This is a genomic window from Halomonas stenophila (assembly GCF_014192275.1).
GTDB lineage: Bacteria > Pseudomonadota > Gammaproteobacteria > Pseudomonadales > Halomonadaceae > Halomonas > Halomonas stenophila.
On record NZ_JACHXR010000002.1, the window covers coordinates 406,587 to 456,232 of the forward strand.

At 68.3% G+C, this 49,646-nt stretch carries 39 protein-coding genes; 31 read left to right on the forward strand and 8 right to left on the reverse strand.

Annotated features, from left to right (window positions below; all coding sequences use genetic code 11):
* Positions 1-998, reverse strand: a 998-nt coding sequence (gene tsaD, locus FHR97_RS05880; RefSeq protein ID WP_183382956.1) for a tRNA (adenosine(37)-N6)-threonylcarbamoyltransferase complex transferase subunit TsaD, incomplete at its 3' end; no start/stop codon positions are given.
* A 279-nt stretch (positions 999-1,277) separates the two neighbouring features.
* Between tsaD and rpsU the strand changes: the two genes are divergently transcribed.
* The 3 genes from rpsU (at position 1,278) to rpoD (ending at position 5,542) form a co-directional block, all read left to right on the forward strand.
* Entirely contained in the window at positions 1,278-1,493 is a 216-nt protein-coding gene (rpsU, locus tag FHR97_RS05885) for a 30S ribosomal protein S21 (RefSeq protein ID WP_013333229.1), read from the forward strand.
* A 129-nt stretch (positions 1,494-1,622) separates the two neighbouring features.
* Positions 1,623-3,440 carry a DNA primase gene (gene dnaG, locus FHR97_RS05890; RefSeq protein WP_183382826.1) on the forward strand — a complete coding sequence of 606 codons (1,818 nt, stop codon included), beginning with the start codon at positions 1,623-1,625 and terminating at the stop codon, positions 3,438-3,440.
* Positions 3,441-3,700: 260 nt separating this feature from the next.
* On the forward strand, positions 3,701-5,542 hold the full coding sequence (gene rpoD, locus FHR97_RS05895) for an RNA polymerase sigma factor RpoD (protein ID WP_183382827.1): 1,842 nt from the start codon (positions 3,701-3,703) through the stop codon (positions 5,540-5,542).
* Positions 5,543-5,602: 60 nt separating this feature from the next.
* Here rpoD and FHR97_RS05900 read toward each other — a convergent pair whose 3' ends face one another.
* Complete coding sequence (locus FHR97_RS05900; RefSeq protein WP_183382828.1) at positions 5,603-6,256, reverse strand: hypothetical protein; 654 nt, start codon at positions 6,254-6,256, stop codon at positions 5,603-5,605.
* A gap of 75 nt (positions 6,257-6,331) precedes the next feature.
* Complete coding sequence (locus FHR97_RS05905; RefSeq protein ID WP_183382829.1) at positions 6,332-7,291, reverse strand: LysR substrate-binding domain-containing protein; 960 nt, start codon at positions 7,289-7,291, stop codon at positions 6,332-6,334.
* Positions 7,292-7,451: 160 nt separating this feature from the next.
* Here FHR97_RS05905 and FHR97_RS05910 point away from each other — a divergent pair, with 160 nt between their 5' ends.
* The 6 genes from FHR97_RS05910 (at position 7,452) to FHR97_RS05935 (ending at position 13,862) form a co-directional block, all read left to right on the forward strand.
* A complete protein-coding gene (locus FHR97_RS05910; protein WP_183382830.1) occupies positions 7,452-8,831 on the forward strand; it encodes an L-serine ammonia-lyase in 1,380 nt (459 codons plus the stop codon).
* Between the two features lie 281 nt (positions 8,832-9,112).
* Complete coding sequence (locus FHR97_RS05915; RefSeq protein ID WP_183382831.1) at positions 9,113-9,886, forward strand: ABC transporter ATP-binding protein; 774 nt, start codon at positions 9,113-9,115, stop codon at positions 9,884-9,886.
* Entirely contained in the window at positions 9,883-10,629 is a 747-nt protein-coding gene (locus FHR97_RS05920; RefSeq protein ID WP_183382832.1) for an ABC transporter ATP-binding protein, read from the forward strand. The genes FHR97_RS05915 and FHR97_RS05920 overlap by 4 nt, the downstream gene beginning before the upstream one ends.
* A 76-nt stretch (positions 10,630-10,705) precedes the next feature.
* Entirely contained in the window at positions 10,706-11,926 is a 1,221-nt protein-coding gene (locus tag FHR97_RS05925) for an ABC transporter substrate-binding protein (RefSeq protein ID WP_183382833.1), read from the forward strand.
* A gap of 60 nt (positions 11,927-11,986) precedes the next feature.
* Entirely contained in the window at positions 11,987-12,874 is an 888-nt protein-coding gene (locus tag FHR97_RS05930) for a branched-chain amino acid ABC transporter permease (RefSeq protein WP_183382834.1), read from the forward strand.
* A gap of 4 nt (positions 12,875-12,878) precedes the next feature.
* Positions 12,879-13,862 (forward strand): branched-chain amino acid ABC transporter permease, encoded by a 984-nt coding sequence (locus FHR97_RS05935; protein ID WP_183382957.1) that lies wholly within the window; start codon positions 12,879-12,881, stop codon positions 13,860-13,862.
* A gap of 22 nt (positions 13,863-13,884) precedes the next feature.
* Here the strand turns inward: FHR97_RS05935 and FHR97_RS05940 are convergent, their stop codons facing one another.
* Complete coding sequence (locus tag FHR97_RS05940) at positions 13,885-14,799, reverse strand: LysR family transcriptional regulator (RefSeq protein WP_183382835.1); 915 nt, start codon at positions 14,797-14,799, stop codon at positions 13,885-13,887.
* 128 nt (positions 14,800-14,927) lie between these two features.
* Between FHR97_RS05940 and FHR97_RS05945 the strand changes: the two genes are divergently transcribed.
* The 10 genes from FHR97_RS05945 to etfB all read left to right on the forward strand — a co-directional run bounded on the left by FHR97_RS05945 (position 14,928) and on the right by etfB (position 27,045).
* A complete protein-coding gene (locus FHR97_RS05945; protein ID WP_183382836.1) occupies positions 14,928-16,037 on the forward strand; it encodes an S-(hydroxymethyl)glutathione dehydrogenase/class III alcohol dehydrogenase in 1,110 nt (369 codons plus the stop codon).
* A 75-nt stretch (positions 16,038-16,112) separates the two neighbouring features.
* Positions 16,113-16,970, forward strand: a complete 858-nt coding sequence (gene fghA, locus FHR97_RS05950) for an S-formylglutathione hydrolase (RefSeq protein ID WP_183382837.1) — start codon at positions 16,113-16,115, stop codon at positions 16,968-16,970.
* A 284-nt stretch (positions 16,971-17,254) separates the two neighbouring features.
* Complete coding sequence (gbdR, locus tag FHR97_RS05955; RefSeq protein WP_183382838.1) at positions 17,255-18,394, forward strand: choline metabolism transcriptional regulator GbdR; 1,140 nt, start codon at positions 17,255-17,257, stop codon at positions 18,392-18,394.
* A 10-nt stretch (positions 18,395-18,404) separates the two neighbouring features.
* Positions 18,405-19,106 (forward strand): monofunctional biosynthetic peptidoglycan transglycosylase, encoded by a 702-nt coding sequence (gene mtgA, locus FHR97_RS05960; protein WP_183382839.1) that lies wholly within the window; start codon positions 18,405-18,407, stop codon positions 19,104-19,106.
* Between the two features lie 139 nt (positions 19,107-19,245).
* Entirely contained in the window at positions 19,246-20,223 is a 978-nt protein-coding gene (locus FHR97_RS05965) for a dipeptidase (protein ID WP_183382840.1), read from the forward strand.
* Positions 20,224-20,274: 51 nt separating this feature from the next.
* Positions 20,275-20,820, forward strand: a complete 546-nt coding sequence (locus FHR97_RS05970) for a DUF5943 domain-containing protein (protein WP_183382841.1) — start codon at positions 20,275-20,277, stop codon at positions 20,818-20,820.
* A gap of 12 nt (positions 20,821-20,832) precedes the next feature.
* Positions 20,833-22,905 carry a dimethylglycine demethylation protein DgcA gene (gene dgcA, locus FHR97_RS05975; RefSeq protein ID WP_183382842.1) on the forward strand — a complete coding sequence of 691 codons (2,073 nt, stop codon included), beginning with the start codon at positions 20,833-20,835 and terminating at the stop codon, positions 22,903-22,905.
* Positions 22,906-23,007: 102 nt separating this feature from the next.
* Positions 23,008-24,981 (forward strand): (Fe-S)-binding protein, encoded by a 1,974-nt coding sequence (locus FHR97_RS05980; protein WP_183382843.1) that lies wholly within the window; start codon positions 23,008-23,010, stop codon positions 24,979-24,981.
* The gene (gene etfA, locus FHR97_RS05985) at positions 24,981-26,252 is read left to right on the forward strand and encodes an electron transfer flavoprotein subunit alpha (RefSeq protein WP_183382844.1); all 1,272 of its coding nucleotides are present in this window, start codon (positions 24,981-24,983) and stop codon (positions 26,250-26,252) included. Before FHR97_RS05980 ends, etfA begins: the two co-directional genes overlap by 1 nt.
* Positions 26,242-27,045: an electron transfer flavoprotein subunit beta gene (gene etfB / locus FHR97_RS05990; protein ID WP_183382845.1), complete on the forward strand. Its 804-nt coding sequence runs from the start codon at positions 26,242-26,244 to the stop codon at positions 27,043-27,045. The genes etfA and etfB overlap by 11 nt, the downstream gene beginning before the upstream one ends.
* Before the next feature lie 78 nt (positions 27,046-27,123).
* Here etfB and FHR97_RS05995 read toward each other — a convergent pair whose 3' ends face one another.
* Together FHR97_RS05995 and FHR97_RS06000 are read right to left on the reverse strand one after the other, a co-directional pair.
* Positions 27,124-27,657, reverse strand: coding sequence for an invasion associated locus B family protein (locus FHR97_RS05995; protein ID WP_183382846.1), 534 nt, complete (start codon positions 27,655-27,657; stop codon positions 27,124-27,126).
* Between the two features lie 425 nt (positions 27,658-28,082).
* The gene (locus FHR97_RS06000) at positions 28,083-29,657 is read right to left on the reverse strand and encodes a BCCT family transporter (protein ID WP_183382847.1); all 1,575 of its coding nucleotides are present in this window, start codon (positions 29,655-29,657) and stop codon (positions 28,083-28,085) included.
* A gap of 241 nt (positions 29,658-29,898) precedes the next feature.
* Here FHR97_RS06000 and fdhA point away from each other — a divergent pair, with 241 nt between their 5' ends.
* From fdhA to FHR97_RS06020, 4 genes are all read left to right on the forward strand, one after another.
* Complete coding sequence (gene fdhA / locus FHR97_RS06005) at positions 29,899-31,092, forward strand: formaldehyde dehydrogenase, glutathione-independent (protein WP_183382848.1); 1,194 nt, start codon at positions 29,899-29,901, stop codon at positions 31,090-31,092.
* 254 nt (positions 31,093-31,346) lie between these two features.
* Positions 31,347-33,065 (forward strand): NADH-ubiquinone oxidoreductase-F iron-sulfur binding region domain-containing protein, encoded by a 1,719-nt coding sequence (locus tag FHR97_RS06010; RefSeq protein ID WP_183382849.1) that lies wholly within the window; start codon positions 31,347-31,349, stop codon positions 33,063-33,065.
* An 11-nt stretch (positions 33,066-33,076) separates the two neighbouring features.
* Positions 33,077-35,908 carry a formate dehydrogenase subunit alpha gene (gene fdhF / locus FHR97_RS06015; RefSeq protein WP_183382850.1) on the forward strand — a complete coding sequence of 944 codons (2,832 nt, stop codon included), beginning with the start codon at positions 33,077-33,079 and terminating at the stop codon, positions 35,906-35,908.
* A 29-nt stretch (positions 35,909-35,937) separates the two neighbouring features.
* Positions 35,938-36,177: a hypothetical protein gene (locus FHR97_RS06020; protein ID WP_183382851.1), complete on the forward strand. Its 240-nt coding sequence runs from the start codon at positions 35,938-35,940 to the stop codon at positions 36,175-36,177.
* A gap of 133 nt (positions 36,178-36,310) precedes the next feature.
* Here the strand turns inward: FHR97_RS06020 and FHR97_RS06025 are convergent, their stop codons facing one another.
* Positions 36,311-37,591: an aromatic ring-hydroxylating oxygenase subunit alpha gene (locus tag FHR97_RS06025; protein WP_183382852.1), complete on the reverse strand. Its 1,281-nt coding sequence runs from the start codon at positions 37,589-37,591 to the stop codon at positions 36,311-36,313.
* 329 nt (positions 37,592-37,920) lie between these two features.
* On the opposite strand from FHR97_RS06025, the gene FHR97_RS06030 reads away from it, so the two are divergent.
* Positions 37,921-39,027 carry an FAD-binding oxidoreductase gene (locus tag FHR97_RS06030; RefSeq protein WP_183382853.1) on the forward strand — a complete coding sequence of 369 codons (1,107 nt, stop codon included), beginning with the start codon at positions 37,921-37,923 and terminating at the stop codon, positions 39,025-39,027.
* A 24-nt stretch (positions 39,028-39,051) separates the two neighbouring features.
* On the opposite strand, the gene FHR97_RS06035 is transcribed toward FHR97_RS06030, so the two are convergent.
* Complete coding sequence (locus tag FHR97_RS06035; RefSeq protein WP_246403794.1) at positions 39,052-40,236, reverse strand: PQQ-dependent sugar dehydrogenase; 1,185 nt, start codon at positions 40,234-40,236, stop codon at positions 39,052-39,054.
* 353 nt (positions 40,237-40,589) lie between these two features.
* Here FHR97_RS06035 and FHR97_RS06040 point away from each other — a divergent pair, with 353 nt between their 5' ends.
* The 7 genes from FHR97_RS06040 (at position 40,590) to purU (ending at position 49,511) form a co-directional block, all read left to right on the forward strand.
* Entirely contained in the window at positions 40,590-41,630 is a 1,041-nt protein-coding gene (locus FHR97_RS06040; protein ID WP_183382854.1) for a GlxA family transcriptional regulator, read from the forward strand.
* A 323-nt stretch (positions 41,631-41,953) separates the two neighbouring features.
* Complete coding sequence (gene glyA / locus FHR97_RS06045; protein WP_183382855.1) at positions 41,954-43,252, forward strand: serine hydroxymethyltransferase; 1,299 nt, start codon at positions 41,954-41,956, stop codon at positions 43,250-43,252.
* A 44-nt stretch (positions 43,253-43,296) separates the two neighbouring features.
* A complete protein-coding gene (locus tag FHR97_RS06050) occupies positions 43,297-44,547 on the forward strand; it encodes a sarcosine oxidase subunit beta family protein (RefSeq protein WP_183382856.1) in 1,251 nt (416 codons plus the stop codon).
* A gap of 12 nt (positions 44,548-44,559) precedes the next feature.
* Positions 44,560-44,910, forward strand: coding sequence for a sarcosine oxidase subunit delta (locus FHR97_RS06055; protein ID WP_183382857.1), 351 nt, complete (start codon positions 44,560-44,562; stop codon positions 44,908-44,910).
* Positions 44,907-47,945 carry a sarcosine oxidase subunit alpha gene (locus FHR97_RS06060; protein ID WP_183382858.1) on the forward strand — a complete coding sequence of 1,013 codons (3,039 nt, stop codon included), beginning with the start codon at positions 44,907-44,909 and terminating at the stop codon, positions 47,943-47,945. Before FHR97_RS06055 ends, FHR97_RS06060 begins: the two co-directional genes overlap by 4 nt.
* A complete protein-coding gene (locus FHR97_RS06065; protein WP_183382859.1) occupies positions 47,938-48,573 on the forward strand; it encodes a sarcosine oxidase subunit gamma in 636 nt (211 codons plus the stop codon). The genes FHR97_RS06060 and FHR97_RS06065 overlap by 8 nt, the downstream gene beginning before the upstream one ends.
* 71 nt (positions 48,574-48,644) lie before the next feature.
* Positions 48,645-49,511, forward strand: coding sequence for a formyltetrahydrofolate deformylase (gene purU / locus FHR97_RS06070; RefSeq protein WP_183382860.1), 867 nt, complete (start codon positions 48,645-48,647; stop codon positions 49,509-49,511).
* Positions 49,512-49,646: the final 135 nt, after the last annotated feature.

The window sequence follows — 49,646 nt, forward strand, 5'->3', positions numbered from 1 at the left end:
CGGGGCACCGCCTGCATCCGGCCAGGCTCATCATGTTCCCCCGCCAGCAGGCGCTGGGCCCCCACATAGGCGATCATCGCCCCGTTGTCGGTGCAGAAGCGCCCGCGGGGATAATGGACCTCGGCGCCGCGCTTGCCGGCCTCCCGCTCCAGGCGCTCGCGCAGGCGGGTATTGGCACTGACTCCGCCGGCCACCACCAGTCGCTTGAGCCCGGTCGCCTCCAGGGCCCGGCGGCACTTGATCGCCAGGGTGTCGACCACGGCGTCCTCGAAGGCCCGGGCCACGTCGGCCCGGGCCGCTTCGTCCAGGGCACCCTCGGCCTCGAGCCGGCGGATAGCGGTCAGGGTATGGGTCTTCAGCCCCGAGAAGCTGAAGTCCAGGCCGGGACGGTCGGTCATCGGGCGGGGGAAGCGCAGCCGCGTCGGGTCGCCGGCCTCGGCCAGGCGTGCCACCGCGGGGCCGCCGGGGTAGTCGAGGCCGAGCATCTTGGCCGCCTTGTCGAAGGCCTCGCCGGCGGCGTCGTCCACGGACTCGCCGAGCAGCCGGTAGCGGCCCAGGCCGGCGACTTCCACGAGCTGGGTATGGCCGCCGGAGACCAGCAGGGCCACGAAGGGAAAGGCTGGCGGTGCGTCCTCCAGCATGGGGGCCAGCAGGTGCCCTTCCATGTGATGGACACCGAGCACCGGGATGTTCAGCGCCCGGGCCAGGCCGTGGGCGGTGCTGGCGCCGACCATCAGCGCGCCGACCAGGCCGGGGCCGGCAGTATAGGCGATGGCATCGAGCCGGGAGCGCGTCAGGCCGGCGTCGTCCAGCACGCGCTGGATCAGCGGCAGCAGGCGACGGGTATGGTCGCGGGAGGCGAGCTCCGGCACCACGCCGCCGTATTCGGCATGCATGGCGATCTGGCTGTGGAGGGCGTCGGCCGCGAGGCCGCGCTCGGTATCGTAGAGGGCGACGCCGGTCTCGTCGCAGGAGGTCTCGATGCCCAGTACACGCATGGTCATGGCCCGTCAGCGGAAATGGCGGCATTCTACGCCTTTTGGCCGGGCGGCGGCAGGGGCCGGGTCGGCGAAACGGTTTGCATGGAGCGCTCACGACGACTAGAATGCTGTGCGCTGCAAGACTGGGTCGTGCGCCCGGGGGCAACATCCCGTGTTATTACCTCGTTTCGTACCGGCTCGCCTGGCGATGTCGGTGTCACTCGATCGAGCGAGATGGGGCTCCGGAAGGCGTGCGTTCAAACCGAACTCAAGTTTTCCAAGGTAGGTGAGTGCTTAATGCCTTCTGTCAAAGTACGTGATAACGAGCCGTTTGACGTCGCGCTGCGTCGCTTCAAGCGTTCCTGTGAAAAAGCCGGTGTTCTCTCCGAAGTTCGTCGTCGCGAGCAGTACGAGAAGCCGACCGCAGAGCGCAAGCGCAAGGCGGCGGCTGCCGTCAAGCGTCACGCGAAGAAGCTTCAGCGCGAGCGCAAGCGTTTCGAACGGCTCTATTGATCCGTACTGGAGTCGGCCGGCGTTCTCGCGGGCCGTCTCGGGAGGGACGCCAAGCGGCCGCCAATCGGTGGCCGCTTGTTTTTGCGCCGTTTTTCGGCGCACCGCCTTCAACCATGCCTGGATTGCCCGATGGCCGGTCAGATTCCACAGCGCTTCATCGATGACCTGCTGGCCCGTGTCGACGTGGTCGAAGTGGTCGGCGAGCGGGTGAAGCTCAAGAAGGCCGGGCGCAACCATTCGGGGCTTTGCCCCTTCCATCAGGAAAAGTCGCCGTCGTTCACCGTCAGCGCCGACAAGCAGTTCTATCACTGCTTCGGCTGCGGCGCCCACGGCAACGCCCTGCGCTTCTTGATGGAGTACGACAAGCTGCGCTTTCCCGAGGCGGTGGAGCAGCTGGCGGCCCGGCTGGGGCTCGAGGTGCCCCGGGAGGGCGCCGACGATCCGCGCCACCAGGCCCGGGAGCGCAAGCGCAAGGAAGGCGTGAACCTGCTCGAGCTGTCGGCGAGCTTCTTTCGCGAGCGATTGAAGATGCCGGAGGGCCAGGGCGCCCGGGACTACCTGGCCAGGCGTGGCCTGTCGCCGGAGGTGCAGCAGGCCTTCGGCATCGGCTATGCCCCCGACGACTGGGAGACGCTGAAGCGTCACCTGGGGGAGCGAGGCATTACCGAGGCGGTGCAGGTGGAGTATGGCCTGCTGGTGCATCGCGAGGACAGTGGACGCACCTATGACCGCTTCCGCGACCGGGTGATGTTCCCGATCCGGGACATCCGTGGCCGGACCATCGCCTTCGGCGGTCGCGTGCTGGGCGATGCCAAGCCCAAGTACCTCAACTCCCCGGAGACTCCGGTCTTCCACAAGGGGCGCGAACTCTACGGGCTCTATGAGGCCCGCCAGGCCGAGGCGCGCCTCGAGCGTCTGGTGATCGTCGAGGGCTACATGGACGTGGTGGCCCTGGCCCAGTTCGGCATCCGCAACGCGGTGGCCACCCTCGGCACCTCGACCAGCGAGGAGCACCTGTCGCGGCTGTTCCGCCTGGTCGGCGAGGTGGTGTTCTGCTTCGACGGCGACCGGGCCGGCCGCCAGGCGGCGACGCGGGCCCTGCAGACGGTGCTGCCGCAGATGATCGACGGGCGCCAGGCGCGCTTCCTGTTCCTTCCCGAGGGAGAGGATCCGGACACCCTGGTGCGCCGCGAGGGGGCCGAGGCCTTCCAGGACCGCATCACCTGTGCCAGTCCGCTGTCGGAGTTCCTCTTCGAGCAGGCGGCGGAGGGGCGCGACCTCGAACGGATCGAGGAGCGCGAACGCTATGCCAGCCAGGTGCTGGCGGCCATCGGTCGCCTGCCGGAGGGGGTGCTGAAGTCGCTGCTGCTGACGGAGCTCTCCCGACGCACCGGCGTCGACCCGTCGAGCTTCGAGGCCTTGATGGCCAAGGAGGACGCTGCAGTCCCGGCATCGTCAGCGGGCCCGACGGCGCCTCCCGAGGCGACGGTCGCCCCGCCGCCGGGGCGACCGTCCGGCGGCGGGGCGGCGCTCGGGTTGATGGCTCGCGCCCTGCAGCTGCTGGTTCACGACCCGGGGCTGGTCGAGCGCCTCCCCGAGAGCGATGACTGGTGCGACCAGGACGACCCGGATGCCGGCCTGTGTCGCGAGGTGGTGCGCCTGCTGAAGGCGGGGCGTTACCGCAGCGCCCAGGTGCTGCTGGCGCACTTCCACGGCACGCCGGAGGGCGAGCGGCTGGCGACGCTGGCGCGTCGCCAGCCCCTGGTCCCGAGGGGACTGCGAGGCGCGGAGCTGGACAACTGGGTGGCCTACTTCCAGCGACATCGCCGGCAGCGCTCGCCCCAGGAGGAGTACGGCGCCCTGCTGGCCCGGATGCAGGCCGGCGAGCGGCTGTCGCAAGAGGAGCGTCAGCGGCTGAATGAGCTGTTGATGGAACTCAAGGGGTGAGACTCGTCGTCGCCTGCAGGGAGGAGTCGCGGCGATCGCCGGGAAAGTGGCGATGGGGTTGATTTTACTCCTACCATCACCATATACATCAGCGTCACCTGAACGGGACGCAACCTGACAACCTAACACACCTGAATGACCGCGCAAATACATCGAACTGGCAAAAGAGCGGTCTAACCCGCTATACTGTTCGGCTTATCGAGTTTTCTCCGCCTCAGTGCTTCAGGTGCTTCATTCTTCTTCGTCGAGATAGGGTTTCTATGGCTGGAAATGCGCAGCAGCAGTCACGTCTGAAGGAGTTGATCGCGCGCGGCAAGGAACAGGGCTTCCTGACCTATGCCGAGGTCAACGACCATCTACCCGAGGATATCGCCGACCCCGATCAGGTGGAAGACATCATCGGCATGATCAACGACATGGGTATCAATGTCGTCGAGGAAGCGCCCGATGAAGATACCCTGATGATGGCCGACCATTCCACCGACGAGTCGGCGGCCGAGGAAGCCGTGGCCGCGCTGGCGGCGGTGGAGAGCGACGTGGGCCGGACCACCGACCCGGTGCGCATGTACATGCGCGAGATGGGGACGGTGGAGCTCCTGACCCGTGAGGGCGAGATCGAGATCGCCAAGCGCATCGAGGAGGGCACCCGCGAGGTGATGTCCGCCCTGGCCTACCTGCCGGGCGCCGTGGACTCCATCCTCGAGGCCTATGATGCCACCCAGGACGAGGAGGCCCCGGGGCGCCTGTCCGACCTGTTCTCGGGCTTCATCGATCCCGACGAGGGGATCCCGGGCGTGGCCGAGGCGGAGGTTCCCGAGGAGCCCGAGCCCACGGCCGACGCGGCCGACGAGGACGACGACAGCGCCGACGAGGATGATGACAGCGGCGGCGGCCCGGATCCGGAGGAGGCGAAGGCGCGCTTCGAGCAGATCCGTGAGCAGAACCAGGCGGCGCGCCAGGCCATCGATGCCCATGGCCGCGGCTCCGCCGAGGCCCAGGCCGAGCTGGCGCGGCTGGCCGAGCTGTTCTCGCCGATCAAGCTGGTGCCCAAGCACTTCGAGCGCCTGGTCGGCCAGGTGCGCATCAGCGTCGAGCAGGTGCGTGCCCAGGAAAAGGCGGTGATGCAGCTGTGCGTCAAGAAGGCCAAGGTGCCGCGCAAGACCTTCATCAAGGCCTTCCCCGGCAACGAGTCGCGCCAGGACTGGGTCGACGACTTCATGGCCGACAACGCCCGGTACGCCGATCGTCTGGCGCCCCTCAAGGCCGATATCCAGCGCGCCCAGCGCAAGATCGCCTTCGAGGAGGAGATGGTGCTGCTGCCGGTGACCGAGATCAAGGAGGTCAACCGCCGGCTGTCCATCGGCGAGGCCAAGGCCCGGCGGGCCAAGAAGGAGATGGTCGAGGCCAACCTGCGGCTGGTGATCTCCATCGCCAAGAAGTACACCAACCGTGGCCTGCAGTTCCTCGACCTGATCCAGGAGGGCAACATCGGTCTGATGAAGGCGGTGGACAAGTTCGAGTACCGGCGCGGCTACAAGTTCTCGACCTATGCCACCTGGTGGATCCGTCAGGCGATCACCCGCTCCATCGCCGACCAGGCGCGCACCATCCGCATCCCGGTGCACATGATCGAGACCATCAACAAGCTCAACCGGGTGTCCCGGCAGATGCTCCAGGAGATGGGTCGCGAACCGACCCCCGAGGAGCTGGGCGAGCGCCTCGAGATGCCCGAGGACAAGGTGCGCAAGGTGCTCAAGATCGCCAAGGAGCCGATCTCCATGGAGACCCCGATCGGCGACGACGACGATTCGCACCTGGGCGACTTCATCGAGGACGGCACCATGCTGCTGCCCATCGACTCGGCCACCGGCGAGGGCCTGATCGAGGCGACCCGCAACGTGCTCGGCGGGCTCACCGCCCGTGAGGCCAAGGTGCTGCGCATGCGCTTCGGCATCGACATGAACACCGACCATACCCTGGAGGAGGTCGGCAAGCAGTTCGACGTGACCCGCGAGCGGATTCGCCAGATCGAGGCCAAGGCGCTGCGCAAGCTGCGCCACCCGTCGCGGTCGGAGCCGCTGCGTTCCTTCCTCGACGAGTGACGCCCGGCTCTACCCCGTGACCACGACGCCCGCAGGCCCACCTGCGGGCGTCGTCGTTTGTCAGGGCGTGGCGATGTCGGCCCGGCGCCGCCAGCGGCGTACCAGCAGCAGCAGCTCGAACATCGCCAGCACCAGCAGGGTGTAGCCGAACAGCTCGGTGATTTCCTCGGCGGCATCCTTGAAGGTGCGCAGGTAGTGCTCGCCGAGGATCGCCTGCCACAGCTCGCTGCGCCCGTAGAGCCGCGAGAACACGTAGGTGGTCAGGAAGCCGGCGGCGAACAGGCCGAAGGCGAAGCTCCCGGCGCAGCGTTCGAGTTCGGCGACGAAGGCCCGGCGGCTCCGGATCACCACGAACAGCACCGGCAGTACCAGCAGGCTGACCAGGGTCTGCCAGGCGCCATCGAAGACGTGGGCATCCAGCAGGGCATCCTGCTCGCGGATCAGCGAGGCGCCGAGCAGGCCGACCAGCAGCAGTGCCACATGGCGCAGCCGATGGTCGAGCAGGCGCACCGCCAGCGCCAGCGCCGTGGCGATGGTCAGCAGCAGGGATTGGGTCAGCTCGGTGAAGCCGATCTCGGCGAACTGCTCGCTGGTGACGCCGAGGGCTTCGTGCAGTACGCCCTGCATCAGGGCGCCCACCAGCAGGATGTAGGCCAGGCCGCGCAGGCAGAGGGCGGGAAAGCCGATTCGGTCGGGGGGCGATGTCGAGGGCATCCATGGTCTCGTGGTAACAGGGTAAAGCGTTTAGACCTCATGGCTTGCACTGCAAGCCATGAGGTCTAGGGCGAATTATACCTGTCTCGCCCGGCCGTCGCGCGCCAGTCGACGGCTTCCACTGGGACGGCCGGCCTCCTCGATGAGCCAGTCATGCACGGCCCGCACGCGGCGGTCGTCCAGGGCGCCGCTGGCGTAGACGATGCCGTAGTGCATGCCGGTGGCGACCCGCTGATCGAAGGGGGCGATCAGCGCGCCGCTGTCCAGCTCGCCGGTGATCAGCGTCTGGCGGGCGATCGCCACGCCCATCCCGGCGATGGCCGCCTCCATGGTCAGGTGATTGCGGTTGAAGGTGTAGCCGCGACGCACGTTGACCAGGGGCGCCTCGATGGCCTTCAGGTAGTGCTCCCACTCGCCGTAGTCGTGGCTGCCGCGCCAGGCGGTGACGTCGTGGAGCAGCGGGTACCAGGCCAGGTCCTCGGGGCGCCGCAATGGCGGCCGCCCGCGCAGCAGTGACGGGGCGCAGACCGGGAAGATGGTCTCCTCCATCAGGGGCGTGATGGCCAGGCCGGGGTAGTGGCCGTCGTTGAGGTCCAGGGCCAGGTCGAAGTCGCCCTCCCGCAGGGAGATGCTGCTGTCCTCGGCGGTGACGTGCAGCTCGATGTCCGGAAAGCGGGCCTGCAGGCGGGGCAGGCGGGGCATCAGCCACTTGTTGAGGAAGGAGGGCACCGCCCGTAGCCGGATGATGCCGCTCATCACGCCGCTGCGCAGGCGCTTCACCTCCAGCCCCACCGACTGGTAGGCCTCGTCCACCACGCTGGCCAGGCGCCGGCCCTCCTCGGTGAGGGCCAGGCGCCGCGGCAGGCGGCGGAACAGCTTGAAGCCGAGGCGGTCCTCGAGCTGCTTGATCTGCTGGCTGACGGCGCCGGTGGTCACGTGCAGCTCTTCCGCCGCCCGGGTGAAGGACAGGTGGCGGGCGCTGACGACGAAGACCTTCAGCCAGGCGTGGGTCTGGGAATTCAGGAGACGGCTCATGGTTTAGCCATTCTATACTGTCGACGAGATTTTCTCGATTGCCGGGGCACGAGACTGCCCCCAAGATAAGGGCCAACCGGGGCAGAAAGCCACATGGCTTTAGCCTGACTGACAACAAGGCGGACACCGGAGCGATCCGGCCCAGACACGAGGCATCATCATGGCAATCAGCGTCTTCGACCTCTTCAAGATCGGCATCGGCCCCTCCAGCTCGCACACGGTCGGACCCATGCGCGCGGCCTACGACTTCGTCCAGGCCCTGCGTCGTCAGGATCTGCTGGAGCGGGTGGCCCGGGTCGAGGTGCACCTGCACGGCTCGCTGTCGTCGACCGGCAAGGGCCATGGCACCGACCAGGCCACCATCATGGGGCTGATGGGCGAGCTGCCCGATTCCATCGACCCGGCCATCGTCACGCCTTGCATCGAGGAGCTGTTGGAATCCCAGACCCTGCTGCTCGACGGCCACCTGGCGATCCCCTTCCTGTGGGCCCGGGACCTGCAGTGGCACGACGAGAGCCTGCCCTACCACCCCAACGCCATGACCCTGGTGGCTCACGGCCATGCCGGCGAGCTCTACCGCAACGTCTTCTACTCGGTGGGCGGCGGCTTCGTGATCGACGAGGATCAGGCCGCCCGTGGCGAGCTCGATTCCGATACCACGGCGCTTCCCTATGACTTCAACAGCGCCGACGAGCTGCTGGCGCTGTGCCGCCTGCATGACCTGCGCATCAGCGAGCTGATGATGGAAAACGAGAAGGCCTGGCGCAGCGAGGCCGAGATCCGTGCCGGGCTGTGGCGAATCTGGGAGGCCATGCAGGAGTGCGTGAACCAGGGCTTCCAGGGCGAGGGCGTGCTGCCCGGTGGGCTCAACGTCAAGCGCCGCGCCGGGGCCCTGCATCGTCGCCTGGAGGCGCTGGAGAGCGATACCAACCTGATCTCCACGACCTTCTCGGCGATGGACTGGGTCAACGCCTACGCCCTGGCGGTCAACGAGGAGAACGCCGCCGGTGGGCGCATGGTCACCGCGCCGACCAACGGGGCGGCGGGCATCATCCCCGCGGTGCTGCACTACTACATGAAGTTCCAGGAGGGCGCCGACGAGCGCTGCGTGGTCGACTTCCTGCTGACCGCGGCCGCGGTGGGCATCCTGTGCAAGAAGAATGCCTCCATCTCCGGGGCCGAGGTGGGCTGCCAGGGTGAGGTCGGCTCGGCCTGCGCCATGGCGGCGGCGGGACTGACCGAGGTGCTGGGCGGCACCCCGGGCCAGGTGGAGAACGCCGCCGAGATCGGCCTGGAGCACAACCTGGGACTCACCTGTGACCCGGTGGGCGGCCTGGTACAGGTGCCCTGCATCGAGCGCAACGCCATCGCCTCGGTCAAGGCCATCAACGCCACCCAGATGGCCCTGCGCGGCGACGGCGAGCACTTCATCTCCCTGGACAAGGCGATCCGTACCATGCGCGATACCGGCGCCGACATGCAGGATAAGTACAAGGAAACCTCCAAGGGCGGCCTGGCGGTCAACGCCATCGAGTGCTGACACCCCATCTCTCTCGGGCGGCGGATGCCGCCCTGCCTGGCGCGCGACCCGGAGCGGGTGGCGCGCCTTTTTTATTGTCAGGCGACGGATGTCGGGCGTCTACGCCATTGGTCGAGTTCGGTGATTCTGCGGTTGCCGCCCTGCGTTTCGTCCTCTAGCTTACGTTGACGTAAAGGTAAAAGTGGTCACGCCACCCGTGGGGCCACCGCCACCTCGGCACCACAACAACGACAACAGCAATGCAACGGCGGATCGCCACGGCGGTCCCGAGAGGACGTCCCATGACCCAGGAGTTCGTGCTCGAGACTCGCGGGTTGACCAAGGAATTCCGCGGCTTCACCGCCGTGGACGACGTCAACCTGCAGGTTCGGGAAGGGCATATCCATGCCCTGATCGGCCCCAACGGCGCCGGCAAGACCACCGTCTTCAACCTGCTCACCAAGTTCCTGCCGCCGACCCGCGGCGAGATCCTCTATCGCGGCAGGCCCATCACCGCCATGCGGGCCAACGAGATCGCCCGCCTCGGGCTGGTGCGCTCCTTCCAGATCTCGGCGGTGTTCGCCCACATGACCGCGCTGGAGAACGTGCGGGTGGCCCTGCAGCGCCGCCTCGGTACCTCCTTCCACTTCTGGAAGTCCGAGCGCTCCCTCGAGCCCCTCGACGAGCGGGCCCTGGCGCTGCTCGAGGAGGTCGGCCTCCAGGACGATGCCGACGTGCTCACCGTGGAGATGCCCTATGGCCGCAAGCGTGCCCTGGAGGTGGCCACTACCCTGGCGCTGGAGCCCACGGTGATGCTGCTCGACGAGCCGACTCAGGGCATGGGGGCCGAGGACGTCGACCGCATCGTCGAGCTGATCCGCCGGGTCTCGACGGGTCGGACCGTGCTGATGGTGGAGCACAATCTCGGCGTGGTCAGCCGGCTGTGCGACCGCATCAGCGTACTGGCACGGGGCGCGGTGCTCGCCGAGGGCGACTACGCGTCCGTCTCGAAGGATCCCCGCGTGAGGGAGGCCTATATGGGCAGCGAGGCGGCGGAAGAGGAGGCCAGCGGATGAGCCAGGCAGCCGAGGCGATCACCGACTACCGCGACCTCGACGGCGCCGAGATGCTGCGGGTGCGGGACCTGCACGCCTTCTACGGCGAGTCGCACATCCTCCACGGCGTCGACTTCGACGTGCGGCGCGGCGAGCTGGTGACCCTGCTGGGCCGCAACGGGGCCGGGCGCAGCACCACCCTCAAGGCGATCATGAACATGGTCGGCCGGCGCACCGGGTCCATCGTCATCAACGGCAACGAGACCCTGGCCATGCGGCCGCACCGCATCCCGCGGCTGGGCGTGGGCTACTGCCCGGAGGAGCGCGGCATCTTCTCGAGCCTCGACGTCGAGGAGAACCTGCTGCTGCCGCCCACGGTACGCTCCGGCGGCATGGGGCTCGACGAGATCTACACCATGTTCCCCAACCTCTACGAGCGTCGCCGCAGCCAGGGCACCCGGCTCTCCGGCGGCGAGCAGCAGATGCTGGCCATGGGCCGGATCCTGCGCACCGGAGCCCGCCTGCTGCTGCTCGACGAGATCACCGAGGGGCTGGCGCCGGTCATCGTCCAGGCGCTGGGTGAGGTGCTGGTCAAGCTCAAGGCCCGCGGCATGACCATCGTGCTGGTGGAGCAGAACTTCCGCTTCGCCGCCCCGCTCGCCGATCGCCACTTCGTCATGGAGCACGGCCGCATCATCGAGGAGATCTCGGCGGCCGAGCTGCCTGCCCGGCGCGAGCACCTGAATTCCCTGCTGGGGGTGTGACGGTGTCGCCGTCGTCCCGACACCGCCACTCGCCAGCCAACAACAACAAACCGCCCCTCGGGGCACGGAGAGAACGATGACCTTCAACAAGCGCAGTCTCGTCAGTACCGTCGCCATCGCCGCCACCGTGCTGGCCACCGGCACCGCCCAGGCCGAGATGAGCGACGATGCCGTGCGCATCGGCTATCTGGCCGACATGTCCGGCACCTATCGCGACCTGGCCGGCCCCGGCGGCCTCGAGGCCCTGAAGATGGCCGTCGAGGACGTCGGTGGCGAGGTCAAGGGGGTGCCCATCGAGGTGTTCAGCGCCGACGACCGCAACAGCGCCGACGTGGGAGCCAACACCGTGCGTGGCTGGATCGACCAGCAGAACGTCGACCTGGTGGCCGGCATGGTGGCCTCCTCGGTGACCATCGCCGTGACCAAGGTGCTGGAGGAGGCGAACGGCCTGGGCATCGTCTCGGGGTCGGCGGCCTCCAGCATCACCAACGAGCACTGCACCCCGAACCACATCCACTGGGTCTACGACACCTATCCGCTGGCCCACGGCACCGCCAAGGCGGTGGTCGAGCAGGGTGGCGACAAGTGGTTCATGCTCACCGCCGACTACGCCTTCGGCCACGCCCTGGAGGGCGACGTGACCAGGGTGGTGGAGGAGAGCGGCGGCGAGGTCGTCGGCGGGGTGCGCCATCCCTTCCCGACCAGCGACTTCTCCTCCTACATCCTCCAGGCCCAGGGCTCCGGCGCCGATATCGTCGGCCTGGCCAATGCCGGTTCCGACACCGTCAACGCCATCAAGACCGCCAGCCAGTTCGGCCTGACCCAGACCGGCCAGCAACTCGCCGGCCTGCTGATCTTCCTCAACGACGTCCATGCCATGGGCCTCGAGGCCACCCAGGGCCTGCTGCTGACCACCGGCTGGTACTGGGACATGGACGAGCCGTCCCGGGAGTGGGCGGAGCGCTACTTCGCGCGTGTCGGTCGCATGCCGACCATGGTTCAGGCCGGTGTCTACTCCAGCACCCTGCACTACCTCAACGCCGTGGAGGCCGCCGGCACCGACGATGCCGAGACGGTGCGCGCCCGGATGGCCGAGACCCCGGTCGAGGACTTCTTCGCCCGCAACGGCCGCATCCGCGAGGACGGCCGCATGGTCCACGACATGTACCTGGCCGAGGTGAAGTCGCCGGAAGAGTCCACCGGCGAGTGGGACCTCTACGAGATCAAGAGCACCATTCCCGCCGAGGAGGCCTACCGCCCGCTCGGCGAGAGCCAGTGCGACCTGGTCAGCCAGTGAGCTGAGCCCGACCCGGCGGCGGCTGCGGCCGCCGCCCCCTGACGGCGAGGAGACCCTGCCATGACGATGATATTCGGGGTGCCGCTGGCGGTGTTCATGGGCCAGCTGATGCTGGGCCTGATCAACGGCGCCTTCTATGCCCTGCTGAGCCTGGGGCTGGCGGTGATCTTCGGCCTGCTGAAGATCATCAACTTCGCCCACGGCGCCCAGTACATGCTGGGGGCCTTCGCGGCCCTGCTGGGCCTGCAGTACCTGGGCATCAACTACTGGCTGGCGCTGCTGCTGGTGCCCCTGGTGGTGGGCGGCCTGGGCATGGTGATCGAGCGCACCGTGCTGCGGCGCATCGCCCATCTCGACCACCTCTATGGCCTGCTGCTGACCTATGGCCTGGCACTGATCTTCGAGGGGGCGCTGATCAATGTCTTCGGCGTGTCCGGGGCCAGCTACCCGGTGCCCGAGGCGCTGCAGGGCGGGCTCAACCTGGGCTTCATGTTCCTGCCCACCTACCGCGGCTGGGTGCTGGTGGCGGCGCTGGTCGTCTGCCTGGTGACCTGGTTCATCATCGAGCGCACCCGCCTCGGCGCCTACCTGCGGGCCGGCACCGAGAACCCGGCACTGATGCAGGCCTTCGGCGTCAACGTGCCGCAGCTGATCACCCTGACCTACGGCTTCGGCGTGGCGCTGGCTGCCTTCGCCGGCGTGCTGGCCGCGCCCCTCTACCCGGTCTCGCCGACCATGGGCTCGAGCCTGCTGATCGTGGTCTTCGCCGTGGTGGTGATCGGCGGCATGGGCTCGATCCTCGGTGCCATCCTCACCGGCCTGGGCATGGGCCTGGTCGAGGGGCTGACCAAGGTGTACTACCCCGAGGCCGCCAATACCGTGATCTTCCTGGTGATGATCCTGGTGCTGATGCTGCGTCCCGCGGGGCTCTTCGGTAAGGAGGCATGACATGATGGCCACGACGCACCCTCTCACGCCCGCCATGAAGCGGCACCGGCGGGCCCGGCAGCGCCGGGGGGCCCTCTACCTGGCGCTGCTGGGGATCGGCCTGGTGGCCCCCTTCGTCGCTTATCCGGTCTTCCTGATGAAGATCCTGTGCTTCGCGCTCTTCGCCTGTGCCTTCAACCTGCTGCTGGGCTATGCGGGGCTGCTGTCCTTCGGCCATGCGGCCTTCCTGGCCACCGGCGGCTATGTCACCGGCTTTCTGCTGTCGAGCCATCCGGGCCTGGCGCCGGAGGTCGGGATCCTCGCCGGGACCCTGGCCGGGGTGGCGCTCGGCCTGGTGTTCGGCGCCCTGGCGATCCGCCGTCAGGGGATCTATTTCGCCATGGTCACCCTGGCGCTGGCCCAGATGATGTTCTTCTTCTTCATCCAGGCACCCTTCACCGGCGGCGAGGATGGCCTGCACGGCGTGCCCCGCGGGCAGCTGTTCGGCCTGGTCGACCTGTCCAGCAACCTGGCCATGTACTACTTCGTGTTCGCGGTCTTCGTGATCGGCTTCGCCATCGTCCAGCGCACCGTGCACTCGCCCTTCGGCCAGGTGCTCAAGGCGATCCGCGAGAACGAGCCCCGGGCGGTGTCGCTGGGCTACAACGTCGACGCCTACAAGCTGGTGGCCTTCGTGATCTCGGCCGGCCTGGCCGGCCTGGCGGGGTCCACCAAGACGGTGGTCTTCCAGTTGGCCTCGCTCACCGACGCCCACTGGCACATGTCCGGCGAGGTCATCCTGATGACCCTGCTGGGCGGGGTGGGCACCCTCTTCGGTCCCCTGGTGGGCGCGGGGTTGGTGGTCAGCCTGCAGACCCAGCTCGCCCAGTCGCCGCTGGGCAACTGGGTCGGCGTGATCCTCGGGGCGATCTTCGTGATCTGCGTGCTGAGCTTTCGCAGCGGCATCGTCGGCGAGATCCAGACGCTCATCCGCAAGAACTTCAAGTGACGGCCGATGGCCCAGCCACGACCTAGGGGGCGCCCCGTGTCGTGTCGGACTGGCGGCCGGGCAGCACGGTGTCGATATTCGCGACCAGGAAATCGAGGAACTGACGCACCTTGGGGGAACGGTGGCGGTGGCGGGGGTAGACGGCCCAGACCGCGGTGTCGCTGTGGCGATAGGCGTCGAGCACGCTGATCAGCTCGCCCCGGGCCAGGTGTGCCTCGACGTAGTAGTCCGGCAGCTGGGCCAGCCCCAGCCCCTTGAGGGCGGCATCGAGCAGTGCCGGCCCGGAATTGCCGTGCCAGGGGCCGTCGACGCGGACCTCGCGGCGCACGCCCTCGACGTCGAAGCGCCAGTAGTCCCGCGAGCCCACCAGGCAGCGGTGCCGGGCCAGCTCCGAGAGACTGTGGGGCTGGGCCACTCGGGTGAAGTAGGCCGGCGAGCCCACCACGTACTCGCGGCGCTCGCACAGGCGCCGGGCGATCAGCGATGAGTCCTTGAGGGTGCCCATGCGGATCGCGATGTCGAAGCCCTCATCGATGATGTCCACCTGGCGATTGGTGAAGTGCATGCGCACCTCGAGCCGCGGATGGCGGCACATGAAGTCGTGGACCAGCGGCGCCAGGAAACGCTCGCCGAAGGTCGTCGCGCAGGTCAGGCCGAGCAGGCCGGTGGGCTTGGCCTGCAGGTCCTTGATGGCGGCCTCTGCCTCGTGGAAGCCCTCGACCAGGTGCTGGCAGTGTTGATAGTAGAGGCGGCCGGCCTCGGTCAGGCGAATCCGCCGGGTGGTGCGGTAGAGCAGGGTGGTGCCCAGCTGGTTCTCCAGCTGGCTGACCAGTCGGCTGACATGGGAACTCGATACCTTGAGCCGCTCGGCGGCGGCCTTGAAGGCGCCCAGGCGTACCACCTCGACGAAGGCCTCGACGCGGTCCCAGCGTTGCATGTGGCGTCCTCTTCATGGATTGTTGCTGTATGGCAATAATGTGATGAGTTTGATGCAGTTTATCGGAGTGTGCGCTCTTGCCTAGACTGCAGGGACATCATCCAACCCTGAATGAAGAGGACCGCACCATGAAATCACGCGCCGCCGTCGCCCTGGAAGCGGGCAAGCCCCTGGAGCTGGTCGAGATCGATGTCGAGGGCCCCAAGGCCGGCGAGGTGCTGGTGCGCATGGCCGCCACCAGCGTCTGCCACACCGACGCCTTCACCCTCTCCGGCGCCGACCCGGAGGGGCTCTTCCCCTCGGTGCTGGGGCATGAGGGTGCCGGCATCGTCGAGGAAGTGGGCGAGGGGGTCACCGGCCTGCGTCCGGGTGACCATGTCATCCCGCTGTATACCGCCGAGTGCGGCCAGTGCAAGTTCTGCCTCTCGGGCAAGACCAACCTGTGCCAGGCGGTGCGCGCTACCCAGGGCAAGGGCCTGATGCCCGATGGCACCAGCCGCTTCTCCCTGGAGGGCAAGCCGCTGCATCACTACATGGGCTGCTCGACCTTCAGCGAGTACACCGTGGTGCCGGAGGTGTCCCTGGCGGTGGTCTCCAAGGAGGCGCCCATGGACAAGATCTGCCTGCTGGGCTGCGGTGTGACCACCGGCATCGGTGCGGTGCTCAACACCGCCAAGGTCGAGCCGGGCGCCACCGTGGCGGTGTTCGGCCTGGGTGCCATCGGCCTGGCGGTGATCCAGGGCGCACAGATGGCCAAGGCCAGCCGCATCATCGCCATCGACGTCAATCCCGACAAGTTCGAGCTGGCCCGCCAGTTCGGCGCCACCGACTTCGTCAATCCCAAGGACCATGCCGATCCCATCCAGCAGGTGATCGTCGACATGACCGACGGCGGCGTCGACTACTCCTTCGAGTGCATCGGCAACGTCAACGTCATGCGCTCGGCGCTGGAGTGCTGCCACAAGGGCTGGGGCGAGTCGGTGATCATCGGCGTGGCCGGCGCCGGCGAGGAGATCTCCACCCGCCCGTTCCAGCTGGTCACCGGGCGGGTCTGGAAGGGCTCGGCCTTCGGCGGGGTCAAGGGGCGCACCGAGCTGCCCGGCTACGTGGATCGCTACATGAAGGGCGAGATCAACATCGACGACTTCATCACCCACGACATGCCCTTCGAGAAGATCAACGAGGCCTTCGAGCTGCTGCACAAGGGCGAGAGCATCCGGACCGTCCTCCACTATTAATCCGCGCCCGGTGCCGCGCGAACCGCAATGATCGGGGCACGCCCGGCACCGTGCGAACCCCATGAGGAGTCGCCCATGACCATGACCGAACACCTCGAACTGGTCTCGGCCAACCGCTGTTTCGGCGGCTGGCACAAGCGCTATCGCCATCGCTCCCGGGCGCTGGACTGCGAGATGACCTTCGCCATCTACCTGCCGCCCCAGGCCGAGACCGAGCGGGTACCGCTGCTGTGGTGGTTGTCGGGGCTGACCTGCACCGACGAGAACTTCATGCAGAAGGCCGGCGCCCAGCGGCTGGCCGCCGAGCTCGGCATCGCCATCGTCTGCCCGGACACCAGCCCGCGCGGGCTGGACCTGCCCGGCGAGCACGACAGCTACGACTTCGGCTCCGGGGCGGGGTTCTACGTCAATGCCACCCAGGCGCCCTGGAAGGACCACTACCGGATGTACGACTATGTGGCCGAGGAGCTGCCGTCGGTGGTGCGCCAGCACTTCCCGGTCAACGGCCGCGAGGCGATCAGCGGTCACTCCATGGGCGGTCACGGCGCCCTGATCCTGGCGCTGCGCCGGCCGGGGCACTACCGCTCGGTATCGGCCTTCTCGCCGGTGGTCAATCCCACCCAATGCCCCTGGGGCCGCAAGGCCTTCGGCGGCTACCTGGGCGAGGATGTCGGCAACTGGACCCAGTACGACGCCTGTGAGCTGGTCGCCCGGGGCGCCTCCCGCCAGCCGCTGTTCATCGACCAGGGCGAGGCCGACGACTTCCTCGAGGAGCAGCTGTGTCCCGAGCGGCTGGAGGCGGTGTGCGCCGAGCGGGACCATCCGCTGACGCTGCGTCGCCAGCCGGGCTACGACCACAGCTACTTCTTCATCGCCACCTTCATCGACGACCACCTGCGCTACCACGCCAAGCACCTGCACGCGACCCGCTGAGGGTGCCGAGGGGACATGCCGCCCGCCAGGGCGGCATGCTACCCTGGCGACGCGTTTCCCGGAGCGACATGCGGATGTTCATCAGCGGCGTGATTGTCTCAGTCCACCGGGAATGACCATCCGATAGGCAAATTTGACATGCCGAAAAACGACACGCGGGGTACATTCCGCAATGAGCATGCCTGACAGCGACACCTGATGCGGCCGGCATGCCCAACGCCCTGATTCCGAAGAGCAAAGACAAGGCGAATAGGGGCTCAAGACACATGCGCCGGAGTATCTAGATGACAACTACCCCCCAGGCCTCACGTGCTGCCGCTACCCCCCAGACCATCGGCTTCCTGCTGTTGGACAACTTCACCCTGATCTCCCTGGCCTCGGCCATCGAGCCCTTGCGCATGGCCAACCAGTTGGCCGGTCGCGAGCTCTATCGCTGGTTCACCCTGAGCCTCGACGGCGCCCCGGTGAAGGCCAGCGATGGCCTGCAGATCACCCCGGACGCCGCCACCACCGTGCCCCTGGCACTGGACACGGTGATCGTCTGCGGCGGGGTGGGCCCCCAGCGCAGCGTCCAGCGCGAGCATGTCAGCTGGCTGCAGTCCCAGGCGCGACAGTCGCGTCGCCTGGGGGCGGTGTGCACGGGGACCTGGGCGCTCGCCCGGGCGGGGCTGCTCGACGGCTTCGAGGCCAGCGTGCACTGGGAGTGCCTGGCCGCCATGCAGGAGGCCTTCCCCAAGGTGGCCCTGACCACCCGGCTGTTCTCCATCGACCGCGACCGTGCCACCACCTCCGGGGGCACCGCCCCGCTGGACATGATGCTGACCCTGATCGCCCGCGACCACGGTCGCGAGCTCGCGGCGGGCATCTCCGAGATGTTCATCTACGACCGGGTGCGCAACGAGCAGGATCAGCAACGGGTGCCGCTCAAGCACGTGCTGGGCACCACCCAGCCACGCCTGCTGGAGATCGTCGCCCTGATGGAGGCCAACCTCGAGGAGCCGATCAGCCTCGACGAGCTGGCCGATTACGTGGACGTCTCGCGTCGCCAGCTCGAGCGGCTGTTCCAGAAGAACCTGCACTGTTCGCCATCGCGCTACTACCTCAAGCTGCGTCTGACCCGGGCCCGCCAGCTGCTCAAGCAGACCGCGATGTCGATCATCGAGGTGGCCTCGGCCTGCGGCTTCGTCTCCACGCCGCACTTCTCCAAGTGCTACCGGGAATACTTCGGCATTCCGCCCCGGGATGAGCGGCTGAGCAGCAGTGCCGTGGAGCTGTTGCCGGTGACCCTGGGCAAGGAGACGGCGACCATCCTGCAGTCCGCCTCCTACGAGCCGGTCGCCAGCGAGCCGGTTTCCGCTGCCATGAACGCCCTGGCTCAGGCCAAGGGCGAGCCCACCTACGCCAGCGTGCGGCTCAGAACATGAGCGAGGCCTGATGCGGGGGTGGGGGCGCCGGGCGGCGCGGGTCCTGGGACTCGCCCTGCTGGGCTGGGTGGGGCTGTCGGTCCTGCTGGTGCTGATGTTCCGGGTGGTGCCGGTGGGCGGCTCCATGGTGATGCTCGAGCGCAAGGTGGAGGCCTGGCGGGACGGCGAGTCGCTGGATATCCGCCAGGAATGGCGCCCCTGGGACGCGCTGTCCCCCCAGGCCAAGCTGGCGGTGATCGCCGCCGAGGACCAGCGCTTCCCCGTGCATCACGGCTTCGACCTGGTCGAGTTGCGCCGCGCCGTCACCGCCAGCCTCAACGGCGGCGACCTGCGCGGTGCCAGTACCCTCAGCCAGCAGACCGCCAAGAACCTCTTCCTGTGGACCGACCGCAGTTGGGTGCGCAAGGGCCTGGAGGCCTGGTTCACCCTGCTCATCGAGATGCTGTGGCCCAAGGAGCGGATCCTCGAGGTCTACCTCAACATCGCCGAATGGGATGACGGCGTCTTCGGCCTGGAGGCCGCGGCCCGTCACTACTTCGGCGTCTCCGCAGCGCAGCTCAGCGCCGTCCAGGCCAGCCGCCTGGCCGCCATCCTGCCCAATCCCCGTGGCTGGAGCGCCTCCCGTCCCGGGCCCCATGTGCTGGGTCGCAGCGCCTGGATCCGCCGCCAGATGCGCAACCTCGGCGGTGCCGCCTACCTGCAACGGCTGTGAAGCGGGCGCCAGTCCCGCCATGTCGCGATCGCGACTGCCATGACGCTTTTGAAACTTTCCCGGTCGCTTCCAGGCGCCGAGCCCCGGGGGCCGGGGGATATGCTGCCGGCAAGTTCATGCACTATTCCGGAGCCCTGCCATGACCCCTTCCGAGCTGCACCAGGACGCCATCGTCATCGATGGTCTCGTTATCGCCAAGTGGAATCGCGAGCTGTTCGAGGACATGCGCAAGGGCGGCCTCACTGCCGCCAACTGCACCGTGTCCGTCTGGGAAGGTTTCCAGGCCACCGTCGACAACATCGTCAAGACCGACGCCCTGATGGCCGAATCCAGCGATCTGGTGCGTCCGGTGCGGACCACCGCGGACATCATCCGGGCCAAGGAAGAGGGCAAGACCGGTATCATCTACGGGTTCCAGAACGCCCACGCCTTCGAGGACCAGATCGGCTACGTCGAGATCTTCAAGAAGCTCGGCGTCGGCATCGTGCAGATGTGCTACAACACCCAGAACCTGGTCGGCACCGGCTGCTACGAGCGTGACGGCGGCCTGTCCGGCTTCGGTCGCGAGATCGTCGCCGAGATGAACCGTGTCGGCATCATGTGCGACCTCTCCCACGTCGGCGAGAAGACGTCCACCGAAGTCATCGAGGCCTCCGAGAAGCCGGTGTGCTACTCCCACTGCCTGCCGTCCGGCCTCAAGGAACATCCGCGCAACAAGTCCGACGAGGAACTCAAGTTCATCGCCGACAACGGCGGCTTCGTCGGCGTGACCATGTTCACGCCCTTCCTGCGCGCCGGCGTCGACGCCACCGTCGACGACTACGTCGAGGCCATCGAGTACGTGATGAACATCGTCGGCGAGGATGCCATCGGCATCGGCACCGACTTCACCCAGGGCCACGACCAGACCTTCTTCGAGTGGCTGACCCACGACAAGGGCTATGCCCGTCGCCTGACCCGCTTCGGCAAGATCATCAACCCCGAGGGCATTCGCACCATCGGCGAATTCCCCAACCTCACCGAGGCGCTCTCGCGCCGTGGCTTCAGCGAATCCCAGGTGCGCAAGATCATGGGCGAGAACTGGGTCCGCGTGCTGCGCGATGTCTGGGGCGAATGATCGCCCTTGCCCCTGAACCCGAAACCTACAACAAGTCGAGTGAGTGACACCGTGACCAAGATGGCCCCCGAACTGCCCATTGAAGTGGATGCCGAGACCGGCGTCTGGACCACCGACGCCCTGCCGATGCTCTACGTGCCGCGTCACTTCTTCATCAACAACCACGTGGCCGTGGAAGAGGCGCTGGGCGCCGAGAAGTATGCCGAGATCCTCTACGATGCCGGCTACAAGAGCGCCTGGCACTGGTGCGAGAAGGAGGCCGAATGCCATGGCCTCGAGGGCGAGGCGGTCTTCGAGCATTACATGAAGCGTCTGTCCCAGCGCGGTTGGGGCAAGTTCGTCACCGAGGCCATCGACCTCGAGGCGGGCACCTGCCGGGTGCGGCTCGAGCACAGCGCCTTCGTCTATCAGCTGGGCAAGGTGGGCCGCAAGGTCGAGTACATGTTCACCGGCTGGTTCGCCGGCGCCATGGACCAGATCCTCGCCGCGCGCGGCAGCGACTTGCGCACCGTCGCCGAACAGACGCAGAGCGCCGCCGAAGAAGGCTGCGACGTCGGGGTGTTCGTCACCCGTCCGCTCGACACCCAGCAGGGCTGAGGAGGCATCACCATGGCATTCGACGCGATCTTCCAGCCGATCCAGATCGGCAACCTCACCATTCGCAACCGCGTGGTCAGCACCGCCCATGCCGAGGTGTATGCCACCGACGGCGGCATGACCACCGACCGCTACGTCAAGTACTACGAAGAGAAGGCCAAGGGCGGCGTGGGCCTGGCCATCTGCGGCGGCTCCTCGGTGGTCTCCATCGACAGCCCCCAGGCCTGGTGGAGCTCGGTGAACCTGGCCACCGACCGCATCATCCCGCACTTCCAGAATCTCGCCGATGCCGTGCACAAGCATGGCGGCAAGATCATGATCCAGATCACCCACATGGGTCGCCGTTCGCGCTGGGATGGCTTCGACTGGTCGACCCTGCTGTCGCCGTCCGGCATCCGCGAGCCGGTCCACCGCTCCACCTGCAAGACCATCGAGGAGGAGGATATCTGGCGCATCATCGGTGACTTCGCCCAGGCCGCGCGCCGGGCGAAGGAAGGCGGCCTGGACGGCGTCGAGCTGTCCGCCGTGCACCAGCACCTGATCGACCAGTTCTGGAGCCCGCGCGTCAACAAGCGGACCGACCAGTGGGGCGGCAGCTTCGAGAACCGCATGCGCTTCGGCATGGAGGTACTCAAGGCCGTGCGCGCCGAGGTCGGCGACGACTTCGTGGTCGGCATGCGCATCTGCGGCGACGAGTTCCATCCGGACGGCCTGTCTCAAGACGACATGAAGCAGATCGCCGCCTATTACGACGCCACCGGCCAGGTGGACTTCTTCGGCGTGGTCGGCTCGGGCTGCGATACCCATGACACCCTGGCCAACGTCATCCCCAACATGGCCTATCCGCCGGAGCCCTTCCTGCACCTGGCCGCCGGCATCAAGGAAGTGGTCAAGGCGCCGGTGATCCACGCCCAGAACATCAAGGATCCCAACCAGGCCGAGCGCATCCTCGAGGGCGGCTACGTGGACCTGGTGGGCATGACCCGGGCGCACATCGCCGACCCGCACCTGATCGCCAAGATCAAGATGGACCAGGTCGACCAGATCAAGCAGTGCGTCGGGGCCAACTACTGCATCGACCGCCAGTACCAAGGGCTGGACGTGCTGTGCATCCAGAACGCTGCCACCTCCCGGGAGTACATGGGCCTGCCGCACATCATCGAGCCCTCCGAGGGGCCGAAGCGCAAGGTCGTGGTGGTCGGCGGTGGTCCCGGCGGCATGGAGGCGGCACGGGTCGCCGCCGAGCGTGGCCATGACGTGACCCTTTTCGAGGCCTCCGAGGCCCTCGGTGGTCAGATCACCACCGCCGCCAAGGCACCCCAGCGCGACCAGATCGCCGGTATCACCCGCTGGTACCAGCTCGAGCTGGCCCGCCTCAACGTCGACCAGCGCCTGGGCACGCGTGCCGACGAGGCCACCATCCAGGACCTGCGTCCGGACATCGTGGTGCTCGCCACCGGCGGTCATCCGTACCTCGAGCAGCACGAGGAGTGGGGTTACTCCGAGAATCCCGAGGAAAGCCTGGTCGTCAGCACCTGGGACGTGCTCAACGGCAAGGTCGAGCCGGGCAAGAACGTGCTGATCTATGATGCCATCTGCGAGTTCTCCGGCATGTCCGCGGCGGACTACCTGGCCGACAAGGGGGCCAAGGTCGAGATCGTCACCGACGACATCAAGCCCGGTGCGGCGGTCGGCGGCACCACCTTCCCGACCTACTACCGCAGCCTCTACCAGAAGGAGGTGATCATGACCTCCGACCTGATGCTGCACAAGGTCTACCGTGAGGGAGACGGCCTGGTGGCGGTGCTCGAGAACGAGTACACCGGCCAGCAGGAGGAGCGCGTGGTCGACCAGGTGGTGGTCGAGAACGGCGTGCGCCCCGACGAGGCCCTCTACTACGCCCTGAAGCCCCAGTCCCGCAACAAGGGGCAGGTGGACCTGGAGGCCCTCTACGCCATCCAGCCCCAGCCGTGCCTGAGCGAGGAGGGCGAGGGACCGCTGCTGTTCCGGCTCGGTGACTGCAGCGCGCCGCGCAACACCCATGCAGCGATCTACGACGCCCTGCGCCTCTGCAAGGACTTCTAGGCGAGCACGGAGACGCGGCGCCTGACGCCGTCAGTGGTCCCTGCGGCCCGGTCGTCCATGACCGGGTCGCCCAACAATTCCAAGATTGCGAGGTGAGCCGAGATGCTCGATACCCTCCTGCCGATCCTGATCGCCGCCGCGCTCGCGCTGGCGGTGATCGGTGCCGGGCGGCGTGTCCGCCTGTGGCGCCAGGGGCGTCCCGCACGGGTCCCCCTGCTCAAGGGACTGGCCGCCATGCCGCGGCGCTACCTGGTGGACCTCCACCACGTGGTGGCCCGCGACAAGGTGATGTCCAACACCCACGTGGCCACCGCCGGCGGCTTCGTCGCCGCGGCGGCACTGATGATCCTGGTGCATGGTCTGGGCCTGGCCGAGGGCGTGCTCGGCTGGCTACTGCTGGCGGCCAGCGCGACCATGTTCGTCGGCAGCTGCTTCGTGGCCCGGCGGCGTCGCAACCCGCCGTCACGGCTCTCCAAGGGCCCGTGGATGCGGCTGCCGAAGAGCCTGATGGCCTTCTCGCTGAGCGTCTTCGCCATTACCCTGCCCGCCGTGGGCCTGCTGCCCGAGGACTTCGGCAGCTGGAGCCTGGCGCTGGCCCTGAGCGCCGTGCTGGTCTGGGGCCTGGGCGAGATGTTCTTCGGCATGACCTGGGGCGGGCCCATGAAGCACGCCTTCGCCGGCGCGCTGCACCTGGCCTTCCATCGCCGTGCCGAACGCTTCGGCGAGGGGAATCGCTCCACCGGTCTCAAGGCCCTGAACCTGGACGACGAGGACGCCACCCTGGGCGTCGAGAAGCCCAGTGACTTCACCTGGAACCAGCTGCTCGGCTTCGACGCCTGCGTGCAGTGCGGTCGCTGCGAGGCGGCCTGCCCGGCCTTCGCCGCCGGCCAGCCGCTCAACCCCAAGAAGCTGATCCAGGACATGGTCGTTGGCATGGCCGGGGGCAGCGACGCCCACTACGCCGGCAGTCCCTATCCGGGCAAGTCGGTGGGCGAGCACCAGGGCACGCCCCAGGGGCCGATCGTGGCGCGCGAAGGCAAGGCCCTGGTCGACGCCGAGACCCTGTGGTCCTGCACCACCTGCCGCGCCTGCGTCGAGGAGTGCCCGATGATGATCGAGCACGTCGATGCCATCGTCGACATGCGGCGCTTCCTGACCCTCGAGCACGGCAATACCCCCAACAAGGGCGCCGAGGTGCTCGACAACCTGATCGCCACCGACAACCCGGGCGGATTCGCCCCCGACGCCCGCATGCACTGGGCCGCCGACCTCGAGTTGCCGCTGATGGCGGACCGCGGCTCGGCCGAGGTGCTGCTGTGGTTGGGCGACGGCGCCTATGACATGCGCAACCAGAGGACCCTCAGGTCGCTGGTCAAGGTGCTGCGCGCCGCCGGTGTCGACTTTGCCGTGCTCGGCAACGAGGAGCGCGACAGCGGCGACGTGGCCCGGCGCCTGGGCGACGAGGCGACCTTCCAGAGCCTGGCCAAGCGCAACATCGCCACCCTGTCGAAGTACCGCTTCCAGCGCATCGTCACCTGCGATCCGCACAGCTTCCACGTGCTCGGCAACGAATACGGCGAGTTGGGCGGCCGCTACGAGGTGCGTCACCACAGCACCTACATCGCCGAGCTCCATGAGGCCGGTCGCCTGCACTTCAAGCCCTGGAAGGGTGGCGGCGTGACCTACCACGATCCCTGCTATCTCGGCCGCTACAACGGCGAGTACGAGGCGCCGCGCAACGTGCTCAAGGCGCTCGGCATCGAGGTCGCCGAGATGGAGCGTTCCGGTTTCCGTTCCCGCTGCTGCGGCGGCGGCGGCGGCGCGCCGATCACCGACATCCCCGGTGAGCGGCGGATTCCCGACATGCGCATGAACGACGTGGGCGAGACCGGCGCCGAGCTGGTGGCGGTGGGCTGCCCGCAGTGCACCGCGATGCTCGAGGGCGTGGTCGATGCCACCGCCGAAGTGCGCGATATCGCCGAACTGGTCGCCAACGCCCTGACCGAGGCGCCCGAGGCGTCCGCCGGAGCGGCCCGGCAATCATCGGATCGGCCCCAGGCCGTGGAGGTGGTGTGATGAGCGATATCGTCCGTCGCGATCCGCGCAAGGAGTGGATCGCCCGTAACCGGCTGCACCCGCAGCACCTGGAAGTCCTGGCCGAGCTCGGCCAGGGCGCCGCCAGCGAGTGGATGGGGCCCAGCGGCCTCCTCCGCAAGAACCCGCACGCGGTGGGCTTCATCGGCCCCAACGGCATGAAGCGCATCGACCGCAGCGGCGTCCAGCAGGGCGCGGCTGGCGGCGGCGGGGCCGCCAAGTCGGCCGCTGAGCGCAAGCCGCTGGTCGAGATCGAAGCGCCGGCCTTCCTGGTGGCCGTGGTGCCGGACATGGCCGGCGGTCGCCTGACCGGCCACGACCGCGACCTGCTGGGGCTGGCCCGCCAGCTGGCCGATGCCGACCCGGCGGCCCGCGGCGCGGTGCTGGCCGTGGTCTTCGGTGAGCACAAGGAAGACGACTTCGAGGGGGCCGGTGTCGACCGTCTGCTGCACCTCACCGGGCCCGAGTTCGACGGCTTTTCCCCCGAGGCCCGCCTCGGCGCGCTGGTCGCCATGGACCTGGCCTGGACCCCGCGGCACTGGCTGCTGCCGGATTCCAAGCTGGGCGGGGCCGACCTCGGTCGGCGCCTGGCGGCCCGGCTCGGCGAGCGCCCGGCCACCGGCGTCTGGCAGCTCGAGGCCGACGGCGAGGCTCCCCTGGGCTGGCGCTGCATCGCCCGCGGGGCGGCGGGCACCCTGGATTTCCAGCGGGCCGTGCCCCGCCTGGTGCTGGCCCTGGCCGAGTGTGCCGAACCGGTCAGCGAAACGCGCCATGCCGCCGAGCCCCTGGCGCTGCCCGAGGCCCTGCCCTCGCAGCTGTCGCGTATCCAGGACCTCGGCCAGGTGGCGGTCGACCCTGCCGGGGTGGCGCTGTCCGAGGCCGAGTTCATCCTCTCCGCCGGTAACGGCGTGCGTGACTGGGACGCCTTTCATCGTGCCGCCGAGGTGCTGGGGGCGACGGAAGGGGCGTCCCGGGTGGCCGTGGACGACGGCTTCATGGCTCGCGACCGGCAGGTCGGGGCCACCGGCACCTGGGTCACCGCCCGGGTCTACGTGGCGGTGGGCATCAGCGGGGCCATCCAGCACCTCCAGGGCATCCAGACCTGCGACAAGGTGGTGGCCATCAACATGGATCCCGGCTGCGACATGATCAAGCGCGCCGACCTGGCGGTGATCGGTGACTCGGCCAAGGTGCTCGAGGCCCTGGTCGCCCTGGTGGAGCAGTCAAGGGAGGAGAAGCGCAATGCGGCCTGATACTCATCACAACGGATCGCTCGCGGTGACCGTGCTGGTCTCCGTGGGGCGTCATCCGCTGACGGGGCGCGGTCGGCGTGCCGACCAGGATGCCCGCGGGGTGGAACTGGCGCGTACCCTGACGGACGCCGAGGTCGAGCTGTGGCACGCCGGCCGCCTCGACGAGGGCAGCGAAGCGGCCCTGCGCGGCTACCTGGGCATGGGCTTCGATTCCCTCTCGCTGCTCGAGCAGCCCGCCGGGGGCGACGTGCTGCCCGCCCTGGCCGAGGCCCTCGAGGCGGCGGGGCCGCAGCTGGTGATCGCCGGCGAGCGAGCCGAGCAGGGCGAGGGATCGGGCCTGCTGCCCTACCTGCTCGCCGAGCGCCTGGGCTGGCCGCTGGTCAGTGGCCTGGCGGCCGTGGAAGACGTCGCGGAGGGCGTCGCCACGCTGCTGCAGGCCTTGCCCCGGGGCCAGCGTCGCCGGCTCCAGGTGCGCCTGCCGGCCATCGTCACCGTCGACGCGGCGGCGCCGGCCCCGCGCCAGAGCGCTTATGGCCCGGCCCGGCGTGGTTGCCTGGACGTGCAGGCGGCAGCGGTGATGGACGACGCCGACATGGCCCAGTGGCAGGCACAGCCGGCGCGCAAGAGGCCCAAGCGCCTGAAGATCGTCAAGGCCGCCTCGGCCCGGGATCGCTTCAAGGCCGCCGCGGCCAAGGCCGAGGGCGGCGGTGGGCAGGTGCTCACCGATGTCACCCCGGAGGAGGGCGCCGAGGCCATCTTCAAGCTGCTCAAGGAGGAGGGCGTGTTGCGCTAGTCGCAGAGCGTCCGCTGTCGCAACGCAAAGCCCCGGCCTGGTGCCGGGGCTTTCGCGTGTGGGGCCATGGCGTCGCCGTCAGGGCGCGATCCGCTGGCTGGCATCGGTGAAGCCCATCAGCGAGATGTCCAGGTCCATGCGGTTGCCGCGGGGGTCGACCAGGCTCAGCGTCGCGCTGCTGCCGGAGCGCAGCGCCTGGAGCAGTGCCGGCTCCACCGGCAGGTCGGCGCGACAGCCCTGCTGCAGGCAGACCTGGTAGGGGAACTGGGCCGGCTGGGCGCTGCCCGCGCTCAACTGCAGGCCGGGCGCAAGACGCACGCCCAGCGGCAGCAGGAAGGTCATCGCCGGGCGACCCTCGAGCTGCGGCGGGTAGGCGACCACCACCCGCATCATGGGCTGGTCGCTGTCGGCGTTGGTGACCACCTGGTTCATGGTGCAGTTGCCCTGGCTGGCGTCGCTCGGGCAGACCACCTCCCAGTCATCGAACTGCTCGGTGGTGATATCGGTACGGGCCTGCTCCGACGAGGCCTGCTGGGCGAAGGCGTTGGGCGCCAGGGCCAGCAGCGACAGCAGGCCGGTCAGGCACAGGCGGCGGGCGACAGGATTCGGCATCGGTGGTATCTCCTTGGCGTGGGTGGCCATGAACGTTCGATCGGGTCATGCATCCGCGGCCGGCGCCCGGCACGGGGGGCGAGGCCGCCTCCCGGGCGATGCCCGGACGGGAAGCCCTACCATGCCCCGATGACCCCCCCGAGGTCGAGTCCCGAGGGCATTTTGTCAGGGCTATCGCATTGGGATATGACGAGGGGCGTCGGGGACAGGTCGGAGAGGAGGTCCTACGCCATGGATGGCGTCGGTAGCGCCCAGGGATGGGTTTACAGCGCCTCCTAGAAGGCCTGTCGCCGGAACAGCCCCGAGCGACACGGCTCACTGCGATAGGCCTAGGCATTTTGCCGGGCTCCGGGGGATCGGGGTGGCCGGCAAACGACGACGACCCCGGCATGGGCCGGGGTCGTCGCGTCGCGCGGGCGTGCGGCTCAGGCGGCCGGGGCGAGCCCCAGGCTGCGATGTTCCTCCCTCAGGCTCTTCACCAAGCCTACGCACATCACCAGCAGGATGACGGTGAAGGGCAGGCCGGTGGCCACGGCCCCCGCCTGGAGGGCGCCGAGGGCCTTGTCACCGCCGCCGTAGAGCAGGATGCCGGCGATCACGCCCTCCAGGGTGGCCCAGAAGACCCGCTGGCTGCGCGGGGAGTCGACCTTGCCCCCGGCGGTGATGTTGTCGATCACCAGGGAGCCGGAGTCGGACGAGGTGATGAAGAATACCAGCACCAGGACGATGGCCATGGTGGAGGTGAGGGTGGTCAGCGGCAGCTGCTCGAGCATCTGGAACATCGCCAGCGACACCTCGCCGATGCCATCGGACAGGGCGCCGACGCCGCTCGCGGACTGGGCCAGGGCGTTGCCGCCGAAGGCGGTCATCCACACGATGGTGACCAGGGTGGGTACCAGCAGCACCGCCATCAGGAACTCGCGCACGGTGCGCCCGCGAGACACCCGGGCGATGAACATGCCGACGAAGGGCGACCAGGAGATCCACCAGGCCCAGTAGAACACCGTCCAGCCATGGAACCAGGTCGTATCCTCGCGGCCGATCCAGTTGGACAGCGGCAGGATATGGCTGGCGTAGGCCAGGGTGGTGTCCCACAGGCCGTTGACAAACAGCAGCGTGGAGCCGGTCAGCACCACGAACAGCAGCAGCGCCAGGGCGATCACCATGTTGATGTTCGAGAACAGCTTCACGCCGCCGTCGATGCCGCGCCAGACCGAGAACAGGGCCACCATCGTGACGCCGACGATGATGGCGATCTGGGTCCCGAGGGTGTTGGGCACGTCGAACAGGTAGTTGAGGCCGCCGGCGGCCTGGGAGGCACCGAAGCCCAGCGAGGTGGCCAGGCCGAAGATGGTGGACAGCACCGCGACGATATCGATCACGTGGCCGAACCAGCCGCGTACCCGCTCACCGAGCAGCGGCGTGAAGGCCGAGCGCAAGGTCAGCGGCAGCCCGCGGTTGTAGGCGAAGAAGGCCAGCGACAGCCCGACCACGGCGTAGATGGCCCAGGGGTGCAGGCCCCAGTGGAACATGGTCGCGCCCATGGCGGCGCGGGCCCCTTCCGGCGTCCCGGCCGCGGCACCCAGCGGCGTGCCGTACCAGTCGGTGTAGTAGGCGACCGGCTCGGCCACGCTCCAGAACATCAGGCCGATGCCCATGCCGGCGGCGAACAGCATGCTGAACCAGGAGATCGTGGAGTGCTCGGGCCGGGCCTTCGGGCCGCCCAGGCGAATGCGCCCCAGGGGCATCACGATCAGCGCCAGGCACAGGATCACGAAGACGTTGCCGGCGATCATGAACAGCCAGTCGAAGTGCTCGATGGCGAAGCCGCGGGCCGCCGTCAGCTGGGTGTTGGCGAGGTCGGGGTAGATCAGGGCATAGAGAATGAAGGCCAGGATGGCCAGCGCGGAGAGGGGAAAGACGGGGTTGTGGAAGTCCAGCCCCAGGATCTGCTTGTTGTCCTGCCCGGGGGTCAGGATCGGGTCGTCGTCATGCGTCATGCGAGGTCCTCTGTTGTTGTTGTCGCATCGCCCGGAGGCGACGCCGGATATTCTTGGCGCGACCGACAGGAGGGGCTGTCGCGAGAGCGACCTCGGGATACGCCTCGCCACCATGGCGGGGGCGATGTCTCGAATAGGCATGGCGGTGACTCGCTCGGAACATTCCGGCTGGGAGAAGGGGCTATCGTCGTGGAGCGGCGAATTCCGCCGCCCCCTACAACAACGTCGAAGGAAGCCAGCCATGAGTGCAGCCAACCGCGGAGTCGTCTACAAGGGCCCGGGAGAGGTCGCCGTCGAGTCCATCGCCTACCCGGAACTCGCCCTCGGCAACCGCAAGTGCGAACACGGCGTGATCCTCAAGGTGGTCACCACCAACATCTGCGGCAGCGACCAGCACATGGTGCGCGGGCGCACCACCGCCCCCTCCGGCCTGGTGCTGGGCCACGAGATCACCGGCGTGGTGGTCGAGTGCGGGCGCGACGTCGAGTTCCTCAACCCGGGCGACCTGGTCTCGGTGCCGTTCAACATCGCCTGCGGCCGCTGCCGCAACTGCAAGGCCGGCCAGACCGGCATCTGCCTCAACGTCAATCCGGCGCGTCCCGGCGCCGCCTACGGCTATGTCGACATGGGCGGCTGGGTCGGCGGCCAGACCGAGTACGTCATGGTGCCCTACGCCGACTTCAACCTGCTGAAGTTCCCGGACGCCGACCAGGCCATGGAGAAGATCAAGGACCTGACCCTGCTGTCCGACATCTTCCCCACCGGCTTCCACGGCTGCGTCACCGCCGGCGTCGGCCCGGGCTCCACCGTCTACATCGCCGGGGCCGGCCCGGTCGGCCTGGCCGCCGCGGTCTCCGCCCAGCTGCTGGGCGCCGCCTGCGTGATCGTCGGCGACATGATCGAGGAGCGCCTGGCCCAGGCCCGCAGCTTCGGCTGCGAGACCCTCGACCTGACCCAGGACGGCGACATGGCCGACAAGATCGAGGCGATCCTCGGCGAGCGCGAGGTCGATGCCTTCGTCGACTGCGTCGGCTTCGAGGCCCACGCCTGCGGCTGCAACCACGGCAAGGAGGCGCCGGCCACCGTGCTGAACTCCGCCATGTCGCTGACCCGCGCCGGCGGCCAGATCGGCATCCCGGGGCTGTACGTGACCGAGGACCCGGGCGCGGCCGACGAGGCGGCCAAGCAAGGCGCGCTGAGCATGCGCTTCGGGCTCGGCTGGGCCAAGTCGCACAGCTTCCACACCGGCCAGTGCCCGGTGATGCAGTACCATCGTCCGCTGATGCAGGCGATCCTGTTCGGCAAGGTCAACATCGCCGATGCGGTCAACGTCCAGATGATCACCCTGGACGAGGCGCCGAAGGGCTATGCCGACTTCGATGGCGGTGCGGCCAAGAAATTCGTCATCGACCCCCACGGCAGCGTCGCCGCTTAAAGGGCGGCGCGGCGAGCCAGTTCGGGGATCGCCCCCACGGCAGCGTGGCGGCTTAACAGGCCTCAGCTGCCGACGGCTCGCGCCGCCCGCCCCACCGACGGCGCCCTCATGGGGCGCCGTCGCCTTTTGCGCTTAGCCGATTGCGACATCGGCATGCCATTGGCGACACCGGCGGCCATTCCCGGCGTTGTCAGCCCCCGGGGGTGGTGCCACCATGCGATAAGCACGCCGATGAAAATCACAACGAGAGTCCCATGACCGTCCAGACCGTGACCCCCAAGCGCCGCTTCCGCGGCAAGCCCCGAGGCCGTGAGCTCGACCCCGCCGCGCTCGACGCGCTGCGGCGGCTGTTGGGTGACGAGCGCGAGGAGCCGGAACGCCGCCACCGTGACCTGCTGATCGAGCATCTCCACGTCCTCCAGGACGACCGCGGGCATCTGGCCCTGGCCGACCTGCGTGCGCTGGCCGCCTACATGAACCTGCCGATGGCGGCGGTCTACGAGACCGCCACCTTCTATGCCCACTTCGACGTGGTCCACGACGACCAGGCCCCGCCGCCGGCGATCACGGTGCGCGTCTGCGACTCGCTGTCTTGCCAGCTGGCCGGCGCCGCCACCCTCAAGGCCGAGCTCGAGGCCGGCGCCGATCCGGCGCGGGTCCGGGTGCTGCGGGCGCCCTGCATGGGCCGCTGCGAGATGGCCCCGGTGGTCGAGGTGGGCCACCGCCACGTCAACCATGCCACCCAGGAGGCAGTGGAGGCGGTGGTGGATACCGGCCACTTCCATCCCGAGGCCATCCTCTGGCAGCGGCTCGAGGCTTACCGGGACGCCGGCGGCTATCGCCTGCTGGCCGACTGCCGGGCCGGCAGGGTGAGCGTGGAACGCCTGATGGAGACCCTGGAGGCCGCCAACCTGCGCGGCCTGGGCGGCGCCGGTTTCCCGACCTTCAAGAAGTGGTACTTCGTGCGGGCCGAGGCGGGACCGCGCTACTGCGCGATCAATGCCGACGAGGGCGAGCCCGGCACCTTCAAGGACCGCCACTACCTGGAGCGCGAGCCCCATCGCTTCCTGGAGGGCGCGCTGGTCAGCGCCTGGGCGGTGGAGGCCGAGGCGCTCTACATCTACCTGCGCGACGAATACCCCGGCCTGCACCGGGTGCTCCACGAGGCGATCGCCGAGCTGGAGGCCGCCGGCCTGGCCGCACCGGGCTACATCGTGATGCGCCGCGGCGCCGGGGCCTACATCTGCGGCGAGGAGTCGGCGATGATCGAGTCGCTGGAGGGCAAGCCGGGCAAGCCCCGGCATCGTCCCCCCTTCGTCGCCCAGCGCGGGCTCTTCGATCGCCCGACCCTGGTCAACAACGTCGAGACCGTCTACTGGATCCCGACGATCTGGGCCCGCGGCGCGGCCTGGTTCGCCGATCAGGGACGCCACGGGCGCAAGGGGCTGCGCAGCTTCTCGGTCTCCGGTCGGGTCAATCGCCCCGGCGTCCACCTGGCGCCGGCGGGCATCACCCTGGGCGAGCTGATCGAGGAATACTGCGGCGGCCTGCCGGCGGGCCACCGGCTGGCCGCCTACCTGCCCGGCGGGGCCTCCGGCGGCATCCTGCCGGCCTCCAAGGCGGATATTCCCCTCGACTTTGATACGTTGCAGGCCGAGGGCTGCTTCATCGGCTCGGCGGCCATCATCGTGCTCTCCGACCAGGACGACCTGCGCGCCGCCGCCACCAACCTGCTGGCCTTCTTCGCCGACGAGTCCTGCGGCCAGTGCACGCCCTGTCGGGTGGGCACCGAGAAGATGCTGACCCTGCTCGAGCGTGATACCTGGCAGGCCGCGGACCTGCAGCGGCTCTCCCGGGTGATGATGGACGCCTCCATCTGCGGTCTCGGCCAGGCCGCGCCCAACCCGGTGCTGGGACTGCTCCGGGACTTCCGCGACGAGCTCGCCGCGCAGAACGTGATCGTGAAAGGGTAGGGAGACATACCATGACGACCGAGACCTTTACCCTGACCCTGGACGGCGTGGACGTCAGCGCCTGGCCCGGGGAGACCCTCTGGCAGGTGGCCAAGCGGGCCGGCGAGACCATCCCGCACCTGTGCTTCAAGGACGCCTACGGCTACCGGGCCGACGGCAACTGCCGAGCCTGCATGGTGGAGATCGAGGGCGAGCGCGCCCTGGCCGCCAGCTGCCTGCGCGAGGCGCGCCCCGGCATGGTGGTCAAGAGCGCCTCCTCGGAGCGGGCCCGCACTGCCCGGGAGGGCGTGCTGGAGCTGCTGGTCGCCGACCAGCCGGACCGCGAGGCCGGCCCCGACCGCTCGAGCCACTTCTGGGACATGGCCGACCAGCTGGCCATCGACGCCGACGCGGTGCGCCAGTGGCTGCCGTCGCGCGACGAGCGGGCGACGCCCACCGTCCATCACGTCCCCGAACGGGACGCCTCGCCGGTTCATGATCGCTCCCACTCGGCGATGGCCGTCAACCTCGACGCCTGCATCGAGTGCAACCTCTGCGTGCGGGCCTGTCGCGAGGTCCAGGTCAATGACGTCATTGGCCTCGCCAACCGCGGCAGTGCCGCCAAGGTCGTCTTCGACTTCGACGATCCCATGGGCGACAGCACCTGCGTGGCTTGTGGCGAGTGCGTCCAGGCTTGTCCCACTGGCGCCCTGATGCCGGCCACCCTGGTCGACGAGGCGGGGCGCGGCGATTCGCAGGTCGCCGATCGCCAGGTCGACTCGGTGTGCCCCTACTGTGGCGTGGGCTGTCAGCTCACCTATCACGTCAAGGACGACGAGATCCTGCACGTCTCCGGTCGTGACGGGCCCTCCAATCACAACCGCCTGTGCGTCAAGGGGCGTTTCGGCTTCGACTATCCGAAGCATCCCTCGCGGCTCACCACCCCGCTGATCCGCAAGCCCGGGGTGCCCAAGGGGCTCGATCCGGCCTTCGATCCGGCCGACCCGACCACCCATTTCCGCGAGGCCAGCTGGGAGGAGGCCCTGGACCTGGCGGCCAAGGGGTTGATCGACCTCAAGGCGGCCCACGGCCCCGACGCCCTGGCCGGCTTCGGCAGCGCCAAGTGCTCCAACGAGGAGGCCTGGCTGTTCCAGAAGCTGGTGCGCACCGGCTTCGGTTCCAACCATGTCGACCACTGCACCCGGCTGTGCCACGCCAGCTCGGTGGCGGCGCTGATGGAGTGCATCGGCTCCGGGGCGGTCACGGCCTCCTTCATGCAGGCCAGCCAGGCCGACGTGGTGATCCTCACCGGCTGCAACCCGGCGGTGAACCATCCGGTGGCGGCGACCTTCTTCAAGCAGGCCGCCAAGCGGGGCACCCGGTTCCTCATCCTCGATCCCAAGGGCCAGGCCATGAGCGCCTATGCCCACAAGACCCTGCGCTTCACCCCGGGGGCGGACGTGTCGCTGTTCAACGCCATGCTCAACGTCATCGTCTCCGAGGACCTGGTCGACCACGACTACATCGCCGAGCATACCGAGGGCTTCGCCGCCCTGGCCGAGCACGTCCGCGACCTGACCCCGGAGGCCATGGCGCCGAGCTGTGGCGTGTCTGCCGAGGAGATCCGCGAGGTGGCGAGGCTCTATGCCCAGGCCGATCGTGCCATGATCTTCTGGGGCATGGGCATCTCCCAGCACGTTCACGGCACCGACAACGCCCGTTGCCTGATCTCGCTGGCCCTGGCCTGCGGCCATACCGGCCGGCCCGGTACCGGCCTGCACCCGCTGCGCGGCCAGAACAACGTCCAGGGCGCCTCGGATGCGGGTCTGATTCCCATGGTGCTGCCGGACTACCAGCCGGTGGGCGACGCCCAGGTGCGCGCCGCCTTCGAGGAGCTATGGGCCACCCCGCTGGAGGAGCGGCCGGGCCTCACCGTGGTGGAGATCATGGACGCCATCCATGCCGGCACCATCAAGGGCATGTACATCCAGGGCGAGAACCCGGCCATGTCCGACCCGGACCTGGCGCACGCCCGCCAGGCGCTCGGCGAGCTCGAGCACCTGGTGGTGCAGGACCTCTTCGTCACCGAGACGGCCCAGTTCGCCGACGTCATCCTGCCCGCCTCGGCCTGGCCGGAGAAGGACGGCACCGTGACCAACACCAACCGCCAGGTGCAGCTGGGCCGCCAGGCCATGCCCTTGCCCGGGCAGGCCAGGCCCGACTGGTGGATCATCCAGGAGATCGCCCGGCGCTTCGGCCTGGCCTGGGACTACGGGCATCCCCGGGAGGTCTTCGCCGAGATGACCCGCGGCATGCCGTCCCTCGACCACATCACCTGGGAGCGCCTGGAGCGCGAAGAGTCGGTGATGTATCCCTGTCCGTCGGACGATTCGCCGGGCGAGGACGTGGTGTTCGGCGAGGCCTTCCCCACCGCCTCCGGCAAGGCGAAGTTCACGCCGACCCTGCCGCTGCCGCCGGACGAGCCCGTCGACGGTGACTACCCCACCGTGTTGACCACCGGTCGCCAGCTCGAGCACTGGCATACCGGGTCCATGACGCGGCGCGCACGGGTCCTCGATGACCTGGAGCCGGAGGCCGTGGCCAGCCTGGCCCCGGGCGAGTTGCGTCGTCTCCGCCTCGCTCCCGGCGAGCCGGTGACCATCATCACCCGACGTGGCGAGATCACGCTCAGGACCCGAGTCGATCCGGAGATGGCCGAGGGCATGGTGTTCGTGCCCTTCTGCTATGCCGAGGCGGCGGCCAATGTGCTGACCAACCCGGCGCTGGACCCCGACGGCAAGATTCCCGAGTTCAAGTATGCCGCCTGCCGGCTGGCGCCGGCGGCCGTCGAGGCGCTGTCCTGAACGCGGCGCGGACAATGGAGGAAACCACCATGATGATCGTCGACCTCATCGATGGGGATGACTTCCGCGACCGGCTGGTCGCCCTGGGCATCCGCATTCCGGAGGGCGCCTGCCCCGAGACCTGTGCGCGCATGGCGCTGCTCAAGCACATGGAGGTCGGGGTGCCGGGCCTGCAGGACCTGGTGCGCGAGCTGATGACCCACACCGATGTCATGCTGCCGTCGGTGCGCGCGGCGATCGAGCGTTTCCTGCTGCCCGGCCTGCGCTGATCTCGCGCCCCGCCCGCCGCCGCGGGCGGGGCGTCTCGGGTGCGGCGTCTTGCCATGGGGCGTCGCGGCGATACCGACACGAAAAAGGCCCCGCCATCGGCGGGGCCTTGTCTGTCAGGGTGGAGACTCGGTTCTAGGTCAGCTGGAGGTTCGGTGCGCTGTGGCCCAGGTTCTCGAGCATGCGCTCGCTGTACCAGCCGACGAAGTCGATCACCCCGAACTCGTAGGTCTCGGAGTAGGGGCCCGGCTGGTAGGCCTTGGAGTTGATGCCCCGCTGATTCTCCTCGGCCAGGCGCCGGTCCTGGTCGTTGGTGGCGTCCCACACCTTGCGCATCTGCTCGGGGACGTAGTCGACGCCCTCCCCGGCATCCTTGTGCACCAGCCACTTGGTGGTTACCACGGTCTGCTGCGGACCGATCGGCATGACCCGGAAGACGATGGCATGATCGCCCATGAAGTGGTTCCAGGAGTTCGGCAGGTGCAGGATGCGCAGCGAACCCAGGTCGGCGCTCTGCAGGTTGCCCATCAGCTTCTGGCAGGCTCGCTTGCCGTCCATGGTCATCGACTCCGCGCCGTCCAGCAGCGGGGTGCGGGTCAGGCGGTTACGACGGTCGAGGCGCGTGAGCTTGTAGGGCACGCACTGGGCTTCCCAGTCGGCCTGCTTGCGCGCGACCAGTTCCTTGTAGGCCGGGGTGGCGCGGGGGTCGTCGGTGTCGTCGAACTCCTGCAGGGAGTTGAGCAGTTCCGGATGAGCGCCGTTGCAGTGGTAGCACTCGCGGTTGTTCTCCAGCACCAGCTTCCAGTTGCACTGCTCGACGATGCTGGACTCCACGGCGACCTTGAGGTTCTCCATGTCGTAGGGCGCCAGGTAGTGATCCAGCGTCTCGAGGAAGCCGTCGATTTCCGGGGCCTCGTCGGCCAGGCTGACGAAGATGAAGCCGCCGCTGGTGCGCACGTGGACCGGCTTGAGGCCGTGGGCGGCGAGGTCGAAGTCCTTGCCCATGTCGCTGCCGGCGAACAGCAGGCGGCCGTCCAGTTCGTAGGTCCACTGGTGGTAGGGGCAGACCAGCTTGGCCACCTTGCCCTTGTCGGTGACGCACAGCCGCGAGCCGCGGTGACGGCAGACGTTGTGGAAGGCGTGCACTTCACCATTGTTGCCGCGCACGATCACCACCGGGTTGTCGCCGACCTCGAGGGTGATAAAGTTGCCCTTGGCGGGAATCTCGCAGGTCATGCCGGCGAACAGCCATTCCTTCTCGAAGATCTCCTGCATGTCGAGGGCGAACAGCCGCTCGTCGTTGTAGAAGGGCTGGGGCAGCGAGTAGTTCTGCGGGCGGTTGGCCAGCATCTCGGCGGTGGCCTCGCGTGCCGGGGCCAGGGGGTCATCCAGGCGGGCAGGTGACAGTGAATCCATGGTGGGACGCTTCCTCATTACTGGGCTGTTGCGGCAGCCTCGGGATTGTTGACAGGCGAGCCAAGGTCTAGCGGGCCACGCCCCGGTGGGCTCCGCGGCGGTGAGGTGAGTTTGAAACAGCGTCTAGTGGGGAAGTTGTCTGCTGGCGACGCATCGTGATGCGTCAGCGACGCTAACCACAACGAAAAGTGGGGGGGTTGGACGCGATGGGCATGCCCATGTCGCAGACAGGCAAGTGGCATGCGGCGGGGGTGCGCAGAATTCGCTCAACGGCAGGCGGAGTCACCGCGGTCGGAGACCTTCATGCAGCACCCCAGGCGACACTAATCATGACAATGAGCTTCTTGAACCCCGTCACTACCCAGACCTGGACCAACGGTCGTCACCTGGTGCGTTGCGTCAAGGTGATCCAGGAGACCTGGGATACCCGTACCTTCTGCTTCATGGCCGAGCAGCCGGTCATGTTCTTCTTCAAGCCGGGTCAGTTCGTGACCCTGGAGCTGGAGATCGATGGCGAGCAGATCATGCGCTCCTACACCATCTCCAGCTCGCCGTCGGTGCCCTACAGCTTCTCGATCACCGTCAAGCGCATGCCGGGCGGCAGGGTCTCCAACTGGCTGCACGACAACCTCAAGATCAACGACGAGCTGGCGGTGCACGGCCCGGTGGGCAACTTCAACCTCATGGACTATCCGTCGGAGAAGGTGCTGATGCTCTCCGGCGGCGTCGGCATCACGCCGCTGATGTCCATGGTGCGCTGGCTGTTCGATACCAACGCCGCCGTGGACGTGGAGTTCATCCACAGCTCCCGTACGCCGAAGGACGTGATCTACCATCGCGAACTGGAGCACATCTTCTCGCGGATTCCCGAGTTCAAGCTGCATATCGTCTGCGAGCGCAGCGACGAGCTGGGGGAGGCCTGGTCGGGGTTCCGTGGTTATATCAGCCAGCCGATGCTGGAGCTGATGGCCCCGGACTTCATGGATCGCGAGATCTTCTGCTGTGGCCCGACGCCCTACATGAAGGCGGTGAAGCAGCTACTCGAGCAGAACGGCTTCGACATGAGCCGCTACCACGAGGAGTCCTTCGGGGAGACCCCGGCCGATGTGAAGGAGGAGGCTCTGGAGCATGCCGAGCAGGCCGAGGTGGAGGCCGAGGAACTCGACGCCGCCGACCTGATCAGCGTCGAGTTCAGCTCGACCGGCAAGAGCGCGTACATCAAGCCCGATGAGACCGTGCATGCCGCCGCCGCCAAGCTGGGGCTGCATATCCCCAAGGCCTGCGGCATGGGCATCTGCGGCACCTGCCGGGTGCAACTGACCTCCGGCGAGGTGGAGATGGACCACAACGGCGGCATCACCGACGAGGACGTCGCCGAGGGCTACATCCTCTCCTGCTGCAGCAAGCCCAAGGGTGACGTGGTGGTGGATTACTGATCGCGCTTCTCGACGAGCCCGCCGCTAGTCGGCGGGCTCGAGCCGGAAGAGCCCGCCGTCGGGCCGGTCGTTGAGCAGGTAGACGTATCCCTCCGGGCCCTGGCGCACGTCGCGGATGCGCCCGATCTGGCCGTCGAGCAGCACCTCGGCCTTGCGCACCTCATCGCCCTCCACGCTCAGGCGGACGAGCCGCTGGCTGCGCAGGCCGCCGGCCAGCAGGTCGCCCCGCCAGCCGGGAAAGTGCCGACTGTCGACATGGGTCAGCCCCGATGGCGCATAGCGCCCCGCGAACACAAACAGCGGGTCGCGCATGCCTGGGGCGCTGTCGCGGCCGATCGGTTGGTTGGTGGCGTAGTCCCTGCCGAGGGTCACCTCCGGCCAGCCGTAGTTGACCCCCGCCTCGATGCGGTTGATCTCGTCGCCGGTGCGCGGCCCATGCTCGCTGGCCCAGATGGTGCCGTCGGTCGCCACGGTCAGGCCCTGGATATTGCGGTTGCCCAGGGTGTAGACCGCATCGGCCACCTGCGGGTCGTCGACGAAGGGGTTGTCGGCGGGGATGCCGCCGGTCTCGGTCAGGCGAATCACGCTGCCGGCATGGTCGCCGCCGTCCTGGGCGCGCGGCCCCTCGCCACGATCACCGATGGTCAGCAACAGGGTGCCGTCCTGCCGCCAGGCCAGCCGCCCGCCGTAATGGTGGGAGGGGGACGAGAAGCGCGCCTGGGCGAAGATCTCCTCGGCCTCGCTGAGCCGGGTGCCGGACAGCTGCGCCCGGCTCACCGCCGTGCCCGTGCCGCCGGGGCCGGACCGCGCATAGCTGAAGTAGAGCCAGTCATGTTCGCCATCGCCGTATTCGGGGTGCAGCGCGAGGTCGAGCAGCCCGCCCTGGCTCCGGGCCGCCACCCGGGGCACGCCGTCGACGCGGCGGGTATGGCCCTGGCCATCGATCAACACCAGCCGGCCGGGCCGCTCGCTGACCAGGAAGCGGCCGTCGGGCAGGCAGGCGACCGACCAGGGGTGCTCGAGGCCCTCGGCCAGGCGCACCAGGCGGACGTCATGGACCGTGCCGTCGATCCGCTCGGCGATCACCGTGGCGGCCGGGGCATGGCCGCCGGCGACCAGCAGCAGGCCGGCGAGCCACCAGGCGCCGCGATGACGAGGGGGCGTCGGGGTGGCGTCGGGTCGTGGGCGAAGCGGGGCGGCGGGCATCATGAGGCGTCTCCCTGTCGCGGCCTGGTCACCGGTCTCGTTCACAATAGCAGTCCGGGCGCGACGTGGACGGCGAACCGGGCGTCGATCCAGGGCTATCGCAGTTGAGTCTGACGAGGGAGCGCCGGGGACAAGCCGAAGAGGAGGTCCTACGCCAGGGAAGGCGTCGGTAGCGTACAGGGAGGTATTCACAGCGCCTCCTCGCAGGCTTGTCGACGGATCAGCCCCGAGAGATACCGCTATCTGCGATAGCCCTGGGGGGCGATCCCGTCGCCGCCCGGGGCTTTGCTTTCCGGCCCGGGCTGCCGGACACTGGTCCCCTACGTCACCGAGCGAGAGTGAAGAGCACCGATCCCATGAGTCATCCCCACGAGGGCGCGCCGCTGTCCATCGGTTTCGTCCTGTTGCGTCGGTTCACCATGCTGCCCTTCGCGGCCTTCGTCGACTGCCTGCGCCTGGCGGCGGACGAGGGCGACCGCAGCCGCCAGTTGCGCTGCCACTGGGTGTTCATGACCAGCGCCGGCCAGGACGCCATCTCCAGCTGCGGGGCGGCCGTCACCCCCTGCACGCCCTTCCGCGAGCCGGCGGAGTTCGACTACATCGTGGTCATCGGCGGGGTCCAGGACGAGCATGACGCCGTCGACGAGACGGCGATCGCCTATCTGCGCCGGACGGCCGATGCGGGCGTGCCCCTCGTGGGGCTCTGCACCGGCGTCTTCGCGCTGATCCAGGCCGGGCTGATGAACGGCCGGCGCTGCTGTGTCAGCTGGTATCACCATGGCGACCTCACCCGGCGCTTTCCCGATATCGAGCCGGTGGCCGACCGCCTGTTCATCGATGACGGCCACCTGCTGACCTGTGCGGGGGGCATCGCCTCCGCCGACCTGGCCGCGCACCTGGTGGAGCGCCACCTGGGCAAGGCCTGGGCCATGAAGAGCCTGCATATCATGCTCATCGACGAGGCGCGGCGCGGCGAGCATCCCCAGCCTCAGCCGGTGGTCTTCGACAAGGTCGAGGACCGGCTGGTGCGTCGCGCCATCGCCATCCTGGAGCAGCACCTCGGCGAGCCGCTCGGCGTGGATGCCCTCGCCGAGCGGCTCGGCACCTCGCGGCGCAACCTGGAGCGGCGCTTTCGCGAGGCGCTGGGAATCGGTCCCCGCAAGTTCGCCCGGGACCTGCGCCTGCGCTACGGCCTGTGGCTGCTGCACTATACGGCGAAGAGCATCACCGAGATCGGCGAGCGCTGCGGGTTCGCCGATACCGCCCACTTCTCGCGGCACTTCCGCGACGCCTTCGGCGCCACCCCGTCGGCGGTGCGCAAGTCGGCGGGGGAGGGCAATGGCGACGCGGTGGATCCCTTCTTCCTGCATATCGAGGCTCGGCCCGCGAGCGGCTAGACGGCGGGGTGATCAGCGGCATCGGGGCCGGCGCCGGGGCGTCGGCTTTTTTTTAGGCGGGTGGCGGGGAAAATACAAAAGCCACTGATGGTAAAAGTTCTTATTTAACAATAGGTTATTATGGGATGTCGCGAACGTTACGTGAAAGATGTCGCAAACGTTCAATCTTTACGGGGCAGGATTGGCTATCAATGACAGCCAGGGTGAGAACGCGGCGGCCAGGATCGGCCGGTTGTCTTCCGCGAGGATGTCGGTGTCGTTTCCAGGATACCGAGCGTTCCACTTTTTCTTAACGTTGTGAAGCCAATCCCCAGGGTGACGAGATGAACGCCAACAACCTTACAACGATCGATCCCCAGATCGCCGCCGCCATCGCCGATGAAGTGGCACGCCAGGAAGCCCACATCGAGCTGATCGCCTCGGAAAACTATGCGAGCCCACAGGTCATGGAAGCCCAGGGGAGCCAGCTGACCAACAAGTATGCCGAGGGTTACCCCGGCAAGCGCTACTATGGTGGCTGCGAGCATGTCGACGTGGTCGAGCGCCTGGCCATCGAGCGCGCCTGCGCGCTGTTCGGTGCCGATTACGCCAATGTCCAGCCCCATTCCGGCGCCCAGGCCAATGCCGCGGCCTTCATGGCCATGGTCTCGCCCGGCGACACCGTGCTGGGCATGAGCCTGGCCCACGGCGGCCACCTGACCCACGGGGCGGCGCCGAACTTCTCCGGCAAGTACTACCATGCCGTCCAGTATGGCCTGAACCCGGACACCGGCGAGATCGACTACGACGAGGTCGAGCGCCTGGCCCACGAGCACCAGCCCAAGCTGATCATCGCCGGCTTCTCGGCCTATTCCCGGGTCATCAACTGGCGTCGCTTCCGCGATATCGCCGATGCCGTGGGTGCCTGGCTGATGGTCGACATGGCCCATGTCGCCGGCCTGGTCGCCGCCGGCCACTACCCGAGCCCGCTGCCCCACGCCCATGTGGTCACCACCACCACCCACAAGACGCTGCGCGGTCCCCGCGGCGGCCTGATCCTCTCCGCCAGCGGCGACGAGACGCTCTACAAGAAGCTCAACGGTGCGGTCTTCCCGGGCCAGCAGGGCGGCCCGCTGATGCACGCCATCGCCGCCAAGGCGGTGGCCTTCCGCGAGGCCATGAGCCAGGATTTCGTGCGCTACCAGGCCCAGGTCATCGACAACGCCCGGGCCATGGCCAACGTCTTCGTCGAGCGCGGCTTCGACGTGGTCTCCGGCGGCACCGACGACCACCTCTTCCTGGTCTCGCTGATCAAGCAGGGCGTGACCGGCAAGGCTGCCGATGCCGCCCTGGGCCGGGCCCATATCACCGTCAACAAGAACGCCGTGCCCAACGATCCCCAGAGCCCCTTCGTGACCTCGGGCCTGCGCATCGGCACCCCGGCGGTGACCACCCGCGGCTTCGGCCAGGCCGACTGCGAGGCCCTGGCCGGCTGGATCTGTGACATCCTCGACACCCTGGCCGCCGAGGCCGACACTACCGAGGTCGAGTCCGAGGTGCGTGGCAAGGTCGCCGAGCTGTGCGACCGTCACCCCGTCTATGCCAAGGCCGCCGCCGAGCAGTCCGGCACTGCCACCGCGTGAGCTCGCTCCCGCCGGACCCCGGCGGGACCCTCGAGGAGATTTCTATGCAACGTTATTCAGGCTTCGGGCTGGTCAAGCATGCACTCAGCCACCACGAGAACTGGCAGCGCCAGTGGCGCAACCCCACGCCCAAGAAGGCGTACGACGTCATCATCATCGGTGGCGGCGGCCATGGCCTGGGGACCGCCTATTACCTGGCCAAGGAATTCGGCATCAAGAATGTCGCCGTGATCGAGAAGGGCTGGCTGGGCGGCGGCAATACCGCCCGCAACACCACCATCGTCCGTTCCAACTACCTGTGGGACGAGGCGGCGGCCCTCTACGAGCACTCCATGAAACTGTGGGAGGGCCTGTCCCAGGACCTCAACTACAACGTCATGTTCTCCCAGCGCGGCGTGCTCAACCTGGGACATACCCTGCAGGACATGCGCGACATCCAGCGCCGGGTCAATGCCAACCGCCTGAACGGCATCGACGGCGAGGTGCTCGACGCCAAGGGCGTCCAGGAGCTGGTGCCGATCATGGACTGCTCGAAGAATGCCCGCTATCCGGTGCTCGGCGCCTCCTGGCAGCCGCGGGCCGGCGTGGCCCGCCACGACGCCGTGGCCTGGGGCTTCGCCCGTGCCGCCGACGCCCATGGCGTGGATATCCTGCAGCAGACCGAGGTCACCGGCTTCAAGATCCGTGACGGCCAGGTCTACGGGGTGCACACCAACCGCGGCGACATCGAGGCCAAGACCGTCGGCTGCGTGACCGCCGGCAACTCCGGGGTGCTGGCCGGCATGGCCGGCATCAAGCTGCCGCTGGAGTCGCATCCGCTCCAGGCCCTGGTCTCCGAGCCTCTGAAACCGGTGCTCGACACCGTGGTGATGTCCAATCACGTGCACGGCTACATCAGCCAGTCCGACAAGGGCGACCTGGTCATCGGCGCGGGTATCGACGGCTACAACGGCTATGGCCAGCGCGGCAGCTACCCCACCGTGGAACACACCCTGCAGGCGATCGTGGAGATGTTCCCGATCTTCTCCCGGGTGCGCATGAACCGCCAGTGGGGCGGCATCGTCGACACCTGTCCGGATGCCTGCCCGATCCTCTCCAAGACCCAGGTCAAGGGGCTGTATTTCAACTGTGGCTGGGGCACCGGCGGCTTCAAGGCCACCCCCGGATCGGCCCACGTGTTCGCCGCCAGCCTCGCCAAGGGCGAGATGCACCCGATCGCCGAGCCGTTCTCCATCGATCGCTTCAACACCGGAGCGCTGGTCGACGAGCACGGCGCCGCCGGCGTGGCCCACTAAGGAGATTCCGCCATGTTCTATATCCATTGTCCCTATTGCGGCGAGCTCCGGGAGGAGGAGGAATTTCATCCCAAGGGCCAGGCGCACATCGCCCGCCCCGCGGACCCCGCGGCCTGCAGCGACGAGGAATGGGGCGACTACCTGTTCTTCCGCGACAACCCCCGCGGCATCCACCACGAGCTGTGGGTCCACGCCGTGGGCTGCCGCAAGTTCTTCAATATCACCCGTCACACCGTGACCTACGAGATCCTCGAGACCTACAAGATGGGCGAGCAGCCGAGGTTCACCGCCGAGCATCCCGAGGGACGGCCGTCCCAGGACGGCGTCGAACAGGCATCGCTTCGTGAAGGAGTCCGCGCATGAGTCAGCTCAATCGTCTCGCCCGGGGCGGGCGCATCGACCGCTCCCGCAAGCTGAGCTTCACCTTCAACGGCAAGCGCTATCAGGGCCATGCCGGCGATACCCTGGCCTCGGCGCTGCTCGCCAATGGCATCGACATCGTCAACCGCAGCTTCAAGTACTCGCGGCCCCGTGGCATCGTCGCCGCCGGCGCCGAGGAGCCCAACGCCGTGGTCCAGCTCGGCAAGACCGAGGCGGGCCAGGTGCCCAACGTGCGGGCCACCCAGCAGGCGCTGTTCGACGGTCTGGAGGCGCGCAGCACCAACGGCTGGCCCAACGTCCAGCGCGACCTGATGAGCGTGATCGGCAAGCTGGGCGGCCAGTTCATGCCGCCGGGCTTCTACTACAAGACCTTCATGGCCCCGGCCTCCCTGTGGATGACCTACGAGAAGTACATCCGCAAGAGCGCGGGCCTGGGGCGCAGCCCCATGGAGAACGACCCGGACATCTACGACCACCTGCACCAGCACTGCGACGTGCTGGTGGTCGGCGCCGGCCCGGCCGGGCTGGCCGCGGCCCTGACCGCGGCGCGCAGCGGCGCCCGGGTGCTCCTCTGCGACGAGCAGGAGGAGATGGGCGGCTCGCTGCTGGATACCCGTGAGCTGCTCGACGACAAGCCGGCGGATCAGTGGGTCGCCGAGGTCCTCCAGGAGCTGGATGACCTGGACAACGTGACGTTGCTGCCGCGGACTACCGCCAACGGCTACCATGACCACCACTTCGTGACCCTCCACGAGCGTCGCACCGAGCATCTCGCCGACACCGCCCCGCTCAAGGGCGGTCGGCGCCAGGTGCGCTCGCGCATGCACCGCGTGCGCGCCGGCCGTGTCGTGCTGGCCACCGGCGCCCACGAGCGACCGCTGGTCTATGGCAACAACGACGTGCCGGGCAACCTGCTGGCCGGTGCGGTCTCGACCTATGTCCGTCGCTACGGCGTCGTGCCGGGCCGTAAGCTGGTGCTCTCCACCAGCAACGACCATGCCTATCGCGCCGCCCTGGACTGGCTGGAGAGCGGCCGCGAGGTGGTGGCCATCGCCGACGCCCGCGCCAACCCGGACGGTGAGCTGGTCGAGCAGGCCCGGGCCCTGGGTATCCGCATCATCGCAGGCGCGGCGGTGATCGAGGCCAAGGGCGAGAGCCGGGTCAGCGGCGCGCGGGTGGCGAAGGTCGACCTGGATGGCTTCCGGGTCGCCGGCGCCGCCGAGACCCTGGATTGCGACACCATCGCCAGCTCCGGCGGCTACAGCCCGGTGATCCACCTGGCCTCCCACACCGGCGGTCGGCCGACCTGGCGCGACGATATCCTCGGCTTCGTGCCCACCCTGGTGAAGGGCGTGAGCGCAGCCGGCGGTGCCCAGGGCGTCTATGCCACCGGCGAGGTGCTGGCCGATGGGGGCGATGCCGGCGTCCGTGCCGCCCAGGAAGCCGGCTTCGAGGCGGCAGGGGTCACCCTGCCCCAGGTCGAAGCGCGTCGCGACGGTGCGGCCTGTGCGCTCTATCAGGTGCCCCACGAGAAGCCGACCCTGCGCGGGCCCAAGCAGTTCGTCGACCTGCAGAACGACGTCACCGCGGCGGGCATCGAGGTGGCCACCCGTGAGGGCTTCGAGTCCATCGAGCACGTCAAGCGCTATACCGCCATGGGCTTCGGCACCGACCAGGGCAAGCTCGGCAACATCAACGGCATGGCTATCGCCGCCCGCTTGTTGGGGCGCTCGATCCCCGAGGTCGGCACCACGGTGTTCCGTCCCAACTACACCCCGGTGACCTTCGGCGCCATCGTCGGCCGTCACTGCCGCGAGCTGTTCGACTCCGAGCGCTACACCGCCATGCACCAGTGGCACGTGGAGCACGGCGCCGAGTTCGAGGACGTGGGCCAGTGGAAGCGCCCCTGGTACTTCCCGCGCAAGGTCAACGGCAAGACCGAGACCATGCACGAGTCGGTGGCCCGGGAGTGCCGGGCGGTGCGCGAGGCGGTGGGCATTCTCGATGCCTCGACGCTCGGCAAGATCGACATCCAGGGCCCGGACGCCCGGGAATTCCTGGGCAGGGTCTACACCAACAAGTGGGCCAAGCTGGCCCCGGGTCGCGTGCGCTACGGGCTGATGTGCAAGGACGACGGCATGGTGTTCGATGACGGCACCACCAGCTGCCTGGGCGAGAACCACTTCCTGATGACCACCACCACCGGCGGCGCGGCCGGCGTGCTGGAGTGGCTGGAACTGTGGCACCAGACCGAGTGGCCGGAGCTCGACGTCTACTTCACCTCGGTGACCGATCACTGGGCGACCATGACCGTCACCGGGCCGGAGGCGCGCAAGCTGATGTCGGAAATCACCGACATCGACCTGGACAAGGAAGCGTTCAAGTTCATGGACTGGCGCGAGGGCAGCGTGGCCGGCGTGCCGGCGCGGGTGTTCCGCATCTCCTTCACCGGCGAGCTGGCCTACGAGATCAATGTCCAGGCCAACTATGCGCTGCACGTCTGGGAGACGCTGTTCGCCCATGGTGACAAGTACGGCCTGACGCCCTACGGCACCGAGACCATGCACGTGCTGCGGGCCGAGAAGGGCTTCATCATCGCCGGTCAGGACACCGACGGTTCGGTGACCCCGGAGGACCTGGGCATGCACTGGGCGGTCGGCTACGACAAGCCGTTCTCCTGGATCGGCCAGCGGGCGCTGACCCGGCCGGATACCGCGCGCACCGACCGCAAGCAACTGGTGGGCCTCAAGCCCAGGGATGCCAAGGTGGTGCTGGAGGAGGGCGCGCAGATCGTCTTCGATCCGAAACACGCCATCCCCATGCCCATGGTGGGGCACGTGACCTCGAGCTACTACAGCCCGACCCTGGACTCGGGCTTCGCCCTGGCGGTGGTCAAGGGCGGTCAGCAGAAGATGGGCGAGACCGTCTATCTGCCCATGGCCGACGGCCAGGTCCATGAGGCCGAAATCGTCAGCCCCATCTTCCTCGACCCCAAGGGAGAGCGTCAGAATGTCTAACGTCGCAACCTTCGATACCCGTACCGAGGCCAAGATTCCGGTCGAGTCGCCGCTGGCCTACTCCTACCGTCGCTCGGGGGCCCCGGCCCCCACCGGCAAGAGCCGGGTGGTGCTGCGCGAGCGGCCCTTCCTCGGCCACCTGATCCTGCGCGGTGGCGCCATCGTCCTCGACGAGGCGGTGCGCGAGGTGCTCGGCGTCTCGCTGCCCGGTGAGCCCCAGGGCCTGGTGCAGGACGCCGACGGCGAGCGCAGCATCCAGTGGCTGTCGCCGGACGAGTGGCTGGTCATCGTGCCCGGTGGCGAGGAGTTCGAGCTGGAGAACCGGCTGCGCGCGGCCCTGGGCGATGCCCACTTCGCCATCAGCAACGCCAGCGGCGGCCAGACCCTGGTCGAGCTCGAGGGCGAGGCCGCCCGGGAGCTGTTGATGAAGTCGGTGATCTACGACGTCCATCCCAGCCATTTCCCGGTGGGCAAGGGCGTGACCACGGTCTTCGCCAAGACCACGGTGATCCTGCGCCGGCCCGCCGAGGACCGCTGGGAGCTGGTAGTGCGCCGCAGCTTCGCCGACTACACCTATCGCTGGCTGCTCGATGCCGGCGAGGAGTACGGTATCGGCGTGGAGCGCTGATCCCGGTCGCTTCCCTCACGTGCGTTTCCAGGCCGGGGCTTGCCCCGGCCTGCTTCGTCAGGAGACATCCCATGAGCCGTAATGCCGATACCTGGATCCTCACGGCCCAATGCCCCAGCCGGCTGGGCACCGTGGACGTGGTTACCCGCTTCCTCAAGGAGCGTCGCTGCTACATCACCGAGCAGCAGTCCTTCGACGACCGCCACGCCGAGCGTTTCTTCATCCGCACCGAGTTTTACCCCCAGGACGCCGACTTCGACGCCGAGGCCTTCCAGGCCGCCTTCGCCGCCCGGGCCGGGGAGTTCGAGATGGTCTTCGAGCTGACCGCCCCGGACGCGCGGATGCCGGTGGTGATCATGGTCTCCAAGGCGGATCACTGCCTGAACGACCTGCTGTATCGCTACCGCACCGGTCAGCTGCCCATCGACATCCGGGCGGTGGTTTCCAACCATCCGGACCTCGAGTCCCTGGCCAGCTGGCATGGGCTGCCCTATTACCACTTCCCGATCACCGCGGACACCAAGGCCGAGCAGGAGGCGCGGGTCTGGGGGGTGATCGAGGAGACCGGCGCCGAGCTGGTGATCCTGGCCCGCTACATGCAGGTGCTGTCCAGCGAGATGTGCGAGAAGCTCGCCGGCCGGGCCATCAACATCCACCATTCGCTGCTGCCTGGCTTCAAGGGCGCCAAGCCCTATCACCAGGCCTACGAGAAGGGCGTCAAGCTGGTCGGGGCCACCGCTCACTACATCAACGACGACCTCGACGAGGGACCGATCATCACCCAGGGCGTGGAGCCCGTCAGCCATGCCGACTACCCCGAGGACCTGGTGGCCAAGGGCCGCGACGTGGAGTGCCTGACCCTGGCCCGGGCGGTGGCCTACCACGTGGAGCGGCGGGCGTTCCTGCACAAGCGTCGCACGGTGGTGTTCACCCGCTAGGGCAGAGAGGCGGCGTCGTCGCGTGCCGCTGGCCCCTGCCGCCCGGGCGGTGGCCTACCACGTGGAGCGGCGGGCGTTCCTGCACAAGCGTCGCACGGTGGTGTTCACCCGCTAGGGCAGAGAGGCGGCGTCGTC

Bases quoted from the DNA above. Each gene is read 5' to 3' on its own strand.
- rpsU (WP_013333229.1), top strand. From the start codon at position 1,278: ATGCCTTCTGTCAAAGTACGTGATAACGAGCCGTTTGACGTCGCGCTG.
- dnaG (WP_183382826.1), top strand. From the start codon at position 1,623: ATGGCCGGTCAGATTCCACAGCGCTTCATCGATGACCTGCTGGCCCGT.
- rpoD (WP_183382827.1), top strand. From the start codon at position 3,701: ATGGCTGGAAATGCGCAGCAGCAGTCACGTCTGAAGGAGTTGATCGCG.
- FHR97_RS05900 (WP_183382828.1), bottom strand. From the start codon at position 6,256: ATGCCCTCGACATCGCCCCCCGACCGAATCGGCTTTCCCGCCCTCTGC.
- FHR97_RS05905 (WP_183382829.1), bottom strand. From the start codon at position 7,291: ATGAGCCGTCTCCTGAATTCCCAGACCCACGCCTGGCTGAAGGTCTTC.
- FHR97_RS05910 (WP_183382830.1), top strand. From the start codon at position 7,452: ATGGCAATCAGCGTCTTCGACCTCTTCAAGATCGGCATCGGCCCCTCC.
- FHR97_RS05915 (WP_183382831.1), top strand. From the start codon at position 9,113: ATGACCCAGGAGTTCGTGCTCGAGACTCGCGGGTTGACCAAGGAATTC.
- FHR97_RS05920 (WP_183382832.1), top strand. From the start codon at position 9,883: ATGAGCCAGGCAGCCGAGGCGATCACCGACTACCGCGACCTCGACGGC.
- FHR97_RS05925 (WP_183382833.1), top strand. From the start codon at position 10,706: ATGACCTTCAACAAGCGCAGTCTCGTCAGTACCGTCGCCATCGCCGCC.
- FHR97_RS05930 (WP_183382834.1), top strand. From the start codon at position 11,987: ATGACGATGATATTCGGGGTGCCGCTGGCGGTGTTCATGGGCCAGCTG.
- FHR97_RS05935 (WP_183382957.1), top strand. From the start codon at position 12,879: ATGGCCACGACGCACCCTCTCACGCCCGCCATGAAGCGGCACCGGCGG.
- FHR97_RS05940 (WP_183382835.1), bottom strand. From the start codon at position 14,799: ATGCAACGCTGGGACCGCGTCGAGGCCTTCGTCGAGGTGGTACGCCTG.
- FHR97_RS05945 (WP_183382836.1), top strand. From the start codon at position 14,928: ATGAAATCACGCGCCGCCGTCGCCCTGGAAGCGGGCAAGCCCCTGGAG.
- fghA (WP_183382837.1), top strand. From the start codon at position 16,113: ATGACCATGACCGAACACCTCGAACTGGTCTCGGCCAACCGCTGTTTC.
- gbdR (WP_183382838.1), top strand. From the start codon at position 17,255: ATGACAACTACCCCCCAGGCCTCACGTGCTGCCGCTACCCCCCAGACC.
- mtgA (WP_183382839.1), top strand. From the start codon at position 18,405: ATGCGGGGGTGGGGGCGCCGGGCGGCGCGGGTCCTGGGACTCGCCCTG.
- FHR97_RS05965 (WP_183382840.1), top strand. From the start codon at position 19,246: ATGACCCCTTCCGAGCTGCACCAGGACGCCATCGTCATCGATGGTCTC.
- dgcA (WP_183382842.1), top strand. From the start codon at position 20,833: ATGGCATTCGACGCGATCTTCCAGCCGATCCAGATCGGCAACCTCACC.
- FHR97_RS05980 (WP_183382843.1), top strand. From the start codon at position 23,008: ATGCTCGATACCCTCCTGCCGATCCTGATCGCCGCCGCGCTCGCGCTG.
- etfA (WP_183382844.1), top strand. From the start codon at position 24,981: ATGAGCGATATCGTCCGTCGCGATCCGCGCAAGGAGTGGATCGCCCGT.
- etfB (WP_183382845.1), top strand. From the start codon at position 26,242: ATGCGGCCTGATACTCATCACAACGGATCGCTCGCGGTGACCGTGCTG.
- FHR97_RS05995 (WP_183382846.1), bottom strand. From the start codon at position 27,657: ATGCCGAATCCTGTCGCCCGCCGCCTGTGCCTGACCGGCCTGCTGTCG.
- FHR97_RS06000 (WP_183382847.1), bottom strand. From the start codon at position 29,657: ATGACGCATGACGACGACCCGATCCTGACCCCCGGGCAGGACAACAAG.
- fdhA (WP_183382848.1), top strand. From the start codon at position 29,899: ATGAGTGCAGCCAACCGCGGAGTCGTCTACAAGGGCCCGGGAGAGGTC.
- FHR97_RS06010 (WP_183382849.1), top strand. From the start codon at position 31,347: ATGACCGTCCAGACCGTGACCCCCAAGCGCCGCTTCCGCGGCAAGCCC.
- fdhF (WP_183382850.1), top strand. From the start codon at position 33,077: ATGACGACCGAGACCTTTACCCTGACCCTGGACGGCGTGGACGTCAGC.
- FHR97_RS06020 (WP_183382851.1), top strand. From the start codon at position 35,938: ATGATGATCGTCGACCTCATCGATGGGGATGACTTCCGCGACCGGCTG.
- FHR97_RS06025 (WP_183382852.1), bottom strand. From the start codon at position 37,591: ATGGATTCACTGTCACCTGCCCGCCTGGATGACCCCCTGGCCCCGGCA.
- FHR97_RS06030 (WP_183382853.1), top strand. From the start codon at position 37,921: ATGACAATGAGCTTCTTGAACCCCGTCACTACCCAGACCTGGACCAAC.
- FHR97_RS06035 (WP_246403794.1), bottom strand. From the start codon at position 40,236: ATGATGCCCGCCGCCCCGCTTCGCCCACGACCCGACGCCACCCCGACG.
- FHR97_RS06040 (WP_183382854.1), top strand. From the start codon at position 40,590: ATGAGTCATCCCCACGAGGGCGCGCCGCTGTCCATCGGTTTCGTCCTG.
- glyA (WP_183382855.1), top strand. From the start codon at position 41,954: ATGAACGCCAACAACCTTACAACGATCGATCCCCAGATCGCCGCCGCC.
- FHR97_RS06050 (WP_183382856.1), top strand. From the start codon at position 43,297: ATGCAACGTTATTCAGGCTTCGGGCTGGTCAAGCATGCACTCAGCCAC.
- FHR97_RS06055 (WP_183382857.1), top strand. From the start codon at position 44,560: ATGTTCTATATCCATTGTCCCTATTGCGGCGAGCTCCGGGAGGAGGAG.
- FHR97_RS06060 (WP_183382858.1), top strand. From the start codon at position 44,907: ATGAGTCAGCTCAATCGTCTCGCCCGGGGCGGGCGCATCGACCGCTCC.
- FHR97_RS06065 (WP_183382859.1), top strand. From the start codon at position 47,938: ATGTCTAACGTCGCAACCTTCGATACCCGTACCGAGGCCAAGATTCCG.
- purU (WP_183382860.1), top strand. From the start codon at position 48,645: ATGAGCCGTAATGCCGATACCTGGATCCTCACGGCCCAATGCCCCAGC.